This is a genomic window from Caballeronia sp. DA-9 (assembly GCF_051615025.1).
GTDB classification, from domain to species: domain Bacteria; phylum Pseudomonadota; class Gammaproteobacteria; order Burkholderiales; family Burkholderiaceae; genus Caballeronia; species Caballeronia sordidicola.
Window position 1 is genome coordinate 568,864 of sequence record NZ_CP195132.1, and the last position, 57,671, is coordinate 626,534.

General features: G+C 65.0%; 37 protein-coding genes (2 of these 37 only partly in view). 20 read left to right on the forward strand and 17 right to left on the reverse strand.

The window, feature by feature from the left end:
* The 8 genes from ACRWA7_RS08950 to ACRWA7_RS08985 all read right to left on the reverse strand — a co-directional run.
* Nucleotides 1-440, reverse strand: the 5' portion of a protein-coding gene (locus tag ACRWA7_RS08950) for an ABC transporter permease (RefSeq protein WP_438392349.1). 343 nt of this gene lie to the left of the window's left edge; 440 of the gene's 783 nt are visible here — the first part of the coding sequence; its start codon is at nt 438-440; its stop codon lies off the left edge, out of view.
* Nucleotides 440-1,216 carry an ABC transporter ATP-binding protein gene (locus ACRWA7_RS08955; RefSeq protein ID WP_438392350.1) on the reverse strand — a complete coding sequence of 259 codons (777 nt, stop codon included), beginning with the start codon at nt 1,214-1,216 and terminating at the stop codon, nt 440-442. Before ACRWA7_RS08955 ends, ACRWA7_RS08950 begins: the two co-directional genes overlap by 1 nt.
* An 11-nt stretch (nt 1,217-1,227) precedes the next feature.
* Entirely contained in the window at nt 1,228-2,235 is a 1,008-nt protein-coding gene (locus tag ACRWA7_RS08960; protein WP_060858608.1) for an ABC transporter substrate-binding protein, read from the reverse strand.
* Between the two features lie 82 nt (nt 2,236-2,317).
* Complete coding sequence (locus tag ACRWA7_RS08965) at nt 2,318-3,124, reverse strand: phytanoyl-CoA dioxygenase family protein (RefSeq protein WP_060858607.1); 807 nt, start codon at nt 3,122-3,124, stop codon at nt 2,318-2,320.
* 365 nt (nt 3,125-3,489) lie between these two features.
* Nucleotides 3,490-4,029 carry a flavin reductase gene (locus ACRWA7_RS08970; RefSeq protein WP_438392351.1) on the reverse strand — a complete coding sequence of 180 codons (540 nt, stop codon included), beginning with the start codon at nt 4,027-4,029 and terminating at the stop codon, nt 3,490-3,492.
* A gap of 34 nt (nt 4,030-4,063) precedes the next feature.
* Nucleotides 4,064-5,404, reverse strand: a complete 1,341-nt coding sequence (locus tag ACRWA7_RS08975) for an LLM class flavin-dependent oxidoreductase (protein ID WP_438392352.1) — start codon at nt 5,402-5,404, stop codon at nt 4,064-4,066.
* 76 nt (nt 5,405-5,480) lie between these two features.
* Nucleotides 5,481-7,016, reverse strand: coding sequence for an amino acid ABC transporter permease/ATP-binding protein (locus ACRWA7_RS08980; RefSeq protein ID WP_438392353.1), 1,536 nt, complete (start codon nt 7,014-7,016; stop codon nt 5,481-5,483).
* Between the two features lie 92 nt (nt 7,017-7,108).
* The gene (locus ACRWA7_RS08985) at nt 7,109-7,933 is read right to left on the reverse strand and encodes an ABC transporter substrate-binding protein (RefSeq protein ID WP_438392354.1); all 825 of its coding nucleotides are present in this window, start codon (nt 7,931-7,933) and stop codon (nt 7,109-7,111) included.
* 531 nt (nt 7,934-8,464) lie between these two features.
* On the opposite strand from ACRWA7_RS08985, the gene ACRWA7_RS08990 reads away from it, so the two are divergent.
* From ACRWA7_RS08990 to ACRWA7_RS09005, 4 genes are all read left to right on the forward strand, one after another.
* Nucleotides 8,465-9,727, forward strand: a complete 1,263-nt coding sequence (locus ACRWA7_RS08990) for an amidohydrolase/deacetylase family metallohydrolase (protein ID WP_438392355.1) — start codon at nt 8,465-8,467, stop codon at nt 9,725-9,727.
* Nucleotides 9,728-9,812: 85 nt separating this feature from the next.
* Entirely contained in the window at nt 9,813-11,021 is a 1,209-nt protein-coding gene (locus ACRWA7_RS08995) for an oxamate carbamoyltransferase subunit AllG family protein (protein WP_438392356.1), read from the forward strand.
* Nucleotides 11,022-11,106: 85 nt separating this feature from the next.
* Nucleotides 11,107-11,499 (forward strand): oxalurate catabolism protein HpxZ, encoded by a 393-nt coding sequence (gene hpxZ / locus ACRWA7_RS09000; RefSeq protein WP_438392357.1) that lies wholly within the window; start codon nt 11,107-11,109, stop codon nt 11,497-11,499.
* Nucleotides 11,496-12,731, forward strand: a complete 1,236-nt coding sequence (locus tag ACRWA7_RS09005) for an amidase (protein WP_438392358.1) — start codon at nt 11,496-11,498, stop codon at nt 12,729-12,731. The genes hpxZ and ACRWA7_RS09005 overlap by 4 nt, the downstream gene beginning before the upstream one ends.
* Nucleotides 12,732-12,818: 87 nt before the next feature.
* Here the strand turns inward: ACRWA7_RS09005 and ACRWA7_RS09010 are convergent, their stop codons facing one another.
* Nucleotides 12,819-13,328: a MarR family winged helix-turn-helix transcriptional regulator gene (locus ACRWA7_RS09010; RefSeq protein ID WP_438392359.1), complete on the reverse strand. Its 510-nt coding sequence runs from the start codon at nt 13,326-13,328 to the stop codon at nt 12,819-12,821.
* Nucleotides 13,329-13,789: 461 nt separating this feature from the next.
* Here ACRWA7_RS09010 and ACRWA7_RS09015 point away from each other — a divergent pair, with 461 nt between their 5' ends.
* The 16 genes from ACRWA7_RS09015 to ACRWA7_RS09090 all read left to right on the forward strand — a co-directional run bounded on the left by ACRWA7_RS09015 (nt 13,790) and on the right by ACRWA7_RS09090 (nt 33,063).
* Nucleotides 13,790-14,902, forward strand: a complete 1,113-nt coding sequence (locus ACRWA7_RS09015; protein WP_438392360.1) for an LLM class flavin-dependent oxidoreductase — start codon at nt 13,790-13,792, stop codon at nt 14,900-14,902.
* Complete coding sequence (locus ACRWA7_RS09020) at nt 14,899-16,248, forward strand: NtaA/DmoA family FMN-dependent monooxygenase (RefSeq protein WP_438392361.1); 1,350 nt, start codon at nt 14,899-14,901, stop codon at nt 16,246-16,248. Before ACRWA7_RS09015 ends, ACRWA7_RS09020 begins: the two co-directional genes overlap by 4 nt.
* A gap of 189 nt (nt 16,249-16,437) precedes the next feature.
* Entirely contained in the window at nt 16,438-17,496 is a 1,059-nt protein-coding gene (locus tag ACRWA7_RS09025; protein ID WP_438392362.1) for an ABC transporter ATP-binding protein, read from the forward strand.
* On the forward strand, nt 17,493-18,647 hold the full coding sequence (locus ACRWA7_RS09030) for an ABC transporter ATP-binding protein (RefSeq protein WP_438392363.1): 1,155 nt from the start codon (nt 17,493-17,495) through the stop codon (nt 18,645-18,647). The genes ACRWA7_RS09025 and ACRWA7_RS09030 overlap by 4 nt, the downstream gene beginning before the upstream one ends.
* Nucleotides 18,648-18,701: 54 nt before the next feature.
* Nucleotides 18,702-20,219 carry an ABC transporter substrate-binding protein gene (locus tag ACRWA7_RS09035; protein ID WP_438392364.1) on the forward strand — a complete coding sequence of 506 codons (1,518 nt, stop codon included), beginning with the start codon at nt 18,702-18,704 and terminating at the stop codon, nt 20,217-20,219.
* A gap of 13 nt (nt 20,220-20,232) precedes the next feature.
* On the forward strand, nt 20,233-21,186 hold the full coding sequence (locus tag ACRWA7_RS09040) for an ABC transporter permease (RefSeq protein WP_438392365.1): 954 nt from the start codon (nt 20,233-20,235) through the stop codon (nt 21,184-21,186).
* A 2-nt stretch (nt 21,187-21,188) separates the two neighbouring features.
* Nucleotides 21,189-22,070, forward strand: coding sequence for an ABC transporter permease (locus tag ACRWA7_RS09045; RefSeq protein WP_438392366.1), 882 nt, complete (start codon nt 21,189-21,191; stop codon nt 22,068-22,070).
* 52 nt (nt 22,071-22,122) lie between these two features.
* On the forward strand, nt 22,123-23,145 hold the full coding sequence (locus tag ACRWA7_RS09050; RefSeq protein ID WP_438392367.1) for a TauD/TfdA family dioxygenase: 1,023 nt from the start codon (nt 22,123-22,125) through the stop codon (nt 23,143-23,145).
* A 260-nt stretch (nt 23,146-23,405) separates the two neighbouring features.
* Nucleotides 23,406-24,593, forward strand: a complete 1,188-nt coding sequence (locus ACRWA7_RS09055) for a porin (protein ID WP_438392368.1) — start codon at nt 23,406-23,408, stop codon at nt 24,591-24,593.
* Nucleotides 24,594-24,830: 237 nt separating this feature from the next.
* The gene (locus ACRWA7_RS09060) at nt 24,831-25,910 is read left to right on the forward strand and encodes an ABC transporter substrate-binding protein (protein WP_438392369.1); all 1,080 of its coding nucleotides are present in this window, start codon (nt 24,831-24,833) and stop codon (nt 25,908-25,910) included.
* Between the two features lie 2 nt (nt 25,911-25,912).
* The gene (locus ACRWA7_RS09065; RefSeq protein ID WP_060858620.1) at nt 25,913-26,719 is read left to right on the forward strand and encodes an ABC transporter permease; all 807 of its coding nucleotides are present in this window, start codon (nt 25,913-25,915) and stop codon (nt 26,717-26,719) included.
* Complete coding sequence (locus tag ACRWA7_RS09070; protein ID WP_438392370.1) at nt 26,716-27,621, forward strand: ABC transporter permease; 906 nt, start codon at nt 26,716-26,718, stop codon at nt 27,619-27,621. Before ACRWA7_RS09065 ends, ACRWA7_RS09070 begins: the two co-directional genes overlap by 4 nt.
* Nucleotides 27,618-29,765, forward strand: a complete 2,148-nt coding sequence (locus tag ACRWA7_RS09075) for an acetate--CoA ligase family protein (protein WP_438392371.1) — start codon at nt 27,618-27,620, stop codon at nt 29,763-29,765. The genes ACRWA7_RS09070 and ACRWA7_RS09075 overlap by 4 nt, the downstream gene beginning before the upstream one ends.
* Complete coding sequence (locus ACRWA7_RS09080) at nt 29,762-30,553, forward strand: enoyl-CoA hydratase/isomerase family protein (RefSeq protein ID WP_438392372.1); 792 nt, start codon at nt 29,762-29,764, stop codon at nt 30,551-30,553. The genes ACRWA7_RS09075 and ACRWA7_RS09080 overlap by 4 nt, the downstream gene beginning before the upstream one ends.
* 4 nt (nt 30,554-30,557) lie before the next feature.
* Complete coding sequence (locus ACRWA7_RS09085) at nt 30,558-31,634, forward strand: ABC transporter ATP-binding protein (protein WP_060858585.1); 1,077 nt, start codon at nt 30,558-30,560, stop codon at nt 31,632-31,634.
* A gap of 73 nt (nt 31,635-31,707) precedes the next feature.
* Nucleotides 31,708-33,063 (forward strand): LLM class flavin-dependent oxidoreductase, encoded by a 1,356-nt coding sequence (locus ACRWA7_RS09090; protein WP_060858584.1) that lies wholly within the window; start codon nt 31,708-31,710, stop codon nt 33,061-33,063.
* An 80-nt stretch (nt 33,064-33,143) separates the two neighbouring features.
* Here the strand turns inward: ACRWA7_RS09090 and ACRWA7_RS09095 are convergent, their stop codons facing one another.
* The 8 genes from ACRWA7_RS09095 to ACRWA7_RS09130 all read right to left on the reverse strand — a co-directional run.
* Nucleotides 33,144-34,898, reverse strand: coding sequence for a cyclic peptide export ABC transporter (locus tag ACRWA7_RS09095; RefSeq protein WP_438392373.1), 1,755 nt, complete (start codon nt 34,896-34,898; stop codon nt 33,144-33,146).
* A gap of 94 nt (nt 34,899-34,992) precedes the next feature.
* Nucleotides 34,993-35,838 carry an ATP-binding cassette domain-containing protein gene (locus tag ACRWA7_RS09100; protein WP_438392374.1) on the reverse strand — a complete coding sequence of 282 codons (846 nt, stop codon included), beginning with the start codon at nt 35,836-35,838 and terminating at the stop codon, nt 34,993-34,995.
* Nucleotides 35,839-35,869: 31 nt separating this feature from the next.
* Entirely contained in the window at nt 35,870-37,888 is a 2,019-nt protein-coding gene (gene fhuB, locus ACRWA7_RS09105) for a Fe(3+)-hydroxamate ABC transporter permease FhuB (protein WP_438392375.1), read from the reverse strand.
* Nucleotides 37,881-38,834, reverse strand: a complete 954-nt coding sequence (locus ACRWA7_RS09110; protein WP_438392376.1) for an ABC transporter substrate-binding protein — start codon at nt 38,832-38,834, stop codon at nt 37,881-37,883. Before ACRWA7_RS09110 ends, fhuB begins: the two co-directional genes overlap by 8 nt.
* Nucleotides 38,819-42,328: a penicillin acylase family protein gene (locus ACRWA7_RS09115; protein ID WP_438392377.1), complete on the reverse strand. Its 3,510-nt coding sequence runs from the start codon at nt 42,326-42,328 to the stop codon at nt 38,819-38,821. The genes ACRWA7_RS09110 and ACRWA7_RS09115 overlap by 16 nt, the downstream gene beginning before the upstream one ends.
* 15 nt (nt 42,329-42,343) lie before the next feature.
* The gene (ectB, locus tag ACRWA7_RS09120) at nt 42,344-43,651 is read right to left on the reverse strand and encodes a diaminobutyrate--2-oxoglutarate transaminase (RefSeq protein ID WP_438392378.1); all 1,308 of its coding nucleotides are present in this window, start codon (nt 43,649-43,651) and stop codon (nt 42,344-42,346) included.
* 39 nt (nt 43,652-43,690) lie between these two features.
* Complete coding sequence (locus ACRWA7_RS09125) at nt 43,691-56,992, reverse strand: amino acid adenylation domain-containing protein (RefSeq protein ID WP_438392379.1); 13,302 nt, start codon at nt 56,990-56,992, stop codon at nt 43,691-43,693.
* A gap of 99 nt (nt 56,993-57,091) precedes the next feature.
* On the reverse strand, nt 57,092-57,671 hold the 3' portion of the coding sequence (locus ACRWA7_RS09130; protein WP_438392380.1) for a TonB-dependent siderophore receptor. 1,667 nt of this gene lie beyond the right edge of the window; only the last 580 of its 2,247 coding nucleotides appear in the window; its start codon lies off the right edge, out of view — the gene reads right to left on this strand; the stop codon is at nt 57,092-57,094.

Below are 57,671 nucleotides of genomic sequence, written 5' to 3' on the forward strand. Positions count from 1 at the left end.
GCAAGTCCCGCGCTTGTGTTGATCACGATCGGGAAAAACGCCGTCACCGCTGCGACGAGAACTTTGGACGGCATTCCATAGCCAACCCACAACAGAATGAGCGGGGCCAACGCCACTTTGGGAACCGACTCAAAGATAAGAAATAGCGGATACAAGATGTTCCGTGCGACCTTCGACGACGTGATGATGACGGCAAGAGGAACGCCGACTGCGACCGCGAGTGCGAAGCCACTCAACGAGGCAAAGAGCGTCGTTGCGAAATGGCCGGGCAATGAGGCGCGGTTGAGCCAGATCGCCTTGCCGATTACCGTGGGCGCGGGAAGCAGCCAGTCCGGCACCTTGGCGAACCGGCATATTGCCTCCCAAACAACCAGCAGTCCGATGATCGCCATCACCGACATCATGGTCGATCCGTCGCCGAGCACTTTTTTTCCGAACATTACTTGCTCTCCCGCTGCAATGTCTGAACACGGTCACGAACCAGATTGGAAAAGTGTCCGAAACGCGGTGTGGAAGTCATCGAAATAGTACGAGGCCTCGGTAAATCGATATCCACGATTTGATCGATGCGTCCAGGCCGGGTCGCCATGATGACCAGACGATCCGAGAGCAGTACGCCTTCTGGAATAGAGTGCGTCACGAAAATGATTGTCTTCTTGCGCTCCTGCCAGATGCGCAGGATTTCAAGAGACAACTCCTCACGCGTCATGGCGTCGAGCGCCGAAAACGGCTCGTCCATGAGCAACAGCGGCGGGTCGGTGATGAGCGCGCGCGCGATGGCCACCCGCTGCTGCATTCCCCCGGATAGTTCTCGCGGATACGACTGCTCGAATCCCTTGAGCCCCACAAGTTCGATCAGGTCCCTTGCTTCCCCACGATGCTTGTCGATCGAGCGGCCAAGCATTTCCATTGGCATCAGCACGTTGCGCTCGACGGTATGCCATGGAAAAAGCAGCGGCTGCTGAAAGCAGATGCCAATATCAGAGGTGGGCGCCGTCAATGTCTTGCCGCGAAACTGGATGTTGCCGGTGGTGGCGGGCACTATCTTGCCGAAGATTTTTAATAACGTGCTTTTGCCGCAGCCGCTGGGCCCGATGATTGTCAGGAACTCGTCCTCGCGCACGGCAAGCGAGACGTCGTTGAGCGCATTGACACGCTTGCCGGAGCGGCCAACGTAGGTCATGCCTATCTGCGCGAGTTTAAGGATTTCGTTCATCGCGCATAGCCCTATTTGAAGAATGCCGGTGTGTACAACTGCTCCACGGTCACCGAACGCTTGAGGCCAAGCGGCTCCCGGATCAGATTGACGTTGTTGGCAAGCTTCGCGGGATCGATAAAACCATAGCCGTGCTTCTTGACTTCGTCGGTCAGGGCAAGCTGTCTGGTGTCGAGCAGTTCGGCTTTTGCAATAGCGGGCTCGGCTTCAGCCGCGTGTCTGGCAAGAATCGCCACGGCCTCGTCCGGATGATCGAACGCGTACAGATTCCCACGCAAGGATGCTGCAACAAAGCGCTTCACCACATCCGGCTTGTCGTGAATGGTCGAGTCGGTGGCAACAAGCGCGTCTCCATACAGGTCATATCCGTAATCCGAGAACCTGAACACCTTGATCGTCAGCTTCTGCGAATCAGCGACCTTCTGATAGCGGCCGAGATACGAACTTTGATCGAGCACCGCGTCGACCTGCCGGGCCATCAGCATGGGCGCGTAGGAGCTTGCCGTGACCGTGATCTCCTTGATTTTGCTGCGGTCTATATGATTGACCTTCAGGAATGCGGGCCACATGTTGATTGTCGATCCGGCGGCGGAGCGTGCCACCGTTCGTCCCTCCAGGTCTTTCGGACTCTTGATGCCCGACTCCGCCGCATAAAGGATTGCCGTTGCAGCTTTCCCGTAAGTCATCGCGACCATCTTGACCGGTGCGTTGTCGTTGGCGACGCCGGCGATTACAGTGGCCGTATCCACCAGGCCGAACATCGACTCTCCAATGGATATGCGTTTCAACGTATCGCCGGATCCGCGTCCCCTTGATATGTCCACGTCAAGTCCCGCGTCGCGGTAAAAGCCCTTGTCCAACGCCACGAAATAGCCCGCATCGCGCCCGCTGATAAGCCAGTTCAACGCGAACTTGACCTGATCCGCAGCGTGCGCGACCGGTGTCGCCGATACTAGCGCAAGTGATATTGCAAGGAGCGTGAGACACTTCGGACCCCGTCCGTTAGCATGCTTTTTCATTTATGAGTTTCAGCACCGATCAAAGTAAAGAGCGTGGACGCCAGTAGCGTCACGGTTGACAACAGCTACGAAGACCAGCAAATCACAGCTTGAATTCACCGGCTTCATAGCGTTTGAAAACGTGGCCAAGATCCGCCATTGTCACGGGATCGAGGTCGTAGCGAGGCAGTGGCTCCTTGTCCCAGTGGTTATATTCGTCAACCCCGCGCACCAACACCGCATTGCGCCTGCCGCGCACCGAACTGACATGAGTCGGGCCATAGAAAAACGCCAGACCAATGCGCCGGCCATCCGATGTGTTGGGCATCGAGCCGTGCACCGTGCGTTCATGGTGAACCGAGAATTCGCCGGGTCGAAGCGTCAGGTCAACCGCGTCGTCTTCGTTGACATCGATTACGGTATGGCCCCGCGCGAGCAGATTGTTCGGAACCTTGCGTTCCTCATGCTCGCGATTGCCATCGAGATGGGAGCCACGAATCACGCGCAGGCATCCATTGCCCGGATGGCTGTCGGTGAATGCGACCCATGCGGTGACGCATGCACTGGGCACCTGTCCGTAGTAAAGCGAATCCTGGTGCCATGAAACGAAGCCGGGATCGTGCGCGTTCTTGGCGAACAAGGAAGATCGGAACAGCAGGATATTCGGTCCAATCAGGTCTTCCACAACATCGAGTATGCCGGGGTTGCAAGCGAGATCGACCATCCAGGGCGAGGAAAGATGCGCCTTGATCTTCAGCGATCCTTCGGCGGGTAATCCGGTTCGTTCTTCGAACGCCTCGATGCGACGAAAATATTCGCCGGCCTCGCGATCGGAAACAGCGCGGCACGGCGCGATATAGCCGTCTTCCTTGAATTTAAGGATCTGTTCGGATGTCAGTCGCTTTCCCATTTCGTTGCTCTCGTGTGAAGTGATCCGATTTTCTTGCGAACCAGGGCCGCCGAATGTTGCGGTGATTTCTGTCGTTGTGGCTTAAGGCATTAACCATGCCAATGTAGTAGAAGTGAGTCCGCAGGGCGCGCCCGGGTGGCGTCTCGAACATTGCGCCGTGCGGATCGCTGGATGCTAACTGTGTGGCACACCACGTATATGTCGACAATCATGTCTTGGTGGGCTTCCCAGGCACGCGCACTGTATTGAGTCAGCAAGCACAATATGTGTGAGCAGCGCACGACGATGAAGCATTTTTGTGGTGTACCACGCATTACACAAAAAATATTACCGTCCTGGCGTGCAAAATGAAACGCCACGGCACCTTATTCGCATGCAATGTCGTGATACTTGCGGTTGTAGTAGATCAAAATGCCCCCGTGCGGATTCGCGTCGATCCGGTCGACTTCGCACAGCAGGATGTCGTGCGTACCGACCGATACCGTGTTCGATATCCGGCAGTGCAGCGACATGATCGCGCCGCGCAGCGCGGGCGCGCGCCCGGCCTCCTCGACCCATTCGCCGGATGCGAACCGCTCGTCCATCGGCGCCTTCGCGGAGAACGCGGCCGACATCGGCTGTTGGCTTGCGCTCAACGTATTGATGCAGACAACGCGGTTGCTGAGCGTCGCCGCGTAGGCGGACGAGTTGCGATTGATGCAGACGAGCACGCTCGGCGGCGAATCGGTCACGCTGCATACCGCTGACGCAGTGAAGCCCGCGCGGCCCGTCGCGCCGTCGGTGGTGATGATGTGGACCGCGGCGCCGAGGTTGGCCATCGCGTTGCGGAAGTCCGTTACACAGAGCGTACTCTGCTGAGAACATGTGGCCTTGCGGGCCGCGGCTAATGCCATGTCTATCGACATCAGGAAATCTCCTTGTCCAGAATAGGCCGGTGCGTCAGCGCGCATATCGGCTCGCGGGCCGTTCCAGCCCCAGGTTGTCACGCAGTGTCGTGCCGGTGTAGTGCTTGCGCAGCCGGCCGCGCCGTTGCAGTTCGGGCACGACGTGGCGCACGAAATCCTCCATATCGTTTGGCACCACGTGGAACGCGAGCATGAAACCGTCGGCCGCGCCGCCATCCACCCACTCTTCCATGTAGTCGACAATCTGTGCCGGCGTGCCGCAAACCGTGACCTTGCCCCGGTCGTAGCTCGAATACAACTGGCGCAGTGTCAGGTTCTGTTCGCGGATCAGCGTCGTGATCTGGCGGAAGTACGCCTGGTGCAGATTCGCCTTCTTCGGAATCAGATGTTCGGGAATCGGCTCGTCGACCGGCAGGCCGGTCAGGTCCGCTTCGAGGTCCATCCCGAGACGCATGCGGCCGACGTCCGGATGAATCAGGTTCTGCAACTCCCGGTATTTGTCCTCGGCTTCGGCTTTGCTGCCGCCGACCATTACCGACAATCCCGGCAGGATCTTCAACTGGCTCATGTCGCGATTGAAACCGGACATCCGGCTCTTCACGTCCGCGTAGAAACGCTTTGCCTCATCGAAGGTGGGATCGGACGCGAACACGACCTCGGCCGCCTCCGCCGCGAACGACTTGCCCTCCTCCGACGAACCCGCCTGGATGATGACCGGCCGCCCCTGTGGCGTGCGCCGGATGTTCAGCGCGCCCTGCACGCGGAAATGCTCGCCCTGGAAGTCGGTGACATGAAATTTCTCCGGATCGAACATCCGGCACGCGGCCTTGTCCGCAAGAAACGCGTCGTCGTCCCAGGTGTCCCACAGGCGCATCACGACGTCGAAGAATTCGCGCGCGCGTGCATAGCGCTGCCCGTGCGGCGGTAACCGGTCGAGCCCGAAGTTGCGCGCCGCGTAGTCGCTCGCGGTCGTCACGACGTTCCAGCCCGCGCGGCCATGAGACAGATGATCGAGCGAAGCGAACAGGCGCGCGAGGTTGTACGGCTCGTAGAAGCTCGTCGAGCCGGTCGCGCCGAGGCCGATGTGCTTCGTCGTACCGGCGAGCGCGGACAGCAGTGTGATTGGCTCGAACATGTTCATCATGTACGGAAAGCGCGAGAAGTCGTTCAGCTTCTCGGTGCGCGCGCCGGGGCTGTCGGCGAGAAAGAACAGGTCGAAGCGGCCTTCCTCGGCGAGGCTGGCAAGACGGCGCCAATAGTCGATGTTGGTCGTGGCGTCGGCGGGCGCGGTCGACTGGAGCCACGACGCGACATGCTGGCCTGTCGCGTACGCCAGCATGCCGAGCACCATGTTGCGATTACCCGTGTTGGTCATGGCCTTGCGAATCCTTGGTCATTGGTCTGTGGACAGGGTCCGGCGCAACGCGCCGGGAGGGATAAGCGGGTGGCGCTCATGCGGTTGCAACCGCGCGTACCGGCGTCTCGTCAATGCCGATGAAGCGCCGCACGCGCACCGCGTCCGGCGACCATCGAATCTCGTCGGGCGACGCGAGCAGTTGCACGACACCGCCTTCCATGAACGCGACGCGGTTCGACACCGACATGGCGAAGTCCATCTCGTGCGTGACGATCACCATCGTCATGCCTTCGTTCGCGAGGTCACGGATCACATTCAGCACGTCGTCGACCAGTTCGGGGTCGAGCGCCGACGTCGGCTCATCGAACAGCATCACGTCGGGTTCCATCGCGAGTGCGCGCGCAATCGCAACGCGCTGCTGCTGGCCGCCCGACAGTTGATGCGGATACTTGTACGCGTGGGCGAGCAGACCGACCTTGTCGAGCAGCGCCAGCGCGCGGGTGTCGATTTCCGCGCGGCTCGCATGCCCCTGATAGCGCGGCGCGAGCGTGACGTTTTCGAGGATCGTCCGGTGCGGGAATAAATTGAAACTCTGGAACACCATGCCGATGTGCTTCACGCCCTGGCGCACGCTCGCGTTGCCAGGGCGGTCGCGCGACGACAGATAACCGCGGCCGAACAGGATGATCTCGCCGGCGTCCGGCCATTCGAGTGCGTTGATCGTGCGGATCAGCGAGGTCTTGCCGGACCCCGACGGCCCGATGATCGACATCACTTCGCCCGCCTTCACGTCGAGATCGATGCCCTTCAGCACGTGCTGTTCGCCATAGCGTTTCTGAACGCCCTTCAGCAGCAATGCGGGCGCCGCGCCGCGGCCGGGCTGCGGCGTCGAGCCTCGCACGACCAACCCGCCACGCAGTGCGGCCGCCTCTTCATCGGACAGCGTGCGGGGTATGCGCGCGGCGAGATTCATGTGCCGCTCGCCAAGCTGCATCAGCCACGTGAACATCGACACGATCAGCACGTAGTAGATCGCGCACGCAAGCAGCGTTTCCATGACGAGAAAGTTTTGCGCATACAGGCGCTCGCCAACGAGCAGCAGTTCGCTCAGCGAGATCGCGGATGCGAGCGACGTCAGCTTCACGCACGAGATGAACTGGTTGCCGAGCGTTGGCAGCGCGATGCGCATTGCCTGCGGGATGATCACGAGCCGCTGCGCGCCGGTCCAGCGAATGCCGAGCGCGGCCGCCGCCTCGTACTGCCCTTTTGCGACCGACATCAGCGCGCCGCGATGGATCTCGGCCATGTACGCGGTTTCCGTCAGCACCAGCGCGATCAGCGCCGCGTTGAACGGGTTCGAGAGGACACCGCCCGTCTGCGGCAGCAGTTGCGGCAGGTTGTACACGAACACGATCAGCACCATCAGCGGCAGGCTGCGGAACAGCCAGATGTAGATCGATGCGAAGACGGACATCGAGCGCCAGCCGGACATCCGCGCGGTCGCGAGCAGAAAGCCCGCGGCGGCGGCGATCAGCCACGCGAGCGCACTCAATTCGACGACTGTGACGCTTGCCCGCCAGAACGCCGGTATCGCGAACAGCGACAGCATGTAGCGAAAATCGAAGTGCATGGAGGTCTCGTTGAATCGGACACCGGGAATGCCACGGCTACGCGGCGGCGAGAGCGGATGGCCCAGCGCGACGCCACCGGACCGGGCGCGCGTTACAACGCAGTCGCCGCGGGCGGCGGCTTGAGCCCATAGCGTTGCAGCAGGCTGTCGTACTCGCCGGACTTCTTCAAACCGTCGAGCGCCTTGATGAGCGCGTCGTGCAGCGGCTTGTTGTCCTTGCGCACGAAGATGCCGATAGTCTGCGGATTGATCAGGTCTGTCGATGTGACGATCACGCGGCCGCCCGATTTGTCCGCGAGCGCCTTTGCGGTCGCAGCGACCTGCATGCCGGCCTGCACGTTGTTCGAGAGCATGGCCTGAAGCACGTAGGAAGTCGAACCAAATTCGCTGACGACGATCGGCGGCTTGCCGTTAGGCTGGCAGTAATGGTCCGACACGTCGTGCAGTTGGCCGACCCATGCCGTGCCCTGCACGATGCCGAGGTGCATCCCGCACAGATCCTGCATCGTGCGCGGCTTCATGCCGGTCGACGCGGCGACCATGATCGCGGAGCCGGTCTGCGCATACGGAATCGGCGTGGCCTGCGCCGCGCGCTCCGGTGTCACGTACATTGCGGACATGATGATGTCGAAGCGGCTAGCGTTCAGTCCGAGGATCAGTTGCGGCAGCGGCGTATCGATAAATGCCGTGCTGCTGCCAAGCTGCTTCGCAATCGCTCTCGCAAGTTCGGGATCCGCGCCTTCGATCTTGTCGCCGTCGTAGTACTCGAACGGCGGATAGGTCGCCTGCATGCCGACCTTCAGCGTGCCGGGCGTGAGCGTCGGCGCCGTCTCGGCATGCACGCTGGCCGCCGCGAATCCGGCGGCGCAAAGCATGGCGGCGAGCCACTGCCGGCCTTTACTGCTTTTTTTGTCCATGATGATGAGCCCTGCTGCGATGGAGGAGGACGGCGGAGGATGCGAGCCGTGGCGTAAATGTGTGGTGTACCGCAAAGTCTATGCCAGTAATGTCCCACTTCGGGTGTGCGCAGCGTGCCGTTCGAACCGCCTTGTGCGGCGTCCTCTCAGGGGCTGTTTCGCTTTGAAGACCGGCGAGCCGGCCACACCCGGTGGGCACCAAGCTGGGTTAGCGAACCCGGATCGTGCACAGCGCATGTGCGGTTCGCGTCGTTTTGGTGAAATGCGTGGCATACCATTTAGATGAATGGAAACGGTTATCCAGGCTGGCTGGTGAGAATCGCATCCTCGCTCGTGCAAAGATCTACGGGTCCGCTGCGCAAGCCGTGCGCACCGCCGCCGGGCACAGCCGCCCGACGGTAAAACCGGCCCTTACATATATGTGGCATACCATGTAAAGTGGTATCGATCAGTGCAGCCTGCGGATGGCTAAAATTCCCCGGCACACTACTTGCGGTACACCACGCATTGCAACAGGGAACCGGACCATTCATGCCCAAACTTCTTCTCAAACAAGGTCGTGTGATCGACCCCGCCGCCGGTATTGACGCCACGCTGGATATTCTCGTCGACGGCACCACGATTGCGGCCATCGGCGCGGACCTGTCGCCGCAGGCAGTCGGCGCAGAAACGGTCGATTGCCGCGGACGCCTGGTGCTGCCCGGGTTGATCGATACGCACGCACACGTGTATCAATACGTGACGGGCCGTTTCGGCCTGAACGCCGACCTCTGCGGCGTGCGCTCTGGCGTGACGACGCTGGTCGACCAGGGCGGTGCGAGTTGCATCACCGTGCCGGGCTTTCGGCACTACGTGGCCCAACCGTCGGCGACGCGCGTGCTGTCGTATCTGTCCGCGTATCTCGTCGGCGGGCTCGAAGGCCACTACTATCCCGATCTGTACAGTCCCGAATGCCTTGACGCGGAAGCTTCGGTGAAATCCGCGCTGGCGAATCCGGATCTCGTGAAAGGCATCAAGGCGCATGCGGAAATTGGCGGCTTCGCGCGCTGGGGTGTCGACGTGATGAAAATCGCCTCGAAGATTGGCCGCGACGCCAAGCTGCCGGTCTACATTCATTTCGGCCAGTTGTGGCCGAAGCCCGAATCGGGCGGCCGCGAAGTCGATCCCGATTCGATCTTCAACCGGGTCGTCGAAATGCTGAAACCGGGCGATATCCTCGCGCATCCGTTCAGCCGCCATCCGGGCGGCTTTGTCGAGCAAAGCGGCAAGCTCCATCCGCTCGTGACGGAGGCGATCCAGCGCGGACTGCGCGTGGACGTGGGGCATGGCTCGCATTTCAGTTTCCGCACGGCGCAGCTCGTGCTCGAACAGGGCGTTGTGCCCGACACGCTCGGCGCCGACATGCACGGCTACAACACGGTGGTTCCCGCTCCGCCCGGCACGCCGGACTCGCATCCGGACGAGGAGCATTCGTTTCTTGGCAAGACGCAGTTCAGCCTGGTGAGCGCGATGACGAGCATGCTCGCGCTCGGCCTGCCACTGGATCACGTTGTGAAGATGGTCTCCGTGAACGCCGCGCGGATGATCGGCATGGAAGGCACGCTCGGCACGCTGAAGGTAGGCGGCGTCGCGGACATCTCTGTGCTCGACGACCAGCGCGGCCGCTGGACGCTGGAGGACAACGAAGGCACGCAGATCGTGACCGAGCGCATGCTGACGCCGGCCTTCTGCGTGCGCGACGGCGTGCGATACGAAGCGGATGCGCCCAGCCTGCCGTTGCCAATTGCAGCATGAACCGCCGCTTCGATGAATCGATGATGAAACATCCGCCCCAGTGGGCTCGCGTACTCGGCGGGTCCGGTATTGCGCGAGGTCCGCAGTGAGTATCGAACCCGTTACCGGAACCGGAGCCGCCCGTGCCGCCGCGAACCGCGCCGCGCTGGCGCGGTTGCATGCGGTCCGCCCGCAATGGCGCGCGGTCGTGTCCGCGCGCGATGCGATCGCCCTGCCCGACTTCACGTTGCTGCACGCCGGGCCGCCGTTCGCGGACCCGGTCGGGCCGCCGCCGCCCGTGCTGTCTTCGGCAGTGCTCGCATGCCTGCACGAAGGCTGGGCATCGACCGAAACCGACGCGCAGCGGCTTATCGCAAGCGGCAAGGTGCGGCTCGCCGATGCGCAGTCGTATCGGGTCGTCGTGCCGCTCGCGGCGATCGTGTCGCCGAATACGCCGCTTGTCGAAGTGATCGACGCCGCCGCGCCGGACGATCCGCGACGCCGCGCATGGTCGATGTTCGGCAGCGGCGCGGGCGCGCAGATCCGCTTCGGCACGCGCGATCCGGCCGTGCTGGAACGGCTGCGCTGGCGCGACACCGTGTTCGTGCCGCTGCTCGCCCACGCGCTCGCCGGCAACCCGGTCGATCTGTTGCCGCTCGCGGCGGCCGGCCTCGTGGGCGACGACGATCTGCATGCGCGCACCACGGCGGCAACGGCCGCGCTTGCCGACCGTCTCGCACTGCCGGCCGCGCGCGGCATCCTGGACCAGTCGCCGCTGTTTTTCCTGACGCTATGGATGGCCGCGTGCCATCTGATGATGGACGCCGCCGCGAACGGCGGCTCGGACCCGGACGCGACGCTCGTCGTCGCGCTGGCCGGCAATGGACGCGAAGTTGGCGTGCGGCTCGCCGGCGATCCGTCGCGCTGGGTCACGCAACCGGCCGCTGCGCCGCGCGGGCCGAGGATCAGGCCGGGGTCGCGCGAGATCGCGTCGCCGCTCGTGGGTGACAGCGGCGTGATCGACGCGGCCGGCTTCGGCGCGCAGGCGCTGCGCCTCGCGCCGGAGCCCGCAGAGGCATTCGCGTCATGGCTGCCCGGCGACTGGCAGACCGCGCAGCCGCCGTTGTTCGCCGGCGACTGGCCGGAGTTTGGCGGGTTGCGCTGCGCGCTGGACGCGGCCGCCGTCGCCGAGCGCGGCACCGACCCGCTTGCCGCGATCGCGATGATAGACTCGGCTGGCCGCGCGGGACTGCTCGGACGCGGGGTCTACGCGGCACCGCTCGCGCTTTTTCTCGCGGCGCTGAATCGACGCTGAATCCGGGTGCTCTGCTTGACGTCTCGTTTATTGCGAGCGCGCCGGAGAAAACGCCGGTACGCGCGCGCTCACGAATTGTCCTTCCATGCATATCAACGAATCCAATACCTACGCCGAAGTCGAGCGCGCGTCGTCCGCTTACGAGGTCGCGCTGACGACGAACGACGTCGCGCTGCTCGATGCACTCTTTTGGGACAGCCCGCATACACTGCGCTTCGGCACGACCGAAAACCTTGCTGGCTACGACGAGATCCGCGCGTTCCGCGCGCAGCGTCCGTCGAAGGCGTTGATGCGAACCGTGACCCAGCGCTGGATCACGACATTCGGCGACCGCTTCGCCGTGGCGAACATCACGTTCGTGCGCGACGGTGAAGCGCGAATCGGCCGCCAGTCGCAGACGTGGGTGAAGGTCGACGGCAACTGGAAAGTCGTCGCCGCGCACGTGAGCTGGATGGACGAACCGAAGGCGCCGCAATGACAAAAGCCGATCTGCTTCAGCCCGGCCTGCATGGCGCGTTCGTGCGCGATGGCTTCGGAAGCTTGCCGTCCGCCGCCGCGCCAGCCATCGATGATGCACGACTTCCCGTCCTCGCATCCGCGCGCCTCGCGGTAAAAGACGTCTTCGATATTGCGGGCTTGCGCACTGGCGGCGGCAACCCCGTGTGGCGCGATGCGCAACCGCTCGCCGCGTCGAACGCGCCGGCCGTGAGACTGCTGCTCGACCACGGCGCGCAATGGATCGGCAAGACCGTCACCGACGAGCTGACGTACAGCCTCGCCGGGATGAACGCGCACTACGGCACGCCCGAAAATCCCGCCGCACCGACGAGGACGCCGGGCGGCTCGTCGTCGGGTTCCGCGGTCGCGGTTGCGGCCGGCTACGCGGACATCGGCCTCGGCACTGACTGCGGCGGCTCGATCCGTCTGCCGGCCAGCTACTGCGGCATCTGGGGAATCCGTCCCACGCACGGCCGCATTCCAGGCAACGGCTGCGTGACGCTCGCGCACAGCTTCGACACGGTCGGCTGGTTCGCGCGCGACGGCGCGCTGCTCGCTGACGTGCTTGGCGTGCTCTCGCATGGCACAACGGCCATGCCATTGGACGACGCGCAGCAGGTGCGCCTCGTCGTGCCGAACGAAATACTGCCGCTGCTGCATCCGCCGGCGCGCGCCGCATTCGAATCGATGTGCGCGCGTCTGCGGCCCGCATGGCGAATCGAGATGATCGACGGCGGCCTTGCGCCGGATAGTTGGGCCGACGCATTTCGCGTCTTGCAGGGTGCGGAGGTGGCGGTGCAGCACGGACCGTGGGCGGCCGCGCATCTCGATACGTTCGGCGCGGACGTGCGTGCGCGTTTCGCGACCGCACTCACGATTTCGCGCGAACAGGTCGCGGACGCCCAGCGGATTCGCGTCGATGCGCTGCGCCGCGTCGCGCGTCTGTTCGGCGGCGCGGGCACCTTCGTTGTGATGCCTACGCTGCCGTGGATCGCGCCGTGCGTCGACGCGTCCGGCGCCGAGATCGACGGCATCCGCCGCCGCTCCCAGCAGATGCTGTGCATTGCCGGATTGGCGGGACTGCCGCAGGTCACGTTCCCATGGACCGCATTCGATGGCGCACCGCTCGGCCTGTCCGTGATCGGCGCGCGCGGCGACGACGAAGCGGTGCTCGCGGTCGCCCGTGCGCTGCACGCCGCGCTCGCGGACTGACTCGACGTGGCGGCGCCATAAGCAGGCGGGCGTGGCATCGGCCACGCCCGCTTCGCATCGACCGGCAAGAAAACCCAACCCAACGTCTCAGCGAATCCTCAGCGGCACCACGCTCGTTTCGTTGTTCGCCTCGACGAGGCGAATCAGTTGCAGCATGAACAGTTCGCGCTCGGCTGGCGGCAGATGCTCCAGCGTGCGATCGTGCGCGCGCTGCACGGCGGGCCGCATCTTCTTCACAAGCGCACTGCCCTTGCGCGTGAGCTTCACGAGCTTCATCCGGCGATCCTGCTCGGACTGACGGCGACTCAGCAGACCGCGCAGTTCGAGACGCGGCAGCACCTCGGCCACGCTGCTGCGCTCCAGTCCGATATCCCACGCGAGCGTGTTCTGATCGGTTTCCCCATGTTCGGCGAGCGTGGTCAGCAGGCTGTACTGAACCGGCGTGATGTCGAATTCGCTGGTTTCCTGCAGGAAGAGCCAGCCGTGAATCTGGTGCAGACGCCGGATCAGGAACCCTGGCCGCGAAAAGAGCAGCGAGCGCTCGTAGTATTGTTGCAGCGACGCCTGGACCGTCGCAGAAGATTCGTTATCTAACATGGGTCACCGGTTTGATTGTGTATGCGCAACGAGATCCTGCCAGTCCACGGCTAGTGCGTGTCCGAGCCGATTATATAGACGGGCGCCGATACGCCAATTGGACTACCCGCACTTTTTTGCCTGGTTGTCCGTGGCATACCCCTTTTTTCGGTCAGCAGCCAGAACGTCTTCCGGCGCGGGCGGCGCCCGTTGCGCGTGCGCGGCCGCTGCACTTGAGACGTGCGGCCGCACGGCGATGGAACGGAACAGGCGCCATTTTCGCATAAATGTGGTGCACCCCATTTATGCGCAAGCATAACGCGGGGAGCCGCCGCGCGGGGTCGCCATCGCCGCAAACATGCGCTGCGACAGGACTTTCCTATTTATATGCGTGGCATACCACTTATTGGCATGGCTCTTGCGTATCCATGCAGGCGGATCTGACCGCCCGCAGATGTCAAACCCGACTCTATCTGGACCCCATGCATATCACCTTGTCGATAGCCGACTACGGCCATCACCCGGCCGCCTGGCGTGTGTCCGGCCTTGCCACGTCGCCGCAGGGCATGGCGCAATACGCGGAAGTCGTCGCGTGCGCGCAGGCCGGCGCGCTCGACTGCGTGCTCTTCGCCCGCCCGGCTGGCGCTGGCGCGAACGGCGCGCGCAACGATCTCGCGCCGGACACCACGCCGCTAATCGGCTCGCTCATCCCTGGAACGTCCGGGATCGGTCTCGGCACGACGGTTCGCGTCGCTTATACCGAGCCGTTTCACACGGCACGCGCACTTGCGGTGCTCGACGGCCTGTCCGCCGGCCGGACCGCGCTGAGGTTCGACCTGGGGCACAGCGCGGGCGGCGATCCGGCGTTCGCGCATGCCCGCCCGCTTTCGGCCGACGAGCACTATGCGCGCGCGGCCGAATACGTGGAAATCCTGACGAAGCTGTGGGATAGCTGGGAGGACGACGTGATCATCGCGGATAAGGCGAGCGGCATCTTCGCCGACTCGGCCCGCATCCATCCCATCCACCACCAGGGAGCCTGGTTCAGCGTTCGCGGGCCACTGACGGCGGTGCGCCCGGTCCAGGGCCATCCGGTCCTCGTTTTCGACGACGCGTCGCCAGCCGGGCTGCAACTGGCCGCGCGTTTCGCGGACCTGTTCATTGCCGCCGAGGACTCGCCGCAGGCCGTCCAGCAACTTCGCGCCGAACTGAGCATGCTCGCGCAACGCGCGGGGCGCGCGGCTGATTCGGTCAGAGTGCTCGCGACCGTTTCCTTCGTGCTCGCCGATTCTGACGGCGCGGCCGCCGCGCGCGCGCGGCATCTGGACGAACTCGCGCCGGCCGGCGCGGCGCTGCCGGGCTATCGATTCGTCGGCACTGCCGAAGGTCTCGCCGCCACGCTCGACGCATGGCACGCGCACGGCGTCTGCGACGGTTTCGATCTCGCGCCGGCCGTGCTACCGGACGACGTCGAGCGGTTCGTGAACGACGTCGTGCCGAAACTGCGCCGCCGCACGCCTGCCGTCGCCGCCACGCTGCGCGAACGCCTCGCGCTTGCCCGCCCGTCGAATTGCTTTTCGGAGATCCGTTCATGAACCGGCAGCTCCATCTGGGCCTCTTCATCTATCCCGGCGCGCACCACATTGCCGGCTGGCGCCATCCGTCCACACCGGCCGCGTCCGTGACCGGGCTCGACTTCTACCGCAACGTCGCGCAGCTCGCCGAGCGCGGCAAGTTCGACCTGTTCTTCGTTGGCGACACGCTGTTCACGCGCGAGAAGGACGGCCGTTTCTTCGGCCGGCAAAGCGTGTCGAACCTCGATCCGGTTTCGCTGCTTTCCGCGCTGTCGTCGGTGACACAGAAGCTTGGGCTCGTCGGCACGCTCTCGACGACCTATCACGAGCCGTACGAGATCGCCACGAAATACGCGACGCTCGATCACCTGAGCGGCGGCCGCGCGGGCTGGAACGTCGTGACGACGTGGGAGGACAAGGCGTCGCTCAACTTCAGCCGCGACCAGGCGATGGCCAAGGCCGACCGCTACGTGCGCGGCCGCGAATTCATCGATGTATGCACGTCGCTTTGGGACAGCCAGGACGACGGCGCGGCGATTGCCGATGCGGCGTCCGGCATCCGGCGCGATCCGTTGCGCGCGCGGCCGGTCGCGCATCGCGGCGAGAGCTTCGCGGTGTCCGGCGTGCTGCCGGTACCGCGTCCGGTGCAGGGCTGGCCGGTGCTCGTGCAGGCCGGCGGCTCGCCGCCGGGGCTCGAATTCGCGGCGCTTGTGGCCGAGGCGGTGTTCACCGCGCAGACCGACTTCGACCTCGCGCGTGCGTTTCGCACGTCGACACACGAGCGCATGGCGCGCTATGGCCGCCGGCCTGACGAAGTCGTCATCATGCCGGGATTGTCGCCGCTGCTGGGTTCGACCGAAGCGGAGGCGCGGCGTCTCGAACAGGAACTCGGCGACCTCGTGCATCCGGAAGTCGGTATCTGGATGCTCAGCGAGAACCTTGGCTTTTCGCTCTACGACCGCGATCCGGACGACCTGCTGCCGGTTGACGCGATCCGCGCCGCGAAGAAGCCGACCGCGAATGCGGACATGCTGCTGACGAACGCCGCGCGCGAGAAGCTCACGATTGCCGGCAGCGCGCGGCTGATCGCGCGATCGCGTGCGCATCACAGTTTCGTTGGCACACCGGATCAGCTCGTGGACCTGATGGAGCGATGGCTGCTCGGCGGCGCATGCGACGGTTTCAACGTGATGCCGCCGTATTTCCCGGAGCAGCTCGGCGTGTTCGTCGAACACGTGGTGCCCGAACTTCAGCGTCGCGGCCTGTTTCGCGAGGAGTACACGGGCACGACGCTGCGCGAGCACCTCGGGCTCGCGCGCCCAGAACCGGGACGCTTCCAGCGGATGCTCGCGCACGTACCAGCCTGAAACACTGCCGCCAGGAACGGAACCCGACACAGCGGGAAGCGGCGTTCCGCGTGTGCTCCGGTCCGGAGCGAACCGCGCCGCATCGCTCGCGCTTTTCGGGGTCGTCCCTCAACACCAACCGTGTTTTTCTTGCAGTGGAGACGCCGGTATGACCCAAGACCAGCCGTACGCCGCCGCCCGGGCGCGCTCATGAGCGGCGCGTATCCCCGCGCGGAGGCCGCGTCGCCTTGCATGGAGCATGTCGCGTCGCCGCAGGCGGCGGCAGCGCCCGCGCCGATCCTGCGAATCCGCGGCCTGTCCGTCTCGTTTGCCAGCGAGCACGGCCCGGTGCCCGCGCTGCGCGGCGTCGATCTGGACGTCGCGGCGGGCCGCTGCGTGGGTATCGTCGGCGAGTCGGGCAGCGGCAAGAGCGTGACGTCGCTCGCGGTGATGGGCCTGCTGCCGCAACCCGGCGCGCGGATTACGGGCGGCAGCATCGAATTCGAAGGACGCGATCTGCTCGCAATGCCCGCCGCGCTGCGCCGCGCGCAACGCGGCCGTGCGACGGCGATGATCTTCCAGGATCCGCTGTCGTCGCTCAATCCCGCGTTCACGATCGGCGACCAGATCGCCGAGGCGATCGTCGCGCATGAAGCCGTCGAGCGCCGCGAAGCACGGCGACGCGCAATCGAGCTGCTGCGCCAGGTGCACATTGCGTCGGCTGAACGGCGCGTCGACGATTATCCGCACCGCCTGTCCGGCGGCATGCGCCAGCGCGTGATGATCGCGATGGCGCTTGCGTGCAGCCCGCGCCTTCTGATTGCCGACGAGCCGACGACCGCGCTCGACGTGACCGTGCAGGCGCAAATAGTCGAACTGCTCGATGAAATTCGCCGCGAGCGCGGTACCGCGATCGTGCTGATCTCGCACAATCTCGGCCTCGTGGCCGGACTCGCCGGCGAAATCGCGGTGATGTACGCGGGCCGCATTGTCGAGCACGGGCCAGCCGCGCGCGTGATCTCGCATCCCGAGCATCCGTACACGGTCGGCCTGCTCGGCGCGGTGCCGCGTGCCGAACCCGGCAATGCGCCGCTTGTTGCGATTGCGGGCAGCGTGCCGGACCTGCGCGCGCTGCCGCCCGGCTGCGCGTTCGCGCCCCGCTGCCCGTTTCGCATCGACGCGTGCCAGACGCTCGAGCCCGCGCTGCGCTCGCTTGGGTCCGCTCACTCCGGCGCATGCCACGCCGCCCCGCTGGAGCCGAACGCATGAACGGGATTTCAACCTTGAGCTCAGCCTCAGCCTCGGCCGCTACGCGCCCGGCCGCGCACGATGACGCCCCGCTGCTGCGCGTGCGCAACCTGAAAAAGCACTACGCGGCCGGCGGCATGTTTGGCCGGCGTGTGCGCGTGTCGGCGGTGGACGGTGTGTCGTTCGATATCGCCGCGGGCGAAACGCTTGGACTCGTCGGCGAGAGCGGCTGCGGGAAATCGACCGTCAGCCGGCTATTGCTGCGCCTGCTCGATCCGGACGAAGGCCGCATCGAGTTTCGCGGCGCCGACCTGGCGCGCCTGAAACGCAATGCGCTGCTCGATTTCCGCAGCGACCTGCAGATGGTGTTCCAGGACCCGTTCAGTTCGCTGAACCCGGTGATGACCGTGCGCGAGCTGGTCGCGGAGCCGCTGGTCGTTCACCACGCGGATCTGCGCACGGGCATCGATAGGCGTGTCGCCGAGCTGCTGGAAATGGTCGGGCTCCATGCCGCGCACATGCATCGCTATCCTCACGAATTTTCCGGCGGCCAGCGGCAGCGGATCGGCATTGCGCGCGCGCTGGCGCTGGAGCCGAAACTGATCGTCTGCGACGAGCCTGTGTCCGCGCTCGATGTGTCGGTGCAGGCGCAGGTGCTCAACCTGCTGCTCGCGCTCCAGCGGCAGACCGGCGTGGGCATGCTGTTCATTTCGCATGACCTGATGGCGGTGCGCTACATCGCGCATCGCATTGCGGTGATGTATCTCGGCCGGCTCGTCGAAACCGCGCCCACGCGCACGATCTTCTCCGCGCCGTGCCATCCGTACACCCGGGCGCTGCTCGGCGCGGTGCCGGCGCTCGAAGCGGGACAGCGCGCGCGCGTGGTGCTCGGAGCCGATCTGCCAAGTCCACTCGATCCGCCGTCTGGCTGCCACTTTCATCCGCGCTGCGTGTTCGCGGCCGAACGCTGCCGCCGCGAAGCGCCCGAACTCGTCGCGGACGAAACCGGGCACGCGTGCGCGTGCCATCACTGGCGCGATCTGCCGCACTGGGAAGGCCTGAGTCCGTCACTGACCGAACCGCCGCCGCCGCGGACCGCGCGGCTGATCGAGCGGTTCCGGCAGACGCCCGCGCCGTTGCCGCTGCCCGCACCGCGCGCCCGATCCACCTAGATGCACCGCTGCCCGGCTTCGCACTCTCACTCAATATCAGGAAACGAAAACCCCATGCGCAAGCTTCATCTGCTGCTTTTCGCCGTGCTGCTCGCCTTCACTGCCGCCCAGGCGGCTGCGCAAGGCGTGCTGCGGATCGGTCTTGTCGAGGATCCGGATACGCTCGATCCGACGCTGAACCGTCTCGCGACTGGCCGCCAGCCGCTGACCGCGCTCTGCGACAAGCTGTTCGACGTCAAGCCCGGCGATCTTGCGCTCACGCCGCAGCTTGCAACGGGCTACGAGGTCGCGAAGGACGGCAGGTCGGTCACGGTGAAGCTGCGCACAGGCGTGAAGTTCCATGACGGCGAAACGTTCGACGCCGCCGCGCTCGCGTTCAACATCAAGCGGCATATGACATTGCCAGGCTCGCTGCGGCGCACGGAACTGAGCATGGTCGATCACGTCGATGTCGTCGACCCGTCGGACGTGCGCTTCGTGCTGAACGCGCCGCAAGCGAACCTGCTGCTTTACAGCCTCGCGGAACGAGCGGGGATGATGGTCGCGCCGCAAGCCGCGCAACAACTCGGTGACCGCTTCGGCTCGCAGCCGGTCTGCGCGGGCGGATACCGGTTCGTGGAGCGCGTGCCGCAGGGACGCATCGTCGTCGAGAAGTTCGCGGGCTACTGGGACGCCGCGCACACAGCCGGCGACCCTGACCGGATCGAGTACCTGCCAATTGGCGATTCGACAGTGCGCCTCTCTTCGCTGCGCTCCGGCCAGATCCAGATCGCCGAACGCCTGACGCCAACGGACCTGCCGCAACTCGCGCACGATCCGCGCGTGAAGGTCGTGTCCGCACCGGACCTCGGCTATCACTACATCCGCTACAACAGCGGCAATGGTCCGCGCGCCGCGATTTTCCGCGACGTGCGCGTGCGGCACGCGGTCGATCTCGCGATAGACCGGCGCGTGCTCGTGAAGGCGCTGTTCAACGACCAGTATCAGCCGGGCAACCAGTTCGTCGGTCCTTCGAGTCCGTACTACGATCCCGCGCATCCGGTGCCGGCGCGCGACGTCGCCGCGTCGCGCCGCCTGCTGCAGCAGGCCGGCGTCGCGCATCTGACGTTCACGCTGCTCGTGCCGCCCGAGCGCGAGCGCCAGGAAGCCGCGCAGATGATCCAGGCCATGCTCGCCGAAGCGGACATCACGATGAAGATCGAGACGCAGGAAGACGCGGTCATGCTGCAACGCGCGCGGCGCGGCGACTTCGACGCGATCTTCAACTTCTGGAGCGGCCGTCCGCATCCGGACGGCAACCTGTACGCGCAGTACTCGTGCAACGGCCCGACGAACGATTCGAAGTTCTGCGATCCAGCCGTCGACCAGGTGATGGTCGCCGCGCGCGAGGCCACGACCGATAAAGAGCGTCAGCGCCTGTATCGCGAGGTCAATGCAATGCTCGTGCAGGACTATCCGTCGTCCGTGCTGTGGCACCGGCGCACCTTCACCGGCGTGAGCGCGAAGCTGAGCGGCTTCATGCCGCATCCGGACAGCACGATCCGCGTAAAGGGGCTGCATCTGCAGCCGTGATGAGGAGCCGCCCGTGATCCGCTTTGCTGCCTACGTCTGCCGCCGTCTCGCGCTTGCGCTGCCGGCCGTGCTGATCCTGTCCGTGCTGATCTTCCTGCTGCAGCGGATGCTGCCCGGCGATCCCGCGCTCGCGCTCGCGGGCGGAGAGAACGTCGATGCACAGACGCTCGGCGAACTGCGCCACAAGTACGGCCTCGACCTGCCGGTCTACGTGCAGTACCTGCACTGGATCGGCGGCGCGCTGCACGGCTATCTCGGGGTGTCGATGCGCAACGACATCGGCGTCACGCAACTGCTCGTGGGCAAACTCGGCATCACGCTGCAACTGGCGTTCGCGTCGATGATGCTCGCGCTTGCAGTCGGGATTCCGCTTGGCATTGTTGCGGCGACCTGGCGCGGGCGTATCGCGGACGTGCTCGCGACCGCCTTCGCGCTGTGCGGCATCTCGGTCCCGCACTTCTGGCTCGGCATCCTGCTCGTGCTCGCGTTCTGCGTGCATCTGAACTGGTTTCCGGCGTCCGGCTACGTGCCGTTTTCCGAGGATCCGCTGCGCTGCGCGATGGGCTTCGTGCTGCCGTCCATCGTGCTCGGCACCGGCATTGCCGGCGTGCTGATGCGGCACATGCGCAGCGCAATGCTCGACGCGTTGAGCGCCGACTACGTGCGCACGGCCCGCGCGAAAGGACTGACCGAGACGCGCGTCGTGCTGCGCCACGCGCTGCGCAATGCGCTGATGCCGATCGTCACGCTCGGCGCAATCGAGTTCGGCCAGTTGCTCGCGGGCGCGGTGCTCACCGAGCAGGTGTTCTCGATACCCGGCTTCGGCAAGCTGATGGTCGACAGCGTGCTGAATCGCGACTATCAGGTCGTGCAGGGGCTCGTGCTCGTGTCGTCGGTGATGTTCCTGCTCGTGAGCCTCGCCGCCGACATGCTGTATTTCGTGATCAACCCGCGTTTGAGGAGTTGACGATGGCTGTCATCGTTCCATTGCCCTCCGCCGCCCCGCCGCGTGCGTCGAGCCGCCTGCATACAGCCGTCCGACGGCTGCTGCGCCGGCCCGCGAGCGTCGCGGCTGGCGTCGTGATCGTGCTGTTCGTTGCGACCGCGATCTTCGCGCCGTGGTTCGCGCCGCTCGATCCGCTGCATTCGGACTTCCTGATGGTGCGCCAGGCACCGTCCGCGCTGCACTGGGTCGGCACCGACGAAGTCGGCCGTGATGTGTTGTCCCGGCTGATCTGGGGCACGCGCGCGTCGCTGCTCGCGGGGATCGTGCCGGTGCTCGTTGCGTGCGGAATCAGCGTGCCGCTTGGCGTGATCAGCGGCTACGCGGGCGGCTGGATCGACGCGCTGGTGATGCGCGTCACCGACGCAATGCTCGCGGTGCCGTTCCTGATCGTCGCGATCGCGATGGCCGCGTTTCTCGGCCCCGACCTGCGCAATTCCATTCTCGCGATCGGCGTCGCCGCGCTGCCGGCGTTCCTGCGGCTCGCGCGTGCAGCCGCCATGACGATCCGCACCGAGGACTATGTCGATGCAGCGCGCGTGGTCGGCGCAACGCCGCTGCGGATCGTGTTCCGCCATGTGTTGCCGAACATGCTGCCGCCGCTGCTGTTGCAGGCGAGCATCACGGCGGCTGCGGCGGTGATCGCGGAAGCGTCGCTGTCGTTCCTTGGACTTGGGCAGCAGCCGCCCGCGCCCTCGTGGGGCAGCATGCTGAACGCCGCGCAGCAATACATGGTCGACGCCCCGTGGATGGCGATCGCGCCCGGCGCAATGATCTTTGTGCTCGTCATTTCATTGAACGTGTTCGGCGACTGCGTGCGCGATGCGCTCGACACCAGGCGCCGCTGAGCACGCCGCCTTTTTCCAGTATCGATACATCATGAACAACGGAGAACCGATCATGCAAGACACCGTCTGGCGGCAGCCAATCGCCACGCCGCATGCATGGCGCCGCGCCGACATGCTCGACAACGATCGCTGGCAGCGCCGCATCACGGCTGCCGAACAGCGCGAGGTTATCGCCGCGCTACGGCACGCGCAGGCCGCGAAGGTGCCAATGCTGCAATGGCAGACCGGCGACTTTCCGCTCGATACACTGCGTGCGAGTCTCGACGAGATCGCGGCCGAAGTGCGCGACGGCGCGGGCCTCGTGTTGCTCCAGGGCCTCGACATTGCCGGCCTCACCGACGAAGAGGTCTGCATGATCTACTGGGGACTCGGGCTTTATCTTGGCGAGCCGCTCGGCCAGAACCCGAAAGGCGATCTGCTCGGCCACGTGTTCGACCAGGGCCGCGAATACGGAAAAATCGATGTGCGCGGCTACGAGACGAGCGCGTATCTGCCGTACCACACCGACCGCGCGGAACTGCTCGGCCTGATGTGCCTGCGCCAGGGACTTGCAGGCGGCCTCAGCAGCTACGTGAGTGCAGCGGAGATCTACAACATCATTCTGGCAGAGCATCCCGAATACTTCGGTCTGCTGTACAACGGCTTCTACTACATTCGCCGCGAGGAGGCGCTGACCGGCAACGGCGTATCCGCGCTGCCGCTGCCGGTGTTCGGCCATCGCGACGGCGTGATCCGCTGCCGCTACATCCGCAACCAGATCAATGCGGGCGCGGAAAAGCGCGGCATTGCGCTGACGCCGATGGAGCGCGAAGCCCTCGATTTCTTCGATTCGCTCACGCAGCGCCCCGACCTGCGGCTCGACTTCACCATGGCGCCGGGCGAAATCGCGTTCTGCAACAACCTGACGACGCTGCATTCGCGCACGAGTTTCGTGAATGGCGCGGAGCATCACCAGCAGCGGCACATGCTGCGCCTGTGGTTGCGCTTCAACGAGCCGTGGCCGATTTCCCCACTGTTCGGCGATGACGGCAACTACGTGCTGCACGGCCGCACGGTCGTGTCGACCGAAACCTGAGCACGACGGGCGCGGCGGCCCGGTTTTCTGCCGCGCCAACCCTGCAAACACGATGGCAAAGCTCGATCGATTCCATGCCGAAGAATTTTCAAAATAATAAGTCATCCGAATTTTATTGATGCACGAATGGAATGAAGTCCGCCCGGCGAATCGCGCAGTGCGTTCACGGACGGTCGTCAGCACCTGTTTGAAGTTTTACTGCGCAGCCGCGCCGAAAATCCAGCCGTCCTTTTGGACGCTTATTACTTGGGGAATCCACGATGAAAAAAATGATGATGATCGCCGCGACGACGACCTCGTTAGGCTGCTTGTCGAGCGCACACGCGCAAAGTTCGGTCACGCTGTATGGCGTTGTGGATGCGGGGCTGACGTTCAACAGCAATGCGAAGGGCGAAAAGCAATACGCGATGACGAGCGGCAATGCGTCGGGTTCACGCTGGGGCTTCCGTGGCAACGAGGATCTGGGCGGCGGCCTGAGCACGTTCTTCAGGCTGGAAGGCGGATTCAGCAGTACGAACGGCACAATCGGCCAGGGCGGCACGCTGTTCGGGCGTGGCGCCTACGTGGGCCTCGCCAGCAAGTCGTACGGCTCGGTGTCGGCTGGACGCCAGGCGACGATCCAGTACGACTTCATCAGTCCCTACCCGTCCGGCGGCACCTGGGCTGCATCCGGCATTGGCTACGGCACCCACCTCGGCGATCTCGACGGGCTCGACAACTTCAACCGGATCAACAACGCGGTCAAGTACCTGAGCCCATCGTTTCGCGGCTTGCAGTTCGGCGCCGATTACAGCTTCGGCGGCGTTCCCGGCCAGATGTCGCAGAAGCAGACCTGGGGCGTCGGCGCGCAATACTTGAATGGTCCGCTTGCACTTGCGCTCGCGTTCAACGAGTCGTATCAGCCGAACTACTCGTTCTTCGGCAGCAAGGCGAACGACAGCACGACCGGCAACAACATCACGAACCCGGCAGTAAGCGGCTATGCAACGGCTAGAACGCAGCAGATCTTCGCCGCGGCTGGACAGTATGCGTTCGGTAAGGCAACGTTCGCGCTCACATACACGAACACGCGCTTCGACGACCTCGGCAACGTCAGCGTCACGGGCCTCGGCGGCAAGCCCGCAGCGTTCCGTGGCAATGCCGTGTTCAATATCGTGGAAGGCAACCTGATGTACCAGTTGATGCCCGCGCTGCAACTCGCGCTCGCCTACACGTACACGCACAACGGCAATGCGAATGGCGTAGGGCCGGCGATCTACCACCAGGTGAACGTGGGCGCGGACTACTTCCTGTCCAAGCGCACCGATCTGTTTGTCGATGCGTTCTATCAGCGCGCAGCGGGTACCGATTCGACCGGCGGCCCAGCCGTTGCGGCGATCACGGGCGCGACCGCGTCGAGCTCGAACCATCAGATCGTCGGACTCGTCGGCATTCGCCACAAGTTCTGACCCATGGCCCGGCGCGATGCCTGATTGGAGTGCAACCTTGCACCGCCGCGAAGCAGCATTCCAGACATCATGAGCATCCGCGCCGGTCCGCGTATCATCCAATTTCGTGGTACACCACATAAATGGACGATGCGCGGAACTGGCCACGAATAGCCACGCTGCGGCATCTGTATGGCATACCCCTTGCTTTTAATGGACACAGCCTGCCTGCCGTCTTCTACTTCTACCGGAAATCGGATGTCGAACTCCATCACGAACAACGAGAAACCCGCTGCCGCATTCGATGCTCGACGCCGGACGGTCCTGCGTGCTAGCGCTGCCGCGGTCGCGCTCGCAATGCCGGCAATCGTGCGGGCGGATCCCAAGGTGCTGTACGTGAATTCGCAGGGCGGCACGTGGGAAGCCGCCGCGCGCAAGAACCTGTTCGATCCCTTCACGAAAGCGACGGGCATTGCGATCAAGACCGCAACCGGCGCGTCGTTCGCAAAGCTCGCGCTTCAGGCGCGCAACGGCGTGTACGAGTTCGATATCCAGACCGTCGGCGCGCCGAGCGTGATTCAGGCAATGAACGCCAACCTGCTCGAACCGGTCAACTACTCGGTATTCGGGCGCGACACGGTGCCCTCGAACCTGATTCTCGAGAGCGGCGTGTGCAATCACGCGTACTCGACGAACATCTGCTTCAACACGAAGAAGTTCGCGCCGGGTTCAATCAAGACATGGAAGGACTTCTGGGACCAGCAGCGCTTCCCCGGCCCGCGCTCGCTTGGCCGCACGCTGTCGCAGACCATCGTGTTCGCGCTGCTCGCTGACGGCGTGCCGCGTGACAAGCTGTATCCGATCGACCTCGACCGGGCGTTCCGCAGCCTCGACAAGATCAAAAACAGCGTGCGTGTGTGGTGGACCACGGGCCCGCAGATTCGCCAACTGCTCGGCGGCGGCGAGGTGGACATGGCGTCGGTATGGCACGCGCACGGCGTCGCGCTGCGCGACAGCGGCGCGCCCGTCGAGATCGTCTGGAACGAGTTCACGATGGACCGCACGTACTGGATTGTGTCGAAGGGCACGCCGCGCGCGGACTATGCATGGGAATTCATCAAATTCGCATTGCAGCCGAAGAACAACGCGGGCTTTTGCGTCGACGGCGCATACGGGCCGGTCAATCCAGCCGCGTTCGCGTACCTTAGCCCGGAGCAGACGAAAAACATGCCGACGAACCCGAAGTACGCGAGCGGTGCAATCGAATTCGACGGCCGCCAGATGGGCGACGTGATGAACCAGGCGGAGCGGCGTTTCCAGCGCTGGCTTCAGCAATGACCATGCGCGCAAACGCCCTTGAGCGCCCCACCGCGCTGAATGCGGTCATTGCGGTTTGCGTGGCCGCGTTCATTCTGGCGCCCATGCTGATCGTCGTGCCAATGTCGTTCAGCACCGCGCGCTCGTTCGAGTTCCCGCCGCCCGGTTACTGGCTCGGCCACTATCGCGCGTACTTCACGGCTGACTGGCTGAAGCCGACGCTGAACAGCGTGCTGATCGCAATCGTGTCGAGCATTGTCACGCTGCTTGTCGCGACACCGGCCGCTTTCGCGGTGAACCGCCGCGAGTTTGCGGCGCGCCGCACGCTCCAGATCATGCTGCTGCTGCCAATGCTCGTGCCGAGCATCATCATGGCGATCAGCTACTACACGGTGTTCGGCCGCATTGGGCTGAACCAGACGTACCTTGGCGTCGTGCTTGCGCACACCTGCATTTCGATCCCGGTCGTGCTTATCGCGATGGCGGCGCCGCTGCGCAATCTCGACCGCAATCTGGAGCGCGCCGCGCTGATCTGCGGCGCGACGCAAGTGCAGATGTTCCGCTACGTCACCCTGCCGCTGCTGCGTCCGGCGTTCGTGATCGCCGCGTTCTTCGCGTTCATTCATTCTTTTGATGAAGCGACGATCTCGCTGTTCATTTCGAGCCGTGAGGTGGCCACGCTGCCCAAGCGCATGTTCTCCAGCATCAATCTCGACGCCGATCCGGTGATCGCCGTCGCTTCCACATTCCTGATCGCCGCCGCGCTGACCGTGATGGTCGCGATGGCCGCATTCTCGCGACGCCGCGAGGCCTCGAAGGATCATCGATGAATAGCCATAACGCACAGGCGGCGGCAACCGCACCGCCCGCCGTCACTTCGGCGCGCAGCAACGGCGCGCGCCGCGCACGTGCGATGCGCTCTGTTCCAACCTGGCTGCTGCTGGCGCCGGCGCTCGTCTATCTGCTCGCAACGTTCGGCGTTCCGCTCGCGAACACGTTCTGGTCCAGCATTTCAGACCCGACGCTCGGTCTCGACAACTACCGGCACGTGTTCACCGATCCGATCTATCTGACGGTCTACCTGCGCACCGCGGCGGTCGCGCTGTCTGTTACCGCACTGTGCCTGCTGCTCGGCTATCCGCTCGCCTACTACATGGCGCGCAAGGGCGGCGTCGCGGCCACGGTGATGCTTGCGATCACCGGCCTGTGCTTCTGGATCAGCTTTCTGGTGCGGACCTATGCGTGGACCGTCATCCTCGGCAACCACGGGCCGTACAGCGAGATCGCGCGCGCGTTCGGCATCAATCCGCCGCCGGTGCTGCTGTTCACGACCGCCGCGTCGTTGATCGCGCTCACGCACATCCTGCTGCCGTACATGGTGCTTACGCTGTACGTCGTGCTCGCGAAGATCGACACGAGCCTGATCCGCGCCGCGCACAGCCTCGGCGCGAGCCGCCATCAGACGTTCTGGCGTGTGATCGCTCCGCTCTCGCTGCCGGGCGTCGTCAGCGGCTCGCTGCTCGTGTTCATCTTCTGCATCGGCTTTTATGTCACGCCGACGCTGCTCGGGTCTCCGCGCGACATGATGATTTCGAGCCTGATTGCCGACGAGATCGAATCGCTGCTCGACTTCGGCACTGCCTCCGCGCTGTCGATGGTGCTGCTTGCCGCGATCATGGCCATGCTGTTCGTGTACGACCGGCTGCTCGGCTTGCAACGGATCGCAGAATGAACGCAAACCCTTCGTTATCCGTTGTATTCCCCGATCTGAGTGCACTGTTTGCGCCGCGCAGCATCGCGATCGTCGGCGCGACCGACCGGCCGGGGCCGGCCACGCGCATTCGCGCGTCGCTCGATGCGCTCGGCTTCGGCGGCGAACTGCATGCCGTCAATCCCGCACGCGCCGAGGCGCTCGGCCGTCCATGCGCTCCGTCGCTCGCCGCGCTTGACCGCACGCCGGACGTCGCGCTGCTGTGCGTTGGCCCAGAGCGCGTTGCGTCTGCGGTGCTCGACGCCGCGCAAGCCGGCGTGAAAGGCGTCGTGTCGTATGCGAGCGGTGTCGGTGCGACACGTCATGAGGGACTTGCGTCGCTCGACGTGATCCGGGCCGCGTGCATGGACGCCGGCATCGCGTTCTGCGGCCCCGACTGCATGGGCATCCTCAATCCTGCGACCCGCTCGACGCTCTACATGGGCGAAGTGCTGGATGCGTCGTCTATTGGCGGCGACGTCGCGTTGATCACGCAGAGCGGTTCGATGGCGATCGGACTCGTGACCGACGTGCGCCGCTTCGGCTATAGCCACGTCATCTCAACTGGTGCCGAGGCGGTGCTGAGCGCCGCCGACTATCTGGCTGCGCTGGCCGACGATCCGGCGACGCGCGTGATCGCACTGTTCCTCGAGGCGGTTCGCGATATCCACCGCTTCGTGGCCGCCGCAGAACGCGCGCGTGAGCGCGGCAAGCCCGTTGTCGTGCTGAAGGTCGGCAAGACCACGCTCAGCCGGGAGGCCGCGCTCGGTCACACAGGCGGCATTGCTGGCGACGCGCGGGTGTTTTCAGCACTGCTCGCGCGGCACGGCTGCATCGAGGTTTCGACGCTTGAGGAACTGACCGAAACCGTGGTCTGCCTGCGCGCTGCGCGGCGGCCCGCTGGCGGCGGCATCGGCATCGTGAGTCCGTCTGGCGGGCATGTTGAATACGCACTCGATATTGCCGCGCGCGCGGGCATCGACTTGCCCGCGTTGCCAGAACAGCAGCGCGCGTTGCTGGCGGCGACGATCGGAACGGTATCCGCGCACGGCAATCCGGTCGATGCATGGGGCAATGGGGACTACGAAACAAATCTGCGCGCGGGCCTCGCTGCCTTCGCCGCATCTCCCGCGCATGCGGCAGTCGTGCTCGTGACCGACACGATGGACGGCCAGCCGACCCGGCCAACCCGCTATGTGGATGCATTGCTCGACGTGGCGGCCACGTCGGACAAGCCGTTCTATCTGCTCAGCTCGCGCGCGGGGCTGTTCCGCCGTGAATACGCGGACCGCCTGGCCGCGCATGGTGCGAGCCAGCTGGCCGGCGTCGAGCCTGCGTTGCGCGCGATCGCGAATGCCGCCGCCTGGCGAGCGGCCACGCCGTTGGCGCTGCGCGTGCGCCAGTCCGCCGCCGCGTTGCCTGGCGCGCTCGCCAATAAGCTGCCGGCCGGGAAGCACTGGCTCGATGAAGCGAAGGCGAAAGCATGGCTGCGCGACCTCGGGCTCGAAACGCCGCGCGGCTTGCTCGCCCGAGCGACGGATGACCCGGCGACACTTGCAGCCTGCCTTGGTTTTCCGGTTGCGCTGAAGGTCATCGACGAACGGATTGCGCATCGCACGCCCTACGGCCTCGTGCAACTCGAGCTCGACAGCGTCAACGCGGTCACGCACGCGGCCGCCACGATCCGTGCGCGTCTTGCCGAGCACTTCCCCGCATGCCGCGACGTGCCGCTCCTCGTGGAACGGATGACCGGCCCCGGCCTCGATTTGTTTGTCGCCGCGAGCACCGACCCTGAATGCGGGCCGATGCTGATGCTCGGCTTCGGCGGCTTCCTTCTCGAAACGGTGCGCGACGTGGTCGCGATTCCGTTGCCGCCGCGCGAGGGCGAAGTGGCCGCCCGGCTCGCGCAAAGCGGGCTTGGCCGTTTTCTCGCGAGCCGTTCCGGCGCGCTGTTCGGCGGCATCGAACCGATCGTGCGGTTCGCGGAAACCATCGGCGACCTTTATGTCGCGGCGAACGGCCGGCTCTCGCTGATCGAACTGAACCCGGTCCGCCTCACCGACCGCGCGGCGGTGCCCGTCGTGCTCGATGCGCTGATCGCCACCGCCGAGGAACACACCGCATGATCGATACGCTGCTCGCCGAACAGCACGGGCCGATCCGCGTGCTGACCCTGAACAAGCCGCACAAGCTGAACGCAATCGATGCGGACATGCTTATAGAACTGGCCGCGCAGATCGAAGCGGCGGACGCGGACAAAACGATCGCTCTCACGGTGATCCGTGGCGCCGGCCGTGCGTTCTCGACGGGTTTCGACATGAGCGCGGGCGGTTCGTCCGAAGCGGCCGGTCCGCGCCTGCGCGCCAATCTCGAACGCTTTCTCGCGATCTGGCGCGCGCGCAAGCCGGTCGTGGCGGCAGTCGACGGTTACGCGCTCGGCGCTGGCTTCATCCTCGCGAACCTGTGCGACTTCGTGTACGCGTCCGAGCGCGCGACATTCGGCGAGCCGGAGATCCGCTACTGGAATCCGGCGTCGATCACGATCCTGCCGTGGATTGTCGGCGTGCGCCGCGCGAAGCAACTGCTGTTTTTCGGCCGCTCGCTCGATGCGCGCACCGCGCTCGACTGGGGCCTCGTCAACGAGGTGCTGCCGGAGGCGAACTTCTTCGACGCGGTGCTCGACGCCGTGCGCCCGCTCGTGCATCTGCATCCGGACGGCGTCGCGGCGCTGAAGCGCTCGATCAATGGCGGCTTCGACGTCGCCGGTTTTGTCGATGCGCTGCGTGCGGGCGTCGATACGATCGCGCCGCTTTACGAACCGGATGCGCCGTCGAAACTCGCGGCCCGCGCCGAAGTCGAGCGGCTTGGATTCAAGGCGTACATCCATCATCGCGACTCACTGCTGGGGAATTGAACCGATGTCACATTTACAGCTTGTAGGCGTATCGAAGGACTATGGCGCGGTGCAGGCCGTGGTCGACGCGGTGCTCGACGTTCAGGATGGCGAATTTGTCAGCCTGCTCGGGCCGAGCGGATCGGGCAAGACGTCCACGCTGATGATGATCGCCGGCTTCGAGGAGCCGAGCGCCGGCAGCATTCTGCTCGGCGGACGGCGCGTCGAAAACGTGCCGGCGAACCAGCGCGACATCGGCATGGTGTTTCAGAGCTATGCGCTGTTTCCGCACCTGTCGATTGCGGAGAACGTCGCGTTTCCGCTGAAGGTGCGCAAGTGGAAGCGCGCGGATATCGACGCTTCGGTCAAGCGCGTGCTGGCGCTGGTCGGCCTCGCCGACAAAGCCGCGCGCCTGCCGAAGCAGCTCTCCGGCGGGCAGCAGCAGCGTGTCGCGCTTGCTCGTGCGCTGGTCTACGAGCCGAAGCTGCTGCTGCTCGACGAGCCGCTGAGCGCGCTCGACAAGAACATGCGCGAGCAGATGCAGATCGAATTGCGCCGCATCCACCGGCAGATCGGCATCACGACGCTGTATGTGACGCACGACCAGAGCGAAGCCATGACGCTGTCGGACCGCATTGTGGTGTTCAACCACGGCCGTATCGAGCAGGTCGGCACGCCGCTCGACGTCTATGCGCGGCCGGTCAGCCGGTTCGCGGCGACCTTCATAGGCGACAGCAATATCTTCGATGGCCGGCGCGGTGCGCACGCCGACGAGCTGGTCGCGGACGGCGGCCTCACGCTGCGTGCGGCGTGCCCACTGCCAGCCGATGCGGGATGCGTGCTGGTGCGCCCGGAGGACATGCGGATTGGCGAGCTGCCCGCGGGCATTGTCGCGAATACCGCGTCCGCGCAGATCAGCAGCGTGCTGAACATGGGATCGAGCGTGCTCGTGATCGCGCGGCAACACGGTTACGACGCGCGCGAGCTTCGGGTGCAGACGTCGGCCACGGCTCTCGCGGGCGCAGGCGAAGGCGCGACGATCCCGCTGTGGTGGACGAGCGCGAGCACGTGGCCGATTCCCCCCGACGCAGTGCGCCACTGAACGCGCGCCCTATCCGTTTCCGGCTTCGCGGCTTCACAAGTTCGCTGCCGCCTCGTAAATCAAGGAGTTTTTCATGCACGCCAATAAACGCCCCGACAAGATGAAGCTGGGCGCTTTCTTCCATCCGACCGGGCACCACGTCGCGGCATGGATGCATCCGGATTCGCAGATCGATGCGGGTACGAACTTCCAGCACTACCTGAGCCTCGCGCAGGCGGCCGAGCGGGGCAAGTTCGACCTGATGTTCCTCGCGGACAGTCTCTCGGTGCGCGACGCGCCAGCCGAGGCGCTCAGCCGATGGCCCCAGTACACCGTGTACTTCGAACCGATCACGCTGCTGTCGGCAATTGCCGCGTGCACCAGGCATCTCGGGCTCGTCGCGACTGCTTCAACAAGCTATAGCGCGCCGTACAATGTCGCGCGCGCGTATGCGTCGCTCGATCACATCAGCGGCGGCCGTGCGGGCTGGAACGTGGTGACGTCGGCGGGTGCGTCGGTCGCCGCGAACTTCGACAACCTGTCCTACCCGCACGACGAACGCTATGAGCGCGCGGTCGAATTCGCGGAAGTGGTGCGCGGCCTATGGGACAGTTGGGACGACGACGCGTTCGTGCGTGACCGTGCGAGCGGCCGATACTTCGATCCGGCCAAGGTCCATACGCTCGACCACGTGGGCGCGCATTTTTCGGTGAAGGGTCCGCTGAACGCTGCGCGGCCGCCGCAAGGGCATCCGGTGCTGTTCCAGGCAGGCGGCTCGCCGCCGGGCCGCGAGCTGGCCGCGCGGCTGTGCGAGGCGGTGTTCACGCCGCTGCATACGCTCGATGCCGCGCAGTCGTTCTATCAGGACGTGAAGGCGCGCATGGAACGCTACGGACGCCGCGCGGACCAGTTGAAGATCATGCCGGGGCTGAACCCGGTTGTCGGCCGCACGCGTCAGGAGGCGCTGGACAAGCACCAGTACCTGCAATCGCTGATTCATCCGGATGTCGGACTCGAACTGCTGTCGAACGCGCTCGGCGGCTATGACCTGTCGCGCTGCGATCCGGACGGCCCGCTGCCGGACGAACTCGACGCAATGCACACCGAGGGCGGACAGACCCAGTTCCGCAATGTGCTCAACTGGGCGCGCAACGAGAAGCTGACGATCCGCCAGCTTTACGAGCGCTTTGCGGGTGCGCGCGGCCAACGGACCGTGATTGGTACGGGCGAGGAGATCGCGGACCAGATGCAGGAATGGTTCGAGGCATATGGCGTAGACGGCTACCTGATCCAGCCGCCGTATTTGCCGGGCGGACTCGACGAATTCGTGGCCGATGTGATTCCGGTGCTGCAGGATCGCGGTCTCTTTCGCACCGAATACGAAGGCGGCACGCTGCGCGAGAACCTCGGCCTCGACCGGCCGAAGAGCCGCTACGCGAGCGCGGGTTGAATCGCCGGCTTCCTGTGCGAATGCGTGAAAAAAAGCGAGGGCGTTAAGGCCTTCGCTTTGATCCGCCCGGCGACCGCACCTCACGGTCGAACATCATCATCGTGCTGCGCCGCGCCTCCCGCCGTTTCGAACGATGCATCGTCTATCGAGGCCGAATACGCAAATGCGCTGCCGTCCGCCACTTGCGCAATACGCCCCTGATGCAGCCGGATGACACGATCGGCCAGGCCGAAATAGCGGTCATCGTGCGAGATCACGATCAGCGTCTTGCCCTGCCGCTTCAGGTCGGGAAGCATCTCCGTGTAAAAGAAGCGGCGGAACGTCGGATCCTGGTCGGCGGCCCATTCGTCGAGCACCATCCATGGACGGTTTTCCAGATATGCGTGAACCAGCGCCAGCCGCTTGCGCTGTCCCGCCGACAGGTCGATGGTCGAAAACGCGCCATTTTCGATCCGCACTTTCTGGCCGAGTTCGAGATGATCCAGATAACCGCGCGCGCGTTCGATGGTCGCTGTGTCATTGACCACCAGGTCATCGAACAGGTGATAGTCGGAAAACACCGCTGAAAATTGCTGGCGATAATCGTCGAGCTTGTCATCGGGCACCGGCTGTCCGTCGACCAGCAATTCACCCTGCACCGGCGAATATAGCGACAGCAGCAGCTTGAGCAACGTCGTCTTGCCGCATCCATTCTCTCCAACAATGAAGAGCGTCTCGCCCCGCCTGATTTCAAGGTCGATGGGTCCAAGCTGAAACCCGGCGGCAGTGCCCACTTGGGGAAACGCAAACACCGCGCGGCGCAACGCGATGCTTTGCATCGGCGCTGCAGCGGGCGCGGCCGGACGTGCATCGAGAAGCCGCGCTTCGCGATTCTCGAACTGACTCGAGAGTTCGGCAATGCGCCGGAACGACACCCGCGCCTGGATCAGCGCCAGCACGCCGCCCGCAACCTGTTCTATCGGTCCGCGAATATAAAGCAGCACGATCACGAACCCGCTGACCACGCGCGAGTCGATGCCAAGCCGGTTCTGCATCACAAGAATCACGCCGATCACCACGAAAAACAGCGTCGTGCCGATTGCGCCCGTGGCGTAGAAAAGCCGCATCGCGCGAATCTTCAGTTCGCTAATCAGATCAGCCGCGCCCGAAAGCTGTTCGGCGTGCACGCGGTTGCGCCGCTCGCGGTTCAGGCGCAGTTCCTTCGCGCCTTCGGTGATCGCGCGATATTGCTTTTGCAGGTCGTCCTGCGCGCCGCGCACGCCCTGATAGTGATGATCCCAGCGCATGGACGCGTAGTGGTTGATCCACAGTCCGATCAGGATGGCGGCCAGCGCGAGCAGGAACAGCGGCGGCGAAAGCACGAGCATATAGACCACGCAGCCGAGCGCGACCGTCAGCGCCACCGCGAAGCTCGGGAAGTTGAACGTGAAGGCGCTGACGGTGTCGACGTCGCTGTTGAGCGTGGCGAGCAAACGGTGCACGCGATAACGCTCCACCGCCGCGATCGGCGCGCAGACGATCCGCGCGGAAATGTCCTTGCGCAGCGACGCCACGATCTTCTGGCCAATCATGCTGTTGCCCACGCCCGAGATTGCGTTGCCCGCCAGCGTCAGCACGACCAGCCCGATAAACGTCCACACCGTGGCGACGGAAATTCCGCCGGGCGCGTGCAATCCGTCGTTGATGGTCGCCAGAAGCCACGCGGTGCTCAGGCCCGCGAGCGCGCCCATCGCGGTGACAAACAGGCACAGATGCCAGAACGGCCGGAACAGCCGGAGAAGCTCGCGGCCAATATGGACGTCTGGCGTGGCGTCATCCTTCGATTGATCAGTCATCCTATGCTCTCCCACGACGCGGCCATGCCGCGCGTTGCCACGCCGCGCAGCAGCGCGGCATCTCGTTGTTGCACCGGCCGCGCGGACGCGGACTTCATCGGACCACGCATACCGGTTCGCCCGTATGCGGATGCGGCATCACGACCATCGGGATGCCGTAGATTTCCTCCAGCCGCGCCGACGTCATGATCTCGGCGGGCGTGCCGCGCGCGCATAGTTTGCCGCCTCGCAGCGCAATGATCTCGTCGCAGAAACGTACCGCCATGTTGACGTCGTGCAGCACGACCACCACGCCAAGCCCACGCGCGCGCGACAACTCCTGTACCAGCGACAGCACCTCGACCTGATGCGCCACGTCGAGCGCCGAAATGGGTTCATCGAGCAGCAGGCAGTCGGCGTCCTGCGCGACCAGCATCGCGAGCCAGACGCGTTGCCGTTCGCCGCCGGAGAGTGTGTCGACAAGACGGTCGGCGAAGCGCTCGACGTCGGTCAGCGCCATGGCCTCCTCCACCTTCGCGTGGTCTTCCGGACGGAAGCGGCCGAGCGCGCCATGCCACGGATGACGGCCGAAACGCACCAGTTCGCGCACCAGCACGCCCGCCGCCGACGGCGTGTGCTGCGGCAGATACGCAAGCTTGCGCGCGAGCGCGCGGCCCGGCCACGCATCGAGCGATTCGCGTTCGAAACGGATATCGCCGTGGGTGGGCAACTGCTGGCGCGCGAGCAGCTTGATCAGCGTCGATTTGCCCGAGCCGTTGTGACCAATCAGGCCAATCACGCGATGCGGCTCCAGCGTGAGCGAAAGCGGATGCAGCAGCGTTCGCCCGGGCACGGCGAAACTGACGCCGGAAAGCTCGAACATCGGAGACGGCACCGGCGGGTGCGCGGACAGCGGTCCCGCGGCATGCAGAGGCGCGGCGAGGACGGTGGATGAAGTCATGAACGTTTCCATGGAACATTCGCGGGGCGCGTCACTCGCGCTCGCGCCAAAGCAGGAACAGGAAATACGGGCCGCCCACGAAGGTGGCGAGCAGCCCGGCGGGCATCTGGTACGGAAACAGCAAATTGCGGCCGAGCCAGTCGGCGGCGATCAGCATGGCGGCGCCCAGCAACGCGGCGCCGCTCACCTGCATCACGGGCCGGCGCAAGCCAAGCAGCCGCGCAATATGCGGCGCCATCAGGCCAACAAACGATATCGGCCCGATGATCAGCGTGGCCGCAGCGGTCAGCATGGCGGCGAGCAGCAGCAGCGCAAAACGCGCGCGCCCCACGTTGATGCCCAGGCTGCGCGACAGCGGCTCGCCAAGCGGCAGGATGTCGAGCGCCCGCGTTCCGAGCAGCACTGCGGGCACGAGCAGCACGCAGGCGGCCAGCGCAGCCAGCGCATCGGGCATGACCACGCGATACGTCGAGCCGGCCATCCACGCCATCAGGATCGTCATGCGCGGATCGCCGCTCGCCATCAGGAGCGACGTCAACCCGCTGAAAACCGTGCCAATGGCGATACCGGTCAGCACCAGCCGCTCGGGCGAAAAACCGCTGCGCCGCGCCTGCATGAATAGCGCACCGAGCGCCAGCAGCGCGCCGAGCGACGCGGCGACGAACTGCATTGTGGGCGTGGGCGACCTGACCGCGAACAGCAGCACGATCAGACCCAGCGATGCGCCCGACGAGATACCGAGGATCTCGGGACTTGCCATCGGATTGGCGGTCAGCCGTTGAATCACGATGCCCGCCACGGCGAGCATTGCCCCCGCGGCCAGCGCGCCGATCACGCGCGGCGCACGGAGGGCGGCGAGGCGGCCGAGTGTATTGAACGTATCGAGGGTATCGGCGTGCCAGCCGCCAAGCCCGCGCGAGAGCAGCATTGCGCAAAAGAGCATCGCGATGAGGCCGGTTGCCATGACGGCGACGCGCCGCCCTGCCCGTTGCGTGCGATGCGCCGGCACCGGTACTTCGCTGCGCGCACTGTGCGGGCTGTCGTGCAGTTGCGGCAGCAGCGAGAGCAACAGCGGCGCGCCGAGCAGCGCCGTTGCGACGCCGGTCGGGACTTCGGGAAACCAGTGACCGAGAACCTGAACGGCCTGATCCGCGACCCAGAGCAGCAACGCGCCGACTATCGTGCCCCAGCTCAGGCGGGCGCCAAGCGTGCGCGCGCCGGCAAGCCGCGCGAGCGCCGGTCCGGCGAGACCAATGAAGCCGATCACGCCAAGCGCGCTCACCACCCACGCCGACAGCGCCGTGCCGATCATCAGCGCGGCGAGCCGCAGCCATCGTAACGATATCCCCAGCCCGCGCGCGGCCGAATCGCCTACCGCCAGCACGGAAAGCGGCCGCACCAGCAGTGCGGCGGCCGCAGCGGCGACAGCAAGCCTTGGCAGCAGATGCAGCACGACTGACCAGCTATTCTGGTTGAGCGCGCCCGACTGCCACACGAACACGCCGATCAACCCGTCCGAAAACACCAGCGACATGACCGAGCCGACCGCGCCCGCGCACAGCGTCACGACCAGTCCGGCCAGGATCAGCACGAGCGGCGACAGCGTGTGCGCCCAGGCGATCGCGAACACCACGGCGAACGCTGCCGCCGCGCCGCCCATGGCTACCGCGTCGCGGCCGCCCAGCAGCATCGACGGGAACCAGATTGTGGCGACCGTCACCGCGACGCTCGCGCCCGCAGCGACGCCGAGCGTGGTCGGTTCGGCGAGAGGATTGCGCAGCACGTGCTGGAACAATGCGCCCGCCAGCGCGAGCGCGCCGCCAGCCAGCAGCGACACCGCCAGCCGCGGCAGGAACGAATAGAGAATGACCACGCGATGCATGTCGTTGGCATCGGCTGAGGGCAGCAACCCGCTCCACCCCGCGGCGGGCATTGCGCCATGGAGGTTGGCGAAGCTCAGCAGCAGCGCCACGATCACGAGCGTCACCGCGAGCGGCCACGGGGAACGCGCGCGCCGGCCGGGCAGCATGGAGGCGACCGCGCTAGACATGCCGGTATTCCGGCCGCAGCGCGAGCGCGTGCAGCCCTTGCAGAAAGGTATTTGCCGCCGGATACGAGCTATAGAGATCGACCAGCGGAATGCGGAACACGCGTCCTTTTCGGACCATCGGCAGGCGGTTCCAGAACGGGCTCGCCGATAATTCCGCGAGAGCCGCCGTGGTGCCCGCGCCGAAGTCGACCACGATCACGTCCGCATCGGGCACCTCGGCGAGCGCCTCCACGCCCGTGACCGCGAAGCCATAGGCATTGGTCGCGCGCGTCCATGCGTTGGGCAGGCCGAGTTCGCTCATCACGTCGTACATGATGCTGTTGCGCCCGTACACGACCATCGAGCGGCCGCCGCCGTTGAGCGTCACCAGATACGAGGGCCGCGATCGCGCCGCGCCGCTTTGGCGCAGCGCGTCGCCGGTTTGCGCCAGCAGTGTTTCGGTGCGAGCCATGTATTCATTCGCCTGCGCCTCGTGGCCGGTGAGTTGCGCCACGCGGCGAAAGCCATCGGCCGCACGCGAAAGCGCGCCTGTCGAGCCGCTGTAGATGTCGAGATGCAGCACGGGCGCAATGGTCGCAATGCGCTCGCGGGCGGCAGGCACGGTGGTCACGGTCACGCACTGGTTCACGCCGAGCGCGATCATCAATTCCAGATTCGGCTCGTTCGGGTCGCCACAGTCGGCAATGCCGGGCGGCATCGGCGGTTTTGCGCCCATGGCGGCGTAGAACGCCTTGTCGACGCCGGCAACGGGCCGCATGCCCATGGCAAGCAGCGTTGAAGTCGCCGCGCGATCGGGCGAAAGAATGCGCAATGGCGCAGCCGCCGTTGCGCCTGCGCCGGTGCCCGTAAGAAGGCGCGCGGCGGCGGGCAGCGGCAACGCCGCAGCCAGTACTGCCGCGCAAAGCGCACGGCGTTTCGGTCGATGAGGAATCATTCGATACGGCATGACGCAGTGGTTCTCGTGGTGTCCTGAAGCGCCGAGACAACGTGGCCGCGCCACGCCTCGCGTTGACGGGCGGTCGCGGACGGTGCGGGTCCGAACTGCGCGAGCGCCGCGCCGGTGGTGTCTCTAAAGGTTACGGTATCGCCCTCGCCCGCCCGCGCCGAGACAATGTCCGAGACCCGCAGATGCAGCGCGAAATCACGCGCTTGCACGCTAAGCCAGCCGTCGCCGATGTCGTGCACCCGCGTGAGCCGCGCCGCATGCGTCTGCGACGCGCCGTCATTGGCGACGCGGCTCGCGAGCGGCATGCCATCGGCGAGCGCCTGGTTCAGCAGCGTCAGCGGCGCAAGCCGCGCGGCGGTACCGCGAACATCGCAGGCGGCGCTTGCCGGGACCGGCGGCTGCGCGCGCACCTGCGTGGTTTCAGCAACGAAACGATGCGACTGATCAGCCGAACGATACTTCGCGACCAGCGCATCGTAGGCTCTGGCGCGGGCGTTATCGACGAGATGAATCTTCGCCACATTGCCGCCCGCGCCATCATAGAACTGCAATTGCCGATACGCCTCGTGCGCCTTGCCATAGTAGCGCGTCACCGCGAAGGCCTCGCGCCAGTTGGCGACATCGGGTTGCAGGCCGAGCCGCTGGGGATCGTTCGCCGACATGTGGCGCGGCTGGCCCGTTTTGTCGAAGTATGGCGTGGTGGCGCTGACGGTGCGTTCGCTGATGCCGCTCTCCGTGCGCACCATCACCTCGATCTTCCCGAGCTTTTGTATGTCGGCAAGCAGTGCGTCAATGTCGGACGGCGTGGAGCGCAGCCGCACCACGTCCGTTCCGGTCTCCGTTGCAACCAGCGCCGCTTCGGGCGCCTGCAGCCACTGCGCCGCGTCGCGCGATGGCAAGCGGCCGCGCAGCGCGGTCCAGCGCGCGGCCAAGTCGGTCTCTCGTGCGGTGGGGTCGTTGGCAGCAACGGCCGTCGCCGATTGCGAATCGAGCACCATCGGCGCGGCCTTGACCGGCTCGCCGAGCGACTGCGTGCTCCATTGCTGATCGGCGTAGCGCAGCGTGCCATCGGCGAAATACGGCGATGCCGGATCGTCCGATTGCGCGCCCGCCATCAGCGTGCTGGCGTCCACGCCGTCAGTCCCGCCGAAGGACACGACCTGCAGATACGTATTCGCGTTCGCGTGGGCGTCGATCAGCTTGCCGCCCTGCTCGATGCGCTGCTCCGAACACGCCGACGTGAAATATCCGTCCGAGTCGCAGCCGCCAAACAGGCCGATACGCACGCCATTGCGCACCGCGAACAGCGTGTCGGAACGTTCGGCATCGATGGCAAAACCGCCTTGCTCGACGCGCAGGACCGCCACGGCAAGCATCTTCGCGAGCGTCTGGCCGTCGGCCTTGAGGCCGGAAGGGGTATCGAGCGGACGCTGGGCGTCGAACGGCACGCGATTGCGCGAGTCGTCGGGTAAGGTGTCGATGCGCGTCCACCACGCGTCCCAGAGCGTTGCTCCGCGTGCGTCGGGCTGCGCTGTATCGTTCCAGTCGCGCAGCACGCGGCAGGCCGGCGCAATGTCGATACTGCGCGCCGCGAATGGCTCGCCTCCCGCCGGATCGCGGTCGATGCCGATCTCGCGCTTGCCCGCCGAGTCGGCCGCGACCGCGTTGCAGGCTGCGTCGAGCGCGTCGCGTTTGTAGAGCGTCGCCGCCATGGACCGGCTGTCGAGCGCCATCGAGCGAAGTGTCGCGGGCGTGGCGCCGCGTCCCGGATAACCGTCCGTGCCGGCCATGCGCTGTTGCGCCATGCGCAAGCCGAGCCGCGCGCGCAAACCCGGCGCGCTGCGTTCGATACCCGTCACCGCCGCGTAGCCGGTAAGCGGCTGCGCCGGATTCGCCAGCCAGTGCGTGTTGTTCATGTTCGCCACGAAGTCGCGGCGCAGCAGTTGCGGCAGCTTCGCGGCGGGCATCGCGCCGGGCTGGACGGAATCGGCGTCGGTGCGCCAGTCGCAGGCGGCGCGCGAGCCATCGAGGAACGGCACGCCGGGTGCGCCGGCCGCGAACGCTCGGCCGAGAGGCGTCGCGCAGGCTGCGGCGAGCGCATCCGGCACGTTGGGCACCGCGCCAATATCCGCGTACCAGACACGCGGATCGTCGCGGCCAATCGCAATGGTATTGACCCACGGCACGGCTGCTTCGCGTGTCTGGATCGCACGGAATTCATCGAGCGAACGCGCGCGGCCCCAGTCCAGGAAATTCGCGAACACGCGATAGTTCTCCGTGTTGATATCGCGGATTGCGAACGCCTGTGTGCCCTGCCAGCGCATGGCCGGCGAATAGCCCGAAAGATTGACTACGGGACCCAGCTCCGTTCTGTACAGCGTGCGGTTCATCTCGCGCAGCGTGCCGTCGGGCTGCCGCGCCTGCACGGTCAGCGGCACGGGCGTCATAGGCACGCGGCGGCCGTCGCGCAGATAGGTCGTAGGCGAATCCTGCGCCAGTTGTAGCTGGAAGATGCCGAACCGGCGCGCGGCGGACACCGTGTGCGTCCACGCGACATCGCGATTGAAACCGATCATCACGACCGGTACGCCAAGCATGGCGACGCCGCTCACGTCGAGCTTGCCCGGTATCGATAAACGCATTTGGTAGAACTTGTCCGGTCCTTCGAGAAACCAGTGCGGATTGCCAAGTAATGTTGCGTGGCCGTCGCTGCTGCCATCGGCGCCGAACGCGAGTGCATTGCTGCCTATGCCGTGGCCGCCGCCCACGGTGAGCGGCGTATCGGCGACGGCGCGGGTGAACTCGGCCAGCGTGTCAGTCGAACCCGTGCCCGAATGCGTCTGCGATGCCGTGCCCAGCGCAGGCGGCCGCGCATTCGCGATACGCCCCGCGAAGCGCGCGTCGCCTCCCGCGAGATTGGCTGCGAACAAGCGTTTGTAGACGTCGTCGGCGGTGATCTCGCCGACCCAGCCCGCATCGCGGCACGCCTGGTTGCTGTGCGGCGCCGCGCCCGTGCGCCAGTCATGCACATAGCGGTTGTATCCGGCCGCGAAGCCGTCCACCAGCGCGCGGATTTCGGGCGGCTGCGCGTCGCGGTATGCCTTCACGCGCGCGGCGTCATCGGCCAGTTTGAAGAAGAAATCGGAGTCGAGGTTATTCAAGGACCCAAGCGTCGATGCCGTCGGTTGTGTGCCTTCCGGGCCGAACCAGCGCGAGCGCTCGCCGCGATAAGTCACGAACGCTGCGGCCAGCGTGCAGAGATTGTCGCCGGCCTGCGCGTAGGCCGTACCCCAGCCGAGACTGCCCCAGTCGTTCGCAATCACCTGCGGCACGCCGTCAGGCGCGCGGCGCATCTCGGCGTGATAATGCGGCGCGGTCGGCACTTGGGCACGCGCGGCGTTATCGGCATGTGTGGCGCACCCCGCGAGCGCCGCCGCGCCCGCCAGCACCATCCATCGTTTCGTTACAGCTTGCACGGCTTTGCGGATGTCCAAACTCGTTTCCTTCATCTAGTGGGCGAAATGTGCAACTGCGCTGGATGCCGCCGGTTCGCGCCGCCCGGCGTCGAGCACCTTCGCAAGACTTCGTTCGATCACCGCCAGACCCTGTTCGAGCGCTTCGGCGTCGATGGTCAGCGCAGGCAGGAATTTGAGCACCTCGCCCCGCGCACCCGACGTCTCGATGATCACGCCTTCAGTGAACGCGCACTGCGAAACCCGCGCGGCAAGCGACGTGTCGCGCGCGGCGAGCCCGACGATCATGCCGCGTCCCCGCACGCTCAAGCCCGCGTCGGGATAAGCGGCCGCGATGCGCGTGAGCGTCTGGCGCAGCGTCGCCGAGCGCGCCGCGATCTCGCGCGAGAAGCGGTCGTCCTGCCAGTAATGTTCGGCGGCGGCCGCGGCCGTCACGAACGCGAGGTTGTTGCCACGGAACGTGCCGCTGTGCGCGCCGGGTTGCCAGATGTCGGCATCGGGACGCATCAGGACCAGCGACATGGGCAGACCGAAGCCCGACAGCGACTTCGACAAGGTCACGATGTCCGGCCGGATACCGCTCGCCTCGAAGCTGAAAAACTCGCTCGTGCGCCCGCAGCCCGTCTGGATGTCGTCGACGATCAGCAGCATGTCCTGGGCGCGGCAAAGCGCTTCGAGCCGGCGCAGCCAGTGCGCGCTCGCCTCGTTGACACCGCCCTCGCCCTGCACCGTTTCCACCACCACGGCGGCTGGACGGTCTAAACCGCTGCTCGGATCGTTCAGGCAGGTTTCCAGATAGTCGAGCGTATCGATGCCCGCCCCGAGGTATCCGTCATAAGGCATGAACGTGACATGGGCGAGCGGCGTGCCGGCGGCGCTGCGGAATTTCTGGTTCGCGGTCGCGGCGAGCGCCCCGGCCGACACGCCGTGAAAGCTATGCGTGAAGGCGACGATGTTGGGCCTGCGCTTGACCTGACGCGCGATCTTGAACGCCGCCTCGATCGCATTGGTGCCCGTGGGTCCGGTGAACTGCAGCGTGTAGCGCAAGCCGCGCGGCGCCAGCACCACTTGCTCGAACACTTCCAGAAAGCGTTTTTTCGCGCTGGTGGCGAGATCGAGCGCGTGGGCAATGCCGTCCGATTCCAGATAGGCAAGCAAAGGCTTCTTGAAGACCGGATTGTTGTGGCCGTAGTTGAGCGTGCCCGCGCCGCTGAAAAAGTCCAGGTAGCGCTTGCCGTTCTCGTCGACCATGTGGGAACCCTGCGCTCGCGCGAACACCACAGGGAAGTCGCGAACGTAGCTGCGCACTTGTGATTCGAGCCGGTTGAAAATGTCGATATCCATGATTGTTTCCTGGTTGACGAGGGTTGCCGGAGGCAAGGTCTACGCTACGTGGGACAGCATCGCGATCTGTTCGCGGATGCTGTCGAGGAACACTGGGTGGCGAACGATCGCGATATGATCGGCGTCGATTGCGCTGACGCTGAGTTCATCCGCATGAAGGCGCCAGCTGGCGGCCGTTTGTTCCGGCGACGGGTTGGCGGTGGCGAGCCAGAGATGCATGTGGGCGCGCGTCCTGCCCGCTGTGCTGGCCGGGGCGCGCGACTTGATGGCATCGAAATGCTTGCCGAGCGACACCGCCGCCGCGACCAGCCGCCGCCCGGCTTCGCCCTGCGGCACCACGGCGCGCCAGCGGGTTTCGTCGGCGGCCATCTCGGCGAGCAGCGCTTCGATTTCCGCATCGGTGGCAGCGATGTCGGGCAACGCGCCGGTTTCGTCCGAGGGCGAATCGGGCGCGGCGCTGTCGACCAGACCCAGAAAATCGACGGTCTCGCCCTGCGCTTCAAGCGCCGCCGCGACCTCGCGCGCGATCCAGCCGCCACTCGACCAGCCGACGAGACGATACGGCCCGTGCGCCTGCACCAGGCGAATCCGCGCGGCGTAATCGCGCGCGAAATCGCCCATGGTCGCGGGTTGCCAGGCGTCGTCGCCATGACGCGGCGATTGCACGCCGTACACCAAAGCCACGCCTTCCAGCGCGCGCGCGAGCGGCCGGTATTCGCCCACCAGTCCGTAGCCGGGATGGATGGCGAACAGTCGGCGCGGCGCATCGAGCGCCCCCAGCGGCAGAATGTTCGATGGCATGTCCGATCCGAGTGCGAGGCGTTCGGCGAGCGCCGCGACCGTGGGGTAAGCGAACAGGCTTTCTATCGAAAAGCCGCTCAGGCCGTGACGCGTGATCCGCGCTGCGACCTTGAGCGCGTCGAGCGAATCGCCGCCGAGTTCGAAGAAGTTATCGGCGACACCGACATCGTCGCGGCCGAGCACTTCGCGCCAGATCGCGAGCAGGTGCGCCTGGGTTGCATCGGCCGGTTCCGACGCTTCGGCAGCGCGGGTTGCGAAAGCCGGCGCGGGCAGCGCGGCGCGGTTGAGCTTGCCGTTGGGCATCAGCGGCATGACGTCGAGCGCGACGAACGCCGATGGCACCATGAATGCGGGCAGTCGTCCGGTGAGGCCTTCGCGCAGGGCCTGGACGCTCGCTTCCCCGACCGTGTAGCCGACCAGATGACGCTCTTCACCCTCGCCGCGCACTTCGACCACGGCCTCGCGCACGCCCTGCACTTGCCGCAGCGCCGCCTCGATTTCACCGAGTTCGATGCGCAATCCGCGCAGCTTGACCTGTTGGTCCATGCGCCCGAGAAAGTCGATCGCACCATCCGCGCGCCGCCGGCACAAATCGCCCGTTCGATAAAGCCGCGCGCCGTCACTTCGATGCGGATCCGGAATGAACTTTTCGGCGCTCAGCGCGGGCCGGTCGAGATAGCCGCGCGCAAGCGTGTCGCCGCCGATGCATAGTTCGCCCAGCGCGCCGGCCGGCAATTCGTTGCCTTCGTCGTCGCACACATACGCCGTGCGCGACGGATACGGCCGCCCGATTGAAACGATGGCCTGCTCCGTGTCCCCGGCGCGAGTCTTTTGCGCCATGCAGGCCACGGTCGTCTCGGTCGGACCATAAAGATTGTCGAGGCGGATGTGCGCGAGCGGCCCCGCTCGCCATTGCCGCAGCGCGTCGCCGGGCAAACCTTCGCCGCCGACCGTGATCTGGCGCAACGCGGCGAGTGATGCCGGCGGTGGCGGCTCACGCAGCCATTGTTGCCAATAGGCGGTCGGAATGCGCGAGAACGTCACGCGTTCCTCGGCCAGTTGACGGCTGGTGGTGGCGAGATCCCACGGCCGCGGTCCGCGCATCTCGACGCTTCCGCCCTGGATCAACGCGGGCAGCATCTCGTGCAGCGCGACGTCGAAATTGATCGTCGACGACTGCAGTTGTCGATCATCGGCGGAAATCCCGTATGTGCCAATGAAGTCATTGAGATGAAGGCTCAGTGCGCCATGGCTGATCGCCACGCCCTTGGGACGGCCGGTCGAGCCCGATGTGTAGATCACGTAGGCAAGCTGATCGGGGTGGACAGCGGCATCGACTGGCCTGGCGGGAAGATGGTCGAGCGCCGCCACGTCGAACGTGCGGCATTCCGCGAAGAGGTCGGCCAGTTCGCACAGGGTGTGCGCGTCGGTCAGCACGCGCGTGACGCTGGCGTCGTCGATCATGTAGGCCAGACGATCCGCCGGATATTCGGGGTCGAGCGGCACGAAGGCTGCGCCCGCCTTGAGCGTGCCCAGCAGCGCGGGCACGATGGCCACCGAACGGCGCAGGCAGATGCCGACGCGCTCGTCCGGCTTCACGCCATCGGCCGTCAACGCGAGCGCGATGCGGTTGGCCCACGCGTCGAGCGTGCCGTAGTCGATGCGCTCACCTTCGCAATGCAGCGCTGGCGCTGCGGGCTGGGCGGCGGCGCGTGCGGAAATGCGCCGTGCGACTGGCTCGAAGCGATATGTCGCGCGCTGCGGCTCCGGGTTGCAGCCTTCCGGTGCGATATTGCGTAGCGCGGTATCGGAGGAGTTGGCTGGGTCGGCAATTACGTAAAGCATCGCGACATAGTGATCGAGCATGCGCGCGACGACGGCTTCGTCGAAGATGTCGCATGCGTAGGTCATCACGAGGTCGGGCGTGGGGCCATCGACTACGTTCAGGACGAGATCGAAGCGCGCCGTATCGCCCTCGGCGAGCAATGGCGACACTTGCAGGCCGGGCATCGGGGCGGTGTCCGCCGGGGCCGACGTGTAGTTGAACATCACCTGGAAGAGCGGCGTTTGTCCGAGGCTGCGCGCGGGCTGCAACGCGTCGACAAGACGCGCGAACGGCAGTTCCTGATGCGACTGTGCCTCGATCAGGCGCTCGCGCACTTGCGTGACCAGGTCGCTGAAACGCGTCACGCCAACAAGTTCCGTGCGGATGACCAAGGTGTTCACGAAGAAGCCGACGAGCGCCTCCGTTTCCACGCGCGTGCGGCCAGCGGTTGGAACGCCTACGCGCAAGTCCTTCTGGCCGCTGTAGCGCGACAGCAGCAGATTGAATGCAGCGAACAGCGTCATGAACGGCGTTGCGCCATGTGTCTGCGAAACGCGGCGCAGTGCATCGGCGAGCGGCGCAGGCAACGCACGTGTGACGCGAGCGCCCTTGTCGCCGCGCAGCCCCGCGCGTTTGCGCGAGGCGGGAAGCTCAAGCGTGGGATGGTCATTGCCAAGACGCGAGCGCCAGTAATCGATCTCGCAAGCCTCACGCGCTGTATCGAAACTGTCACGCTGCCATGTGGCGAAGTCACCATAAGTGATCGCGAGCGGCGTGTCGTCGAGCGGCACGTTCGCGAGCGCCGCGCCATAGGCGCGCGTCACGGTATCGGCGATCACGCCGATCGACCACTCGTCGGCCACGATGTGGTGAGTCGCGAAGTGCAGCACATGCTCGCGCTCGCCTGTGCGTAGCAGCGTGACCCGCAAGAGCGGTCCTTCGGCGAGATCGAATGGCTTACGCGAAGATTCGCGCAAGCGCTGCGCGAGGCTATCCGGCGCTGCGCGAAGATCGCGCGACTGCCAGCCGTAGCTGTTATCCCCCGTTACCTGCCACGGTGCGCCATCGATTTCGATGAAGCGAGCGCGCAGCGCCTCCTGCCGCGCGACGAGATGGTCGAGCGCGGTTCGAAGCGCCGCGACATTCAGTTCGCCGTCCAGTTTGAAGGCGCCGATCATGTTGTACGCGGCGCTGGCCGGATCGAGCTTCCACAGGAACCAGAGGCGTTCTTGAGCGAGCGTCAGCGGCGCTCGGGACGTGTCGTGGCGGCGCGGGATTGGAGCGTCAACGCCGATGCATGCGGGAAATGAAGCCGCCATGGCGTCGAGCGTGGGCGCAGCGAAGAAGTCTTGCAAGGGCACGCTTACGCCATGACGCTGCGATAACCGCGATACAACCTGCATCACCAGCAGCGAGTGACCGCCGAGTTCGAAGAAGTTGTCGTGACGGCTGACGCGTTCAACGCCAAGCACTTCCTTCCAGACATCGGCGAGAAGGGTTTCCGCACCTTCTTGCGGCGCTTCATATTCACGTGCGATGGCGTCCACCGTGGGCAACGCCTTGCGATCAATCTTGCCATTCGGCGTGAGCGGCATCGTGTCCAAACGAACGAGCATGCCCGGCACCATGTAGTCCGGCAGCGTTTTCGTCAGCGCGACGCGCAGCGTTTCATCGGATGCGGTGCCCGTGTAATAGCCGATCAATCTCGTGCCTTCGTGCGCGATGACAACCGCTTCGTGAACGCCATCTTGTGCAAGCAGTTGCGTTTCGATCTCGCCCAACTCGATACGAAAGCCGCGAATCTTCACCTGATGATCGGCACGGCCCAGATAGTGCAACTCGCCTGCGTTGTCTAACCGCGCGATATCGCCTGTGCGATACATCCGTGAACCCGGCTCGCCGTACGGATTGGGCACGAACCGCTCCGCGCTCAGATCCGCCCGATGCAGATACCCTCGCGCAAGCCCTTCGCCTGCAAGGTACAACTCGCCCGCGACGCCTTGCGGCACGAGTGACAAGTTGTTGTCGAGTAGCAGCGCCTGGGTTGATGCGATTGATTTGCCGAGTGTTGGTTTGCCTTGGACCCGGCCGAGTAACGACCAGATCGTGGTTTCCGTCGGGCCGTACAGATTCCATAATTCGAGTCCGCGTGCGCGCAATGCGTCCGCGAGATCATGCGGCAACGCTTCGCCGCCGCATAGCGCCTTGAGAACCGGCCACGGACGTTCGCTTGCAATCAGCATGCGCCATGTCGCAGGCGTTGATTGCAGCACCGTCGCGCGTTCTTGCGTCAGGAGATCGGCCAGCGCCACGCCATCGCGTGCGGTCGCGCGTGACGCGATGATGAGCGTGGCGCCGGTAATCAACGGCAGATAAATTTCCAGTGCTGCAATGTCGAACGACAGCGATGTCACCGCCACCCAGCGGTCGTTTTCTGTCAGGCCCGGTTTGTCTTTCAGGCTCAAGAGGAAGTTTGACAGCGCGGCGTGGCGCACCATCACGCCCTTGGGCTTGCCCGTTGAACCCGAGGTGTAGATCACATAGGCGAGGTTTTCGCCTGCAACGTCGATGTTCGCCGGATTGGTGGTGGCTTCATTCGCAACATCGATGGTATCGATGTCGATGACGCTCACGCTATCGGAAATTGGCAATGTGCTGGCAAGTGACGAGTGCGTGATTACCCGCGTCGCGCCGCTGTGCGCGAGCATGTAGTGCACGCGCTCAGCCGGATAGTCGGGATCGATGGGCACGTATGCCCCGCCCGCTTTCAGAATTGCCAATAAGCCGACGACCATATGCGTCGAACGTTCGAGTGCGATGGCAACCGGCATGTCCGGGCAAACGCCCATCGCGATCAGACGGTGCGCCAGTTGATTTGCTCGCGTGTTCAACTCGGCATACGTCATCGATTCGCCGTTGAATCGCAGCGCTTGCGTATGAGGCGTGCGCGCGGCTTGCGCTTCGATCATCCGATGCACAGGCGGAGCGTGATCGAAGTTCGTGCCGTTGCGTCCTGCCGCCAGCAACGCGTTGCGTGCTTGAGCATCGAGCAGATCGATATCGCCGATCACCTGTGCATCGGACGCGGCGAAGGCTTCGAGTATCGCTTCATAATGCTTCGATAACCGCCCGATCGTGGCTTCATCGAACAGATCGCTCGCGTAGCCGAAACTTGCATCGACGGCGCCATTTTCCGCTTCGTTGATATTGAGCGTCAGTTCGAACTGCGCACTCTGCTGGCCCGTCGCGAAACCCGACACATCAAGACCTGGCAAACCCTCAAGCACGCGATAATCCTCGCGCTGATAATTGAACATCACCTGGAACAACGGCGTGTGGCTCAGGCTGCGTTCGGGCTGAAGCGCATCGACGAGCACATCGAACGGCACGTCCTGATGCTGTCGAGCGAGCGCGACATGCCCGCGCACTTGTGCGATCAGAGCCTCAACCGCCGTGTCATGAGCCACGTGCGCGTGCATCACCTGTGTGTTGACGAACATGCCGATCAACCCGGACGTTTCCGCCCGGTCGCGATTCGCCACGGGCACGCCCACGCGAATTCCGGGCTGCCCTGTATGCCGGTAAAGCAACGCCTGGAACGCAGCGAGAAACACAACGAATGGCGTTGCATCGTGACGCCGTGCGAGCATGCGAAGCGCCGGCATCGCGGATGCAGGCAAAACAAAACGATGACGCGCCGCGCGATATTCGCCGAGCGCGCGGCGCGGCCGATCCACAGGCAACGCCAGCACCGGCGTGTCGGGGCCGAGCGCGGTTCGCCAATATTCAAGCTGCCGAGCGTGCTCGCCGCTCTCTAAACGCTGCCGCTGCCAGACGGCGTAATCCGCGTATTGCACTGGAAGCGGCGGCAATGCCGCACTTTCGCCCGCAAGCGCCGCGCGATATCCAGCGACGAATTCATCGAGCAGTACATCAATGGACCAGCCATCGGCAACGATGTGATGCAACACCACGACCAGCGCGTGCGAGTGCGCGGTGTCATCGAGCGCGATCAGACCGACACGCAGCAGCGGCCCGCGGGTCAGTTCGAACGGCGCGGCGACGAACGCCTGCGCCCAGACATGAGCCTGCTCCGCAGCCGCGAATGTCTCGCGGTATTCATACGGCAAGCTGGAATGAATACGTTGATGAGCGACGCCTTCACTGTCCGTATCGAATGTGGTGCGCAGCGTCTCGTGACGCTCGACGATCGCATCGAATGAAGCACGCAACGCGGCGCGCGCGAGCGCGCCGTCGAGCCGCAATGCGCCGGTTACGTGGTACGCGGCGCTCGCCGGTTGAAGATTCCAGAGGAACCACAGCCGCTGTTGCGCCGGCGACAAAGGCAATGCATCGCGGTTCTCGATGCGCTGAATCCTATCTTCGGTTGCGTTTTCATGCGCTATCGCGGTGGTCAACAATGCGAGCGTTTGATGCTCGAAAACCTGTCGTGGCTGCACGCGCATATCGCGACGGGCGGCATTCGCCACCAGCTTCAAGACGAGGATTGAATCACCGCCGAGTTCGAAGAAGTTGTCGTGACGGCTGACGCGTTCAACGCCCAGCACTTCTTTCCAGATATCAGCGAGAAGGGTTTCCCCACCTTCTTGTGGCGCTTCATATTCCCGTGTGATGGCGTCTACCGTGGGCAACGCCTTGCGATCGATCTTGCCATTCGGCGTGAGCGGCATGACGTCCAGACGAACGAGCAGACCCGGCACCATGTAGTCGGGCAGCGTTTTCGTCAGCGCGACGCGCAGCGTTTCACTGGATGCATCACCCGTGTAATAGCCGATCAATCTCGTGCCTTCGTGCGCGATGACAACCGCTTCGTGAACGCCATCTTGTGCAAGCAGTTGCGTTTCGATCTCGCCCAACTCGATACGAAAGCCGCGAATCTTCACCTGATGATCGGCACGGCCCAGATAGTGCAACTCGCCTGCGTTGTCTAACCGCGCGATATCGCCTGTGCGATACATCCGTGAACCCGGCTCGCCGTACGGATTGGGCACGAACCGCTCCGCGCTCAGATCCGCCCGATGCAGATACCCTCGCGCAAGCCCTTCGCCTGCAAGGTACAACTCGCCCGCGACGCCTTGCGGCACGAGTGACAAGTTGTTGTCGAGTAGCAGCGCCTGGGTTGATGCGATTGATTTGCCGAGTGTTGGTTTGCCTTGGACCCGGCCGAGTAACGACCAGATCGTGGTTTCCGTCGGGCCGTACAGATTCCATAATTCGAGTCCGCGTGCGCGCAATGCGTCCGCGAGATCATGCGGCAACGCTTCGCCGCCGCATAGCGCCTTGAGAACCGGCCACGGACGTTCGCTTGCAATCAGCATGCGCCATGTCGCAGGCGTTGATTGCAGCACCGTCGCGCGTTCTTGCGTCAGGAGATCGGCCAGCGCCACGCCATCGCGTGCGGTCGCGCGTGACGCGATGATGAGCGTGGCGCCGGTAATCAACGGCAGATAAATTTCCAGCGCTGCAATGTCGAACGACAGCGATGTCACCGCCACCCAGCGGTCGTTTTCTGTCAGGCCCGGTTTGTCTTTCAGGCTCAAGAGGAAGTTTGATAGCGCGGCGTGGCGCACCATCACGCCTTTGGGCTTGCCCGTCGAACCCGAGGTGTAGATCACATAGGCGAGGTTCTCGCCTGCAACGTCGATGTTCGCCGGATCGGTGGCCGCTTCGATTGCAACATCGATGGTATCGATTTCGATGACGCTTACGCTCTTGGAAATCGGCAATGTGCCGGCAAGCGATGAGTGCGTGATCACCCACGTCGCGCCGCTGTGCGCGAGCATGTAGTGCACGCGCTCAGCCGGATAACCAGGATCGATGGGCACGTATGCCCCGCCCGCTTTGAGAATTGCCAATAAGCCGACGACCATATGTGCCGAACGTTCGAGCGCGATGGCAACCGGCATGTCCGGGCACACGCCCATCGCGATCAGACTGTGCGCCAGTTGATTTGCTCGCGTGTTCAACTCGGCATACGTCATCGATTCGCCATCGAATCGCAGCGCTTGCGCATGAGGCGTGCGCGCTGCTTGCGCTTCGATCATCCGATGCACAGGCTGAGTGTGATGGAAGCTCGTGCCGTTGCGTCCTGCCGCCAGCAACGCGTTGCGCGCTTGAGCATCGAGCAGATCGATATCGCCAATCGCCTGTGTATCGGACGCGGCAAACGCTTCGAGTACCGCCACATATTGCTTCGATAACCGCCCGATCGTGGCTTCATCGAACAGATCGCGGGCATAGTCAAAGCTGCCTGAAATCAAGCCGTCCGGCGATTCACTGACGTTCAGCGTCAGTTCGAACTGCGCCGCGCGTTCTCGCGCTTCATAGTCCGTTGCCTCGATACCAGGCAACCCCTCCAGCACCCTGAAGTCCTCGCGTTGATGATTGAACATCACCTGGAACAACGGCGTGTGGCTCAGGCTGCGTTCGGGCTGAAGCGCATCGACGAGCACGTCGAACGGCAAGTCGCGATGCGCGCGCGCGCCGGCCGCCCTGTCCTTCACCTGCCCGACAAGTTCGCCCACCGTCGTACGCGCGCCAACCTGAGCACGCATCACCTGCATGTTGACGAACAAACCGATCAGCCTCGACGTTTCCGCCCGGTCGCGATTCGCGACGGGCACGCCCACGCGGATATCGGCCTGTCCTGTATGCCGGTGCAGCAATGCCTGGAACGCGGCGAGCAACACCACGAACGGCGTAGCGCCGTGCGATTGCGCGATGCCCCGAAGCCGTGCGGAGAGCGCGGTATCGAGCGAAAACGATTGCGTCGCCGCCCGATACTCGCCGAGCGCGCGGCGCGGACGATCGACGGGCAATGCCAGCGTCGGCGCGTCGTTGTCCAGTTCCGCGCGCCACCATGCCAATTGCCGTTCGCGTTCGCCATCGTCCAGTTGCCGGCGCTGCCATGCCGCGTAATCGCCGTACTGGATTGCGGGCGCCTCGATCGCGGGTGTGTCGTCGGCCAACGCCGCGCGGTATCCGGCAACCAGTTCGTCCAGCATTACGCCGACGGACCAACCATCGGCCACAATGTGATGCATTGCGACAAGCAGCGCGTTCGACGTTCCGCTGCCGTCCTCCAGATGCAGCACGCCCACGCGAAGCAATGGCCCGCGCATGAGATCGAACGGCTCCGCCGCGAATTCCTGCGCCCACGCAGGCCCTTGCGCAGCGGTTAGCGACTGCTCGCGAAAGTCATAATCGGGTGTTGCGTGCACGGCTTGCCACAGCGTGCCGTCATCGCCGGCGCGAAAGGTCGTGCGCAAGATCTCATGCCGCTTGACGATGCCATCGAACGCAAGACGCAACGCAGCGACGTCGAGCACGCCGCGCAGATGCATGCTTCCCGCCACGTGATACGCATCGCTGCGCGGTGCGAGATTCCAGAGGAACCACAAGCGCTGTTGCGCATGCGATGCCGGCATCGTGCCGCGGTCGGCAAGCGGTGCAATCTCATGGCCGGATTCGCCTTCGATACTTTCGTGGCCTGCGGCTGCCTGCGCGGCGAGTACAGGTGCCTCGAATATCTGGCGTGGCGTAAGCGTAATGCCCGCTCGCGCCGCACGGGCCACGAGCTTCAGCGTAAGAATCGAATCGCCGCCGAGCGCGAAGAAATCATCGTGGCGGCTAATACGTTCGACGCCGAGCACCTCGCGCCATACATCGGCCAGCGTGGTCTCCATGCCATCCGTAGGCGCTTCGAAAATGCTTGCAACCTGTTCGGCATCGGGCAATGCGCGCCGGTCGATCTTGCCATTGACCGTAAGCGCGAAAGCGTCGAGCACGACGATTGCCGCCGGCACCATGTAATCGGGCAGCCGCGCCGTGAGCGACTTGCGCAACGTATCGGCTGCGAGCGTCATGCCGGCATGCGCGGTCACATAGGCCATGAGGCGCGCGCCTTGTCCGCCGTCGCGCGCGATCACGAGCGACTCACGCACCCCATCGCAAGCCAGCAACGCCGACTCGATCTCGCCAAGTTCGATACGAAAGCCGCGAACCTTGACCTGATGATCGATGCGCCCGAGATATTCGAGTTCGCCGTTATCGCGCCATCGCGCAAGATCGCCCGTTCTATAAAGCCGTCCGCCGTGCGCCGCGAACGGATCGGGAATGAAACGCTGCGCCGTCAGGCTCGCGCGATCGAGATAACCGCGCGCAAGCCCCGCGCCCGAGACGTGCAATTCTCCGGTCGCACCGATTGGCGAGCGCGCGCCGGTTTCATCGAGTACATACAGCCCGAGATCGTCGATGGAGCGTCCAAGCGGACTGTGTTCGGTATCGATATCGGCCGAGGTAATCACGCGATACGTCACGTGAACGGTCGTCTCGGTGATGCCGTACATGTTCACGAGCACCGGTCCGCGCTCGCCCATGCCGGCGAACCACGGCGCGAGCGTTCGCGGCTCGAGCGCCTCGCCGCCAAAAATCACGATGCGCAACGCAAGAGGATTTTCGTACACGCCTTCAGCCGACATCAACTGGCGAAACGCCGAGGGTGTCTGGTTGAGCACCGTCACGCGCTCGCGGCGCAGCACGTCGAGGAACGCGCGAGGGGTACGGCTGATATCGAACGGGACGATCACGAGACGGCCGCCATGACATAGCGCGCCGAAGATTTCCCAGACGGAGAAATCGAATGCGTAGGAATGGAACAGCGTCCAGACATCGTCGGGACGGAAACTGAACCACGCATCGGTGCGTGCGAACAGACGCGCGACGTTGCGGTGCGTGAGCTGCGCGCCCTTGGGCAAACCCGTGGAGCCCGAGGTGTAGATCACATAAGCAAGCTGGTCGCCGTGTACGTGAACGGCCGGTGCGTGCTCCGGCTCGCTGGCCAGATCGATTTCATCGAGCAGATGCGTCCTGACGCCCGCCACTTCCGGCATTGTATGAACCAGCGCGCGGCGCGTGAGCAGCAAGGCAATGCCGCTGTCGGACATGATATGGCGCTGCCGCTCGGCGGGATAGGCTGGGTCGATGGGCACGTACGCGCCGCCCGCCTTGAGGATCGCGAAGATCGCAACGACCATCTCGAACGAACGGTCGAGCGCGATTCCGACCTTGACCTCCGCGCTTACGCCCTCCGCGATCAGCCGATGCGCAAGCCGGTTCGCGCGCGCGTCGAGCGTTGCGTAGTCGAGCGTTTCGCCATCGAGCGTGAGCGCCGGAGCGTGCGGTGTGCGCGCTGCCCAGGCCGACATGGCGACGTGCAGCGGCACGGTTTCATGTGCAGTGGTAACGCGCGGGCTTTGCCACGCGTTCAGCGCGGCGGCGTCGCGCGGCGACGGCACGTCGAGCGCAGCCAGCGGCACGGACGGCGATTCGAGCATGGCCGCAAGCCACGCCGCGAAATGACTTGCGAGCCGTGCGGCGAGCGCATCGTCGATACGATCGCGATCGAATTCAAGCGATATCGTGACCGCGCCATCGTCGAGCTGCGCATTGAACAACAGGTCGCACTGCGGCGTGGCGTTGTCGAGCGTAATGAGTTCAACCTGGACATCGCCCATGCTCAGCGCTCTCGCTCGTGTGACATCGGCGACGTTGAAAAGGGTCTGGAACGGTGCGACATGCACGCCGCTCCGTTGCGATGCACTGAGCGCCATTTCATACGGCACGTTGCCGTGATCGAGCGCGGCGATGGCCTGCGCACGAACCGCACGCACGCGTTCGTCGAAACTTTCATGCGACGCCGTCCGCACCCGAAAAAGCTGGGTGTTGACGAAGAAGCCGATCAGGTTGGCGGCGTTCGCGTGACGGCGTCCATCGACGGGAACGCCAATCAGGAAATCGCCATCGCGATGACGACGGGTTAGCACATGCTGCCACGCCGCGAGCAACGCAACAAACGGCGTGCAACCGGCAGTGCGGCAGTAGTTGCCCAGACGCGCGGCGAGCGCGGAATCGAGCGGCAGATCGTGCACGCCAAGGCGGGGAGCGTCGCCCCGAGGCGTGGCCGGCGACAGTTGCAGCGGCACGAATTCATCGGCGAGATAGTCGCGCCAGTAAGCAAGGCCCGCGTCCCAGCGCCCGGCAATACTGGCTTCGTGCTCGCGCTGCGCGAGGTCCGCGTACTGGAACGACAGCGGCGGCAGCGCCGCGAGCCGGGCATCGCCCATGGACAGCGCCTCGTAGATCGCCGCAAAATCGCGCGCCCAGATATCGTTGGACGCGCCATCTGAAATCAGGTGGTGCAGCGTGACGGCAAGCACGCTTTCGTCGTCGCGCAACTGGATCCAGAGCAGGCGCATGAGCGGCGCCGCGTGCAGATCGAACGGACGGCGCGCTTCGAGCGCGAGGCGACCGGACAGATCTTGCGCGTTCCGGTCACCCCAGTCCTCGCGCGTCATCCGCAACGGCGCATCCGGCAGCACGATCTGACGCGGCTCGCCATCGCGCTCGGTGAAGCGCGTGCGCAGGACGGCATGACGCGCGGTCAAGGCGCGCGCCACCGCCTCGATACGATCGGGATCGACCACGCCCCGCAACCTGAACGCACGCGCGATATGGTAAGCGTCGTCACCGGGCGAGTAGCGATGCAGGAACCAGAGCCGGCGCTGTGCAAACGACACGGGCACCTCGTGCGCCTGCGCGGCCACCGGGGCCGGAGCCGGCCGTGCCCCGGAAACATCGGGCACGTCGGCGTCGAGCATCAGCAGGTCCAGCAGTTCGCGATCGAGATCTTCCATGGCCGTTCCGGTGGTCCGCTCCAGTTGATGGAGCCGCGCGAGGCGGCGTCAGTTCAGGCAAGGCGCCGGCACACCGGAAGGCATGCGCGGCGCGGGCGCTCAGAAACCGGTGCGCAGGGTCAGCAGCACGGTGCGCTGGAATCCGCGCGAGTACGCCCCCGCGAAATAATCGCGGTTGAACAGATTGTTGGCGTTCAGTGAGAGCGACGTCTTCTTGGTGAAGGCGTAGCTCAGCGATGCATCGGCGACCGCATACGTGCCCTGATTGACCGTGATGCCATAGCGCACTGCCGTGGTCGGGCTATAGGCCGTCAGGCCGCCGCCTATCGTCAGGCCGTGCAGCACGCTCGGGAACTGGTAGCTCGTCCACAGCTTGACCGTATGCTTTGGCGCGATCGAACCGAATGGCGACGAGATCGAGTCGAAGCTGTCCTGGTCCAGAAGCTGCGCGTCGGTGTACGTATAGCTCGCGAACATGCGCCATCCTGGCAGCACTTCGCCGTTGGTCGTCAGTTCCACGCCGCGGCTCCGAGCCTTGCCCAGTGCGATCGAAAAATCGGGATTGTTCGGATCGGTCGCCGCGCGGTTTTTCTGGTCGATCTGGAACACCGCCAGCGATGCATCCAGCCGCCCGCCGCCGAACTCGCCCTTGATACCGGCTTCATATTGGCTGCCGGTG

Excerpts from the sequence above, each read along its gene's own strand:
- ACRWA7_RS09065 (WP_060858620.1), top strand. The coding sequence starts at position 25,913 with ATGCGCGCAAACGCCCTTGAGCGCCCCACCGCGCTGAATGCGGTCATT.
- ectB (WP_438392378.1), bottom strand. The coding sequence starts at position 43,651 with ATGGATATCGACATTTTCAACCGGCTCGAATCACAAGTGCGCAGCTAC.
- ACRWA7_RS09070 (WP_438392370.1), top strand. The coding sequence starts at position 26,716 with ATGAATAGCCATAACGCACAGGCGGCGGCAACCGCACCGCCCGCCGTC.
- ACRWA7_RS08960 (WP_060858608.1), bottom strand. The coding sequence starts at position 2,235 with ATGAAAAAGCATGCTAACGGACGGGGTCCGAAGTGTCTCACGCTCCTT.
- ACRWA7_RS09090 (WP_060858584.1), top strand. The coding sequence starts at position 31,708 with ATGCACGCCAATAAACGCCCCGACAAGATGAAGCTGGGCGCTTTCTTC.
- ACRWA7_RS09085 (WP_060858585.1), top strand. The coding sequence starts at position 30,558 with ATGTCACATTTACAGCTTGTAGGCGTATCGAAGGACTATGGCGCGGTG.
- ACRWA7_RS08980 (WP_438392353.1), bottom strand. The coding sequence starts at position 7,016 with ATGCACTTCGATTTTCGCTACATGCTGTCGCTGTTCGCGATACCGGCG.
- hpxZ (WP_438392357.1), top strand. The coding sequence starts at position 11,107 with ATGCATATCAACGAATCCAATACCTACGCCGAAGTCGAGCGCGCGTCG.
- ACRWA7_RS09005 (WP_438392358.1), top strand. The coding sequence starts at position 11,496 with ATGACAAAAGCCGATCTGCTTCAGCCCGGCCTGCATGGCGCGTTCGTG.
- ACRWA7_RS08970 (WP_438392351.1), bottom strand. The coding sequence starts at position 4,029 with ATGTCGATAGACATGGCATTAGCCGCGGCCCGCAAGGCCACATGTTCT.
- ACRWA7_RS09055 (WP_438392368.1), top strand. The coding sequence starts at position 23,406 with ATGAAAAAAATGATGATGATCGCCGCGACGACGACCTCGTTAGGCTGC.
- ACRWA7_RS09060 (WP_438392369.1), top strand. The coding sequence starts at position 24,831 with ATGTCGAACTCCATCACGAACAACGAGAAACCCGCTGCCGCATTCGAT.
- ACRWA7_RS09075 (WP_438392371.1), top strand. The coding sequence starts at position 27,618 with ATGAACGCAAACCCTTCGTTATCCGTTGTATTCCCCGATCTGAGTGCA.
- ACRWA7_RS09125 (WP_438392379.1), bottom strand. The coding sequence starts at position 56,992 with ATGGAAGATCTCGATCGCGAACTGCTGGACCTGCTGATGCTCGACGCC.
- ACRWA7_RS08975 (WP_438392352.1), bottom strand. The coding sequence starts at position 5,404 with ATGACCAACACGGGTAATCGCAACATGGTGCTCGGCATGCTGGCGTAC.
- ACRWA7_RS09080 (WP_438392372.1), top strand. The coding sequence starts at position 29,762 with ATGATCGATACGCTGCTCGCCGAACAGCACGGGCCGATCCGCGTGCTG.
- ACRWA7_RS09015 (WP_438392360.1), top strand. The coding sequence starts at position 13,790 with ATGCATATCACCTTGTCGATAGCCGACTACGGCCATCACCCGGCCGCC.
- ACRWA7_RS09010 (WP_438392359.1), bottom strand. The coding sequence starts at position 13,328 with ATGTTAGATAACGAATCTTCTGCGACGGTCCAGGCGTCGCTGCAACAA.
- ACRWA7_RS09095 (WP_438392373.1), bottom strand. The coding sequence starts at position 34,898 with ATGACTGATCAATCGAAGGATGACGCCACGCCAGACGTCCATATTGGC.
- ACRWA7_RS09030 (WP_438392363.1), top strand. The coding sequence starts at position 17,493 with ATGAACGGGATTTCAACCTTGAGCTCAGCCTCAGCCTCGGCCGCTACG.
- ACRWA7_RS08990 (WP_438392355.1), top strand. The coding sequence starts at position 8,465 with ATGCCCAAACTTCTTCTCAAACAAGGTCGTGTGATCGACCCCGCCGCC.
- ACRWA7_RS09020 (WP_438392361.1), top strand. The coding sequence starts at position 14,899 with ATGAACCGGCAGCTCCATCTGGGCCTCTTCATCTATCCCGGCGCGCAC.
- ACRWA7_RS09050 (WP_438392367.1), top strand. The coding sequence starts at position 22,123 with ATGCAAGACACCGTCTGGCGGCAGCCAATCGCCACGCCGCATGCATGG.
- ACRWA7_RS09025 (WP_438392362.1), top strand. The coding sequence starts at position 16,438 with ATGAGCGGCGCGTATCCCCGCGCGGAGGCCGCGTCGCCTTGCATGGAG.
- ACRWA7_RS09100 (WP_438392374.1), bottom strand. The coding sequence starts at position 35,838 with ATGACTTCATCCACCGTCCTCGCCGCGCCTCTGCATGCCGCGGGACCG.
- ACRWA7_RS09035 (WP_438392364.1), top strand. The coding sequence starts at position 18,702 with ATGCGCAAGCTTCATCTGCTGCTTTTCGCCGTGCTGCTCGCCTTCACT.
- fhuB (WP_438392375.1), bottom strand. The coding sequence starts at position 37,888 with ATGTCTAGCGCGGTCGCCTCCATGCTGCCCGGCCGGCGCGCGCGTTCC.
- ACRWA7_RS08985 (WP_438392354.1), bottom strand. The coding sequence starts at position 7,933 with ATGGACAAAAAAAGCAGTAAAGGCCGGCAGTGGCTCGCCGCCATGCTT.
- ACRWA7_RS09045 (WP_438392366.1), top strand. The coding sequence starts at position 21,189 with ATGGCTGTCATCGTTCCATTGCCCTCCGCCGCCCCGCCGCGTGCGTCG.
- ACRWA7_RS08965 (WP_060858607.1), bottom strand. The coding sequence starts at position 3,124 with ATGGGAAAGCGACTGACATCCGAACAGATCCTTAAATTCAAGGAAGAC.
- ACRWA7_RS08955 (WP_438392350.1), bottom strand. The coding sequence starts at position 1,216 with ATGAACGAAATCCTTAAACTCGCGCAGATAGGCATGACCTACGTTGGC.
- ACRWA7_RS09110 (WP_438392376.1), bottom strand. The coding sequence starts at position 38,834 with ATGCCGTATCGAATGATTCCTCATCGACCGAAACGCCGTGCGCTTTGC.